Genomic DNA, 57,671 nt, shown 5'->3' with positions numbered 1-57,671 from the left:
GTAGACCACGGAGTCCACGGCAAACGTCTTGCCAGGCTGGATATAGCGGCTCCAGTCGATGGTTTTCACATTATCATATACCTCCTCCGCCGAGCGGGCTTTGAAATGCCTGATGGGCTTGAGGATACGGATGGCGGTGTGCAACTGGAAGTTGGCACGATACATCATCTCCTTGTTGCCGGTGAACGATACCATCCGCCGGCCTGTCTGCACATTGTCTGCACCAAGCTGCGTGAGCTCCTGTGCCAAGACGTTCTCAAGTCCCATGAACGTCTTGGCGATGAGTTCAAATTCCTGTTCCATTATTGAATTCTAAATCAAAAATATCATTTTTCTGTTGTTTATACTTCTTTGAGCCGGGCTTCATGTCGTTGGTGACCCACACGTTGGCGCCGATGACGGATCCCGCGCCTATCGTGACACGGCCCAGAACGGTGGCGTTGGCATAGATGACGACATTGTCGCCGATAATGGGATGCCGTGGGATGCCCTTGATGGGATTGCCTTTCTTGTCGAGCGGAAAGCTTTTGGCGCCGAGCGTCACGCCCTGATAGAGCTTCACATTACGGCCGATACGGCAGGTCTCGCCGATCACGACACCCGTGCCGTGATCAATGGTGAAGTACTCGCCAATGACTGCTCCGGGGTTGATGTCGATGCCGGTCTCCGAGTGGGCCAGCTCCGTCATGAGCCGCGGAATCAGTGGCACGTCCATGACAAACAGCTCATGGGCCACGCGGTAGTTGGCGAGGCACTTGATGACGGGATAGCAGGAGATGATCTCCGCATGGCTGTGGGCGGCGGGGTCGCCGTTGTAGGCGGCCACGACATCGGTGGCGAGCACGCGCCGTATCTCCGGTAACCGGCTGATGAGCTCACGGGCAATGTCATGGGCCCGCATGGTAAGCTCACTGTCGGCCACGCTCACGCGGTCGTCCTCACAGCCTACACAGTGGCTGAAACACAGCCCAGCGAGCACCTGGTCACACAACAGATGGTACATGCGCTCGACATTGACGCCGATCTGGTATTTAATGGTATGGATGTTGACCTGCGACTGCCCGAAGTAGCCGGGGAAGAGAATGGCGCGGGCCAGCTGTATGATTTCCTCAAGACTCTCGCTTGAAGGGAGAGGATAACCTTCCTCATGCTCATGAAACAGGCCCTGCAGGGATTCGGGGGCAGCAAGACGGCATATCGCGTCGTTCAGCATGAGGTTCGTTTTCTGTCTGCTCATTTGAGTGTGTCAGTATTTCGTGCAAAGTTACGAAAAAGCCATGATATTGCGCCAATAGTTTCACAAGAATTTTCCACAGAAATGATGGTCAGGCCTCTACACCGTAATGGCAACGCCTCTACGCCGTAATGGCAACGCCTCTACACCGTAATGGCAATGCCTCTACACCGTAATGGCAACGCCTCTACGCTGTAATGGCAACACGTCAAAATCGGCAAGAAACTTAGGTATAGCAAACGTTAAACATAATTAAAACATTATTGAAAAAGGATCGGTGCATGGAAAAATTACCTATATTTGCCGCAACAAGGATAAAACCCATCGCAAGTTTTCGCGATTCCTAAAACAAAATATCGAACCGCATGATGAACAGTACCTAAAAAACGACTAAAAGACTTTTGCTTCTATAGCGTCACGTAGCAAAGTCCCTTTGTTTAGCGCATCTTTTTCAAATTATTTTACGCTGGCGTCAATAAGCTTGAGAATATCAAATATATTCTCAACATAAAGCAAACCAAAATGAAAAAGCTGACTTTTCTTTCAGGAATCATATTCCTTCTCTTCTGCTCCATCTCTCTGGCAAGTTGCTCAAACGATAAAGATGGCGCCACGATAATAGATGAAAAATCCAATACTGTGTTGCAAAAGCAAGACACGCCCTTGGATAGTATAATCGTCTCGTTAGTAACAGATAAGAGCCTCCAGTCTCCCGCAATTGACATAACCTACAATGTCAGCACGCAAGACATTGCGCTGGAGTTCCATCGCGTGGCCGATTCCAAATCTTTCACCAATACTCGCTCAACAAATGTAAAATGGCATTATGCAGGTCATGCCCGCAATGCCTATGAAGCTGTAAACGTAGCAAGAAACATTGAGAATAAGTGCAAAGGAGCCAACACAATAGACATACATCTGACCAAGACAAAGGATGGAGGATATGATGTCTATTGGAAAAAGTCATAGAGACTATCTGAATGAAACGGCATGGGTGACTCGCTATCACCTGATATTTGCGTATGGATGGTGTGGATGGCTATCCCTGTAACATTACCATGTGAGTCGGCTCTGTGTTGCGCACTTTACACCACACAGAGCCGAATGGTTTTTTAACATAATTGCAAAAAGTATTTCACGTTTCTACACATTAGTATGGAATAAATAAAGTAATTTTGCAACGTATTTAAGAGAAGAGGGGACCAGTCCCACATTATTTAGTTTTAATTAATATCAATCCTATGCAGAAAAGACTGCTATTTCTGATCACACTGCTGTTGTGTCTCACAACGGCGATGATGGCGCAGATCACCACCTCTGGTTTAAGTGGTAGAGTGACAGCCGACGGCGAAGATGTCATCGGAGCTACAATCGAGGCCATTCATGTGCCCTCAGGTACCAAGTACCAGGCCGTGACCAATGCCAAAGGAATGTACACCATCAACGGCATGCGCCCCGGCGGACCCTACACGGTGAAGGTCAGCTACATCGGGTACCAGGCCAAAGACTACCACGACGTGAAACTGCCACTTGGACAGACCTACAGCCTGAATGTCTCCATGAACGAGGACGCCCAGCAGCTCGGCGAGGTGGTGGTCAGTGCCAAAGCCACCAAGTTCACCACCGAGAAGACCGGAGCTTCGACCAACATCGACAACCAGCAGATTGTCAACATGCCTACCGTGTCGCGCTCCATCACCGACATCACACGCCTTTCTCCCTACGGCGGCAACGGCATGAGCTTCGGCGGTACTGACGGGCGCACAGCCAACTTCACCGTTGACGGCGCCAACTTCAACAACAACTTCGGCCTGAGCGATGCGCTACCAGGTGGCGGCAACCCCATCTCTATCGATGCTATTCAGGAACTTCAGGTCGTGGTTTCACCCTACGACGTGCGTCAGACCAACTTCCTCGGCGGCGGCATCAATGCCATCACCAAGAGCGGCACCAACACCTTCCAGGGCACAGCCTACGTCTATCACCGCAACGAACAGATGCGCGGCAGCACCATCTACAGCCAGGCAATACCGGGAGCAAGCGAGAAAGACCGCTCCACAACCTACGGCGGCACCTTCGGTGGACCCATCATCAAGGATAAGCTCTTCTTCTTCCTGCAGGGCGAATACATCAGCACCCCCTCTGTTGCCAACCGCTGGCGCGCCTCAGAGAACGGTGTAGGCGACGAGACACAGTATCTCTCCTATGCCTCTGTAGCCGACATGGAGCGCGTGCAGCAGTTCGCAGCCGACAAATACCACTACAACACCGGAAGCTTCACCTCCTTCCCCGCTGACAAGAGCAACGCGAAATTGCTGGCAAAGATCACCTGGAACATCAACAACCAGCACCACCTCGACCTCCGTTACAACTATACGAACAACACCAACTGGCTGGCGCCCAACGCCTCGTCCATGGACGGCGGCACACGCTCGCCTTACTCACGCACCTCTCTCTACAGCATGACGTTTGCCAACTCGATGTACTCCATGAACAACAAGGTGCACACTTTCTCTCTCGACCTCAACAGCCGTTTCTCCAACAACCTGAGCAACCAGTTCCTCACCACCTACTCCATCCTCAATGACGTGCGCGGCACCAACTCCTCCGAGTTCCCCTTCATCGACATTCAGGACGGAACCGGTCAGAACGTGCAGTACATGGCACTCGGCTATGAGCTCTTCACCTACAACAACGCCGTACACAATAAGGTGTTCAATGTGAAGGATGACCTCTCCTGGTATTTAGGAAATCACAAGTTCATCTTTGGCGCAATGTACGAGCATCAGTTAGCTGACAACCAGTATATGCGCAACGGTACGGGATACTATCGCTACGCTTCCGTCGACGATTTCATCAACGGACGCACCCCCGAGATTGTGGCCCTGACCTACGGCTACAACGGCGAGACATCACCCGCCGCACGCATCAACAGCAACAACTACGGTCTCTACGCACAGGATGAGTGGCAGGCTACCAACCGCCTGAAACTCACCTACGGCATCCGTTTCGACCTCTTAGCCTACCAGAACAGCGACTTGATGACCAACAATGCCATCAAAGCCCTCGACTATGACGGCCGCCATATCGACACCGGTCTGTGGCCGAAAGCCAACCTCCGCTTCTCTCCGCGCGTGGGCTTCCACTGGGATGCCTTCGGCGACAAGAGCTTCATCGTGCGCGGCGGCACCGGTATCTTCTCCGGTCGCCTGCCTTTAGTGTTCTTCACTAACATGCCATCCAACTCGGGTATGGTGCAGTTCAACGCCGCACTCAATGCCACCGGCACGGCTCCTGCCTACTACACCGGTCCGTACACAACCGATGAGAAGGGCAAGAAACACATTGACATGAACCAGTTTGCCGGCGGTCTCGTGACCGACGCCAACGGCAACGCCACGATCAAAGCACTACAGGAGAAGCTCGCTTCGCTGGGCTATCCCCAGACCATCTCACCTGAGAACGGCACACGTCCCAGCTCTATCGCTGCCGTGGACCGCAACTTCAAGATGCCGCAAGTGTGGAAGAGCTCCATCGCTGTCGACTACTCCATCCCCGTAAACTTCCCATGGACCGTGACCGTTGAGGGCATGTTCAACAAGACTATCAACGCTGCTACCATCTCCGACTGGGCCATCTTGCCTGTCGAAGGCTTCTCGCGCTGGAACGGCGCCGATAACCGTCCTATCTTCCCCTCTGGCTTCCGCGGCGGCCGTACCAAGGCTTTCGTGCTCTCTAACACCAGCCGTGGCTATGGGTGGTCATTCGTGGCATCCACAACTCTCAAGCCCGTTGACTGGATGGAGCTGACTGCCAGCTACAACCACACCGTCAACAAAGAGGTGACGGGCATGCCAGGCTCCAACGCCGAGTCCGCCTTCACCTATGTGCCAACAGTGTTCGGACCCAACAACATCAAGCTGCACAACTCGCAGTATGTCACTCCCGACCGTTTCTCTGCCGGACTGACACTGCACGACAGAAGCGGCAACCACTACTCCTTCTTCTATGAGGCTTTCCACGGTGGTTACAACTATTCCTACATGATGGCCAACGACATGAACGGCGACGGCTACAGCTACGACGCACTCTACATTCCGAAAGACGGACAGGTCGGCGTCGGTCAGGGCGACTTCCGCTTTGCCACAGAGAGCGACATGAACCGCTTCATGGACTATGTGCACAGCAACGATTACCTGAAAAACCATCAGGGCGAGTATGCCGAGCCATACAGCGTCTACAACCCATGGGTGCACCGTGTGGACTTCAGCTATAAGCACGACTTCAAGGTCAACACCGGCAACATCAAGCACAAGCTGCAACTGAGCTTCGACATGAAGAACGTACTCAACTTCTTCAACTCCAAGTGGGGCGTGATGAAAGTCATGAACTCCACGCTCAACGAGGGCCGCATCCTGCGCTACGACCACACCGATGCCGAGGGCTACCCTGTGTTCACCACTCCTGCTGCCGTACAGAGCGGCGTGCAGACATGGCTGCCAAACTTCGCCATTAGCCAGTGCTGGTACGCCTCTATCGGCCTTAAGTATTTCTTCAACTAATTCCACACATAATATTATATAAGCATGAAACTCAAACATATATTTGCTGTTGTGCTTGGTGTACTGGCCATGGCATCGTGCGACGATGACAAGACGCTCGGCACACTCGGCAACATTGAGCTCGACAAGACGTTTGTGGCTATCCCCGCTACGGGCGGCGATGTCACAGTGACCGTCAAGTCTTCAAGCGAGTGGGCATTCGACAAGGTCTTCGCCAATGTCTATACCACCGACAAGAAAGACGAGAACGGGAAGGCTATCAAGGAGACCCGCAAGGAGGCTACACCCACCTGGCTGAAAGTCTCCACGGAGAACGGTGCTGCCGGCGAGACGAAAATCACGCTCCATGCCGACGCCACCAGCGGCGGCCGCGACGCACAGCTCGAGATTGTGGCCGGCAATGAGCGCCAGTATCTGCAGGTGCAGCAGGGCGACAAGACCGCCGAGAACGCTACCTGCGCACAGATCATTGCAGGCCCCGACGGTAAGACCTTCCGGGCTACAGGCGTGGTGGAGGACATCTCCAATACAACCTACGGCAACTGGTATCTCAATGACGGCACAGGAAAAGTCTATATCTACGGCACACTCGACAAGAACGGCGCCGAAAAGAACTTCGCCAGCCTCGGCATTGAGAATGGTGACCAGGTGACAATAGAAGGACCCAAGACCACCTACGGCAGCACCGTGGAGCTGGTCAACGTGACGGTCATCAAGATCGAGAAGTCACTCATCAAGGTGGAGGATGTCCAGAAGACTCCTGCGGCCAAAGAGGGCGGTGACTTCGTGGTGAGAGTGTCGTTCAAGGGCAAGAACGTTGCGCCCGTCATTCCGGAGGACGCGCAGTCGTGGCTTGGCGTGACGAGCATCAAGACCAAGGCCGGTGTCGCTTCAAAGACGCAGAAGAACCCCGCCGACACGGCTGTCGTCACCTTCCACTGCCAGTCCAATACAGCCGGCGCACGCTCGGCCAACGTTACCTTCACATCGGGCAAGTCGTCCGTTTCAGCCACCGTGTTGCAGGAAGGCTCCATCCAGGAGGCTACCCTCGCCTCGTTCGAGGCCGCCGAGGAAGGCAAGAGCCAGTATCGCATCACCGGCATCATCTCAAAGGTTGACAGCAAAGGCAACTTCTGGATACAGGACTACACCGACCTCACAGGCAGCGTAGAGGCTTACAAGCCCACAGGTCTGCCCAAGGATGCAAAGGTGGGTGACATCGTGACCGTGACCGGTACGCGCAGCTCCTACAAGGGCAACGCGCAGATTGGCTCACCCGCCGTGGAGAAGCTCGAAAGCGTGAAGGCCATCCGTCTCACCGAGTTCGACAGCCAGGCCGACGGCACCATGGTGCTCCTCAAAGGCCGCGTGGAGGAAGTGAAGAGCGACAAGTACGGGAATCTCTACCTCTCCGACGGCACCAGCAAAGTGTATGTCTATGGCCTCTACGGCTATGGAGCACCCAAGGGAGCCGACCGACAGGACTTCATGAAGGCAAACAACATCGCCGTGGGGTCCGTCATCACCGTGGTGGGACAGAAGACCACCTATAATGGCACCACAGAGCTCAACGGCGGATACTTCGTCTCCATGGATCCCTCCGCGGCCTCTGCAAAGCGCCGCTGAACAACAATCCACCATCCATCAAGAAGCGGCATCCAAGCGATGCCGCTTTTTTGTCCTCCCTTTACGCCGTAAAGGCAATGCGATTACGCCGTAAAGGCAACGCGTCTGCACCGTAAAGGCAACGCGATTACGCCGTAAAGGCAATGCGATTACGATGTAAACGAGCAGAAAATAAAGATGACAATGATGAAGATAAACAGTAGACCGAGAGAAAAATTAGAATTTACAACACCATTAGAGTGTCTTTATAGAAACATTTCGTAAATTTGCACTTGCTATTTGAATCCACCTTCAGACAAAGCTGCAGTCAATGGTTAACCTATCTGAAAAAAGGAGTAAGGCGCGGATAAGCAACAAGATTTTAAAGTTCCCATATCTATGAACGACAATCATGCTGAATGTATAGCGCAATTGAAAGAAGGCTCACATGAAGCCTTCTCTGAACTGTATATGAATTACTCAAACAAGATATACAGTTTTGCTTTGGCGCAGACGAAGAACACGATGCTTGCAGAAGATATCGTGCAGGAGACGTTCTTGAAGTTGTGGGACACGCGCGGTCAGCTGGATTGTTATGGCAATGTGCACGCGTTGCTGTTTACGATAGCCCGGAATTTAATCATTGATGGGTTCAGAAAGCAGATTGTAAAGATCAATTTCGACGATTATCGGCAAGCATGTAATAAGGTTTCTTCATGGCCTACACCCGACGAACAGGTTAATTATCAGGAATTTGTTGACCGCTTACAGCGGACCAAAAGACTTTTGTCGAGGCGTGCCTGTCAGATTTATGAGATGAGCAGAGAGCAGAATATGCCTATTCGGGAGATTGCAAAATCTTTGAATTTATCCTCACAAACGGTCAGGAACTATCTGAGTTCAACCTTGAAAATCTTTAGAAAGAAGATGCTGGAGAACCGCTATTTCTTTTTGTTTTAATGGTTGTTTGTTCAGCAAATGAGCTGTTTCATGCCTTGTCTTCAGACAAGGTGTCCTCATATTGCTTTTCGACAATACTGTAACTACTCAGTCTTTTTGACATGATATTTTGGAACGGCCAAATATTAGTCGCTCTCAGATGATGTAGTAATACAGGCTAATTGGAAATGCTATATATGTCTGTTTCTGTAATCCTAACAGGATTCAACGCCTCCTGACTTTTGCTCTAAACAACTTTAAATGACTTTAACTGTTGATGGTTGTGCGTGTAGCCGCACCAACCTACATTAAAAAGACTGAGTAGTTACTCTCCCGTTTGCAGATAAGTTAAAAAGGACTAAAAATAACATCTATATTTGCCTAAACCATTTTTTTCCCCTATTTTTGCTTAAAATATAATACTTGGTTGAATAATCCTTGCAACATAAGAACATGGAGGCTACTTCAAGCTCTGAGTCAATGGAAGTAATGAACATGGAGGCTGCTCCTGCCGCGGATATGGATGAGCAAGTTGTTGCATTTGCTTGTGCTGGCACTTTGGGTACACTGGGCACTGTATGTGGTTGCATCGGTACCCTGGGTACATTTGGTTGCGCTGGTTAAGTTGCTATCATTAATGAAAATCGAGAGGAAGTGCAGATCTCTGCACTTCTCCCGATTTAATAAACAATTTAAATTATATCCTATGAACATCAATGTTAAGAATCTGACATGTCTTGCACTAATGTTGGCTTCATCAATGCTGGTTAGTGCACAGAGTGTAAAAGAACTCTGTGAACATAATGTGGAGAAACTTGGAGGTAAGGTGGCTATTGAACAGGTGAAAACTCTGAAAGTCACTCAGATCGGAACATCAAACGGCATGAATATGCCAACAACAACAGTAATTATGCCTGGTAAAGCATACTATCAGAAAATACGTACCGGCATGGGGACATTCACAACCTGCGCCTATGGTAATAAAGGGTGGTCGAATTCTACAGCTCAATCATCAAAAACGATGGATCTGCCTTCAAAGATGGTATGTTCACTAATCATTGATTCTAAATTTTATGGTCCTTTATGTGACTATTACATCAATGGAAGCAACAGTGATGTAGAATCCATTGTTAATGAAGGAGAAACAACGGTAGACCGTGAGAAGTGCTTCAAGCTCGGAGTAACTTATAAGTCTGGATATAAAGCTACTGTTTATCTTTCCGCTTTGGATTACATGATACGAAAGGTAGAATCGCCTGCGGGTATTTTTAAATATAGAAACTATGAGAAAGCTGGCCAAGTAATGATTCCACGCTATGTTGAGGTTACCAACAATAGAGGAACTATTACTTCTGTAGTATCAAGTGTAAAAATAAACAGTAAGGTGAAAAATGATATGTTCTCTCGTCCTTAGTATGCTTTCTGCTGCTACTCTGGTGCAGGCAACGGTCGATACCGCCAAAGATGTTGTCAATCTGAGAGAGGTAAGTGTAACTGCCTCTCATAAGATTGACGACAATGGAGGCAAAATCGTCTACAATGTTTATCTGGAGAAAGTGCGAACTGAAACATCGGCTATAGACCTGATGAGAAAGGTTCCAATGCTTTCGGTAGATATTAATGGCAATGTAAGTATTAGAGGAAATAGTAATGTAAAAATATTGGTCAATGGCCATAGCTATGGAATTCTCTCATCTACTCAAATCCTCGAACAACTTTCACCAGCTGACATCCTGAAAGTCGAAGTTATGACTACACCTGGGGCTAAATATGAAGCCCAAGGTACGGGTGGCGTTGTCAATATCATCACAACGAAGAGAATGTACTTTAAATCATCAGGCTATTTAAATACGGGTATAGGCACAAAAGGAAGTCACCTTATGGGTAATTTCAATTATGCAGTCGATAATCATTGGTCATTTCAGGATTCATTCTATGGGCTTTTAGGATATTCAGGAACATCTAGTAATAGCGATTTTTCGGGCTGCATAGACGGGAAAAATACCGGTCAATTATATAGCTTACAGGCAGGAGCCTCACGAAGCGGCGATAACTCTATGCTGAATTTAAATCTACAGTATATGTACCAAGGTACATCATACAAGGAGAGTCTGGAGTCTGGGGAAAGAAAAAAAAAACAAATAATGGATATCATTATTTGAGTGCATCTGCCGATTACAGTTGGACTGCAAGCGAGAATGTAAAAATGGATGCTCAAACTCGATGGTATTATCTGCCAACAAGAAATAAGATAAGCGGCTGGGATTACCCAGAAGACAAGACTGGTACTCACATACGCGGACAAATGTCGCAAATGGATTGGACGCTGAAGCCTTGGCAGAGATTAGAAATCGATGTAGGATTGAGTAACAATTACAGTCATTGCAAGGATGTATATCGCGGTACGATGATTAGGTATATCGATAATTTCGGAGCCTATTCTGAACTTAAGTATGAGGCAACACCTTTGTTGACGATGAAGGGAGGGCTGAGATATGAGTATTATCATATTGACACAGATCTCAAAAGAAAGCGCAGGTATAATGATCTATTCTATAATTTTGGGGTAGATTATAAAGCCTCGCCTTTCTGCACCTTGAGTCTGCTATTCAGCAGACGTACGGATCGTCCGACATACTCAACATTGCTCAGCGAAGGAAACTACCAAGGAGGAAATGTACTGCTATATGGAAACAGTAATGTGGAACCATCGTATAGTTATCTGTTGGAAGCAGGAGCTTCGTTATATGTAGGAGACTGCTTTTTCAAGATCTCTCCTTACTACAGGTATACCGATAAATCTATCTCGCTGATGATGCAGATGGACGATCATGTAATGCAGCAATATGCTGTCAATATTGATGGTTCCCATTCATGGGGAACTGAAATATGGACTACATTAGTCTTGATGAATGGAAAATTGAATTTCAATGGTGGTCTGGATATCATGTATAAGAAATTGAAAGGTGAGGGTATAAGTAATAGCGGATGGCAGCTGCAATATTCTATGAATGCAACATACCGTCTCTTTCCAACATTATATGTGAATTGCTATGGTTCATGGCAGAATCGTAAGATCTATCTGCAAGGCAGTGAAAATAGTTATCTTTACAGCAATCTATCAGTACAGAAAAGTTGGTATGATGACCGCTACAGAGTAGCTTTGTCAGTAGATAATCCCTTTAGCAATGGTGTAAATGTCAAAAGAGATTATCATATAGGCGGTAAAGATTATCATTCAAGTATCAGGTACCGAAATACTGGTGTAAGAGTATTCTTTATCTATAAGTTCGGAAAGCATGATATGGAGAAAAATATGAAGATAGAACAAAATATCTTGAACAATTACTAAAAAAACACTATGGAAGATAAAAGCAAGAAACTCAACATTCTTAATCAATTTTTTTGTGATAAGAATGTCAATTTCCCATATCAGCCTAAGCTGGTGAATGGAATTCACGTGTATGAAGCGCCAAAAGGCCTGGGAATCCAGTTCCGAGGCGGAACAGAGAAATTTCTTATTAAAGGTACCGAAGCTTACCAAATCTGGGGGTATCTGAAAAATGTGCTTGACGGAAAGCATACTTTGGAAGAGATACTGAACAAAGGAGCGGAAGAGTTCAAGCTAGACCGAGTGAACATAGGAGCTTTTCTTAATATGAATATCCGCAATCATCCAAATTAGCAGAGTTTACACAGCCTGGACAATCCTTGGTATAAAAATTGCGGGCTTATGTTTGACTATTGGAAAGGAATGATTATGAATTTGACCGATTTCTATGAAGTTTATCCTGACGAGGAAGCTTGCGAGCATGCTCTCAAGGAATTTCGTGAATGCCATACTCTTTATTGTCCGGTATGTGGCGGTTTGCACCTCAGTTGGAATCCGAGCCATAAGTCTTGGACATGTATGGATTGCGGTCATGAGGTTACCCTCCGTTCCGGCACAGTGATGCAAGGCGGTAATCTGTCGATTTCCGGTTGGTTCGTGGCAATGTTTCTGATAGTAAGTACGAAGCGGGCCATATCCGCCTTGGAGGTACAGCGCCAGCTTGGAAGGAAACGCTACCAACCCGTCTGGGAAATGATGCATAAGCTGCGTGACGTGATGGGTAAGCGTGACAGTCTCTACAGGCTGTTTGACCAAGTGGAACTTGATGAAGGATTCTTCTCCACGGAGACGCCTGACAGTGAAAAATGGCATTCTCTCAAGCGTGGACATGGAAGCCAACGGAAGACGGCCGTGCTTGTCATGGCGGAAAGTTCTGTTCCCACAAACACACCAATGAAAAAGTACAGCACCGGGAAACGGGTCGGTCATATCAAGATGGAGGTTATACCGGACTTGAAGGCGGCTACGGAGGAAGACAAAATAAAGAATTCCATAGATGCCGGGGCTAATGCTACCACAGATGCCACGAAGTCTTACGCGGCACTTACAGCGAACAAAATTGTCGCTAAGCATAAAGCATATAAGATGAGGGACAAGACCATGGTCGGCAAGGTGCTTCCATGGGTACACATATCCATAAGCAATGCAAAGAGGAGTATTCTTGACACGTATCATGACATCAAGGGGGACTTTCTGCAGCTCTACCTCAACGAGTTCTGCTATAAGTTCAACCGAAGATATTTCGGATTTCACCTGTTCGACAGGCTTGAGCTCTGCGCATGCACCTATAGGACGAGCTTCAAGCATAGAATCTACTGATTTGGATGATTGCGGATATTCATTAATTCTTTATACTCTATAAACAGAGCGATGATAAATTTATTGTCTTAGTCTTTGATACAGTTCAGATGACATTCTCTGACAATCAAAGACTTTCTTCATTGCGGACAACCGCATTCAAAGGTTGATGGGTAAGTTTGTACTAAGACAGAACTTGTCATGAACAATATTGCTGAATAGTTACTATAATTATTCAGCAAACACTAATTAATAAAAAATATCAAATATCAGGAGAAGAAAGGGATAAAAATACCCGTCAAATTACAAACAGAATGAGCTATGACACAATACCTAACATCATGATACTTAATATAAATGTAGGTAATCGGTATAGAAAAAATCAATGTGTCGATTCTCATAAAAGTGTCGCCAAGATGCATGCAAAAGAACAAGACTGAACTAACAATAATCATAACAACAGGTTTAAATCCACCTCTTTCCATCATATCAATGAGCCATTTTCTGAAAAGCATCTCCTCTATAAACGGACCAAATAATCCCATAGCTATAGTTGAAAAGATAAGCGATAGGGCACTTTCGTGAATAGAGAAGAAAGGAGACGCAACTCCGCTAATCTTACAGATTAGCAAAGCAACTAATTGCCACAAGACTCCTAAGACAACTGCTATAATTACAGCCTTAGCTTTTAAAGTACATTTAGAGAGACTCCATAGATCAAGTTTCTCTATCTTATTCTCAAAGTATAAAGCTAATAGAATAAATGTAGAGTAAGCTAATATCATTAAATTAGAAATTAGTTCGGTTTCATGATTGCCATTCTTACTAACAGTCAGCATGACAAAAGGAGCCGATATCAATACGGACCCGATTAAACATAGTATCAAAAAAAATACAACTTTCTCAATAGTTTTTGTTTTACTGAGTTGTGACATACCTTCCTTGTTATTATAGTTCTTATAAATTACACTTAAATAAAGCCATCGTATTATTTAAATACAATGGCTACGGAATCTGAATCGAAAATTATATTATCCGAAGATCTCAATCGCATATGACCTAAGGTTTGGAATACGGAACCACCAAGATGGCAAGACATGCAAGTCCTTGCCCATTTCTCATGCTTCTGTTTTTTCGTCTCTCCACCGTTGACACGGACCATCTCTGAAACTGACATCTCTGTCAGATAGCCGTTTGTCGTAATTTTCATTGTAATTGAAATTAAACTGTTAAACTTGTGTTCATATAAGTCGTCGACTACTTACGTTTGCAAATTTACGAAGGAAAAGAACTCTCCGCAAATTTTCCTTGATGAATTTTCGTTCCGTGCAAAATTTCTGCACGGAAGAGCCTGCTGTGGTTTGTTTTTCAAACAAATAGTACCTTCATTAAGCAGATTCATCTCATTTTCTCCGATATAGCTCACGCATAAAGATAGGTCCATATCGAACGCATTTGTATAGCAGAGCGATTGCTTCTTTCTATTGTAATTTACTCTGCCCCCATATTTTTCAATACCTCTATGATGTAATACAGTTCCCTGCGGAATACACAGATTAAAGAAGCAAGATCCTCAGGAGAGCCCGTCTGCTTCCCTTTAATCAATTTGTGAATCTTGTGGATAATATCAGATATTATCCAAAAATTAAGTACAAATGTCGGACTCTGTCCTATAGAATTTATCAAAATCTAACAAGCGTAGACTTCTTCGGGGTCTTACTATGGGCTGCACTGATTTGAGTTACCAAATTCATAACCTTACCTGTCGGAACATCTCCTTTGAAACAAATGCGGATATCAGTCGGGAATTCGATGTCGATCTCGCCACTGTCATGTGTGGAAGAGTCTTTCCCCGTATTCCTCAAGTTAACTGATATCAACCCCTCATCAGATTTTCCCCTTGGCTTCACAGGTCCGGACTTACGCTTCCAATAGCAGCAATTCGAAACAGAGTAGCCCTCATTCTCGCAGACCAAAAAGGCTGGTACAACAGACAATATTAAGCTAAAAATAAATATTAGCACTCGCGATACTTGTCGTTAGTTTTGGCGTTTCACTCGTCATATCCAACATTCAACGAGACCTTACTTGTTATAAAATACGGATAAGAGTAAATAAAGTAATATTCCGCTAATGACGGAAGCAATCATATCATATATATCCAAGGTAAGGGAAAAAAACAACTCATAAATTACAACTCCTATTATTATTTCAAATATATCTTTTCCTATATTTTTGGAGGGATTAGCCTTAATAGCATATCCTAAAAAGAGACAAGCAGGCACTGCAAAAATATTTGGTATAGTATCAGCTAAATGAAAATCTTCTATTTTGTGCGAATAAATATAGGGACGATAAGTCTTGATTAAAACCAAGGGTATCGTCGCTAGCAGAATAGATATAAATAAATAGAACTTGCGTTTTCTGATCATTTGTTGTACTAATTTTCGTGGCACGAAAAAGCTAAAGCCTTCAGCGCCGCATTTGTGTTAATCTTCCGTTTATATACTGATTGAGGGTACGGTCCTCCACGTTGTGGAAGGACCGTTAACACCCTCTTTTTTCTGTATAAACATACCGAAGAAAGAAACGTAAGTTGTCCCGTATCCTGGTCTGTAGAACAAGAGAGGCTTTTGCTTCATGTATGTGAACTGTACTCCAAGACTTTGCTTTCGGTCATCTATGATTGTGGACTCCGCTCATTTGAGGCAGCCAACCTAAAGTGAAACGAATGAGTTTATTCCTCAGAGTGGCTGCAAGAAGTGCCTGGCTAAAGGCTGGGGCGTCTACAGCCGTCCGCCTGCCAAGGTGTGTCAGCCAGGTGCTCGAGACATCGGCCGGTACGCATACAGAGTGGCGATCAGCAACTCGCGTGTCCTGGATTATACCTCTGACGACATGGTGACATACGACTGGAAGAACTACCGGCAAGGTGGCAAGCACTGCAAGATGACCATGAAGGCAGTCGACTTCCTCAATCTGTTCTCCTTGCACATACTTCGACCTTCATTCGGGTGCATACGTCATTACGGGATACTCTCGTCGTCCAACCGTGACAAGGTGCGCAAGGTGCAGGTTTGGCTTGGTGAAACTCCCGTACCCAAGTATCGGAAGAAGAAGCCATATTGCAGATCTGCGATGAGAAAGGCTGGCAGATAGGCTGTTGTCCGCACTGCAGATGCAAGTGCAGGCAATCGAAATATTTGAGCCCTCACATGCGCCCCACCCAAGACAGTACATCTATCACGAACTGCACATATCTGATTCATTCCTCCATAGTCTGTCAAAACTGATTTCTTGGCGGAAAGCTCTTATAGTGCCTATATGTGACAGTTTCAGTGTCTCAAAGATCGCTTTCAGATGACTGCCCAGTCGATTTTATCGAATTGACAGCTTCGTTGTAACTGCCATCCGTGTCTGCTCAATACAGTTGCTTATGCATATCAAGGACTAAAAATTAGGTTAATCCCCATAGTTATGTCCATCTGCCTGCCGTACAACTCGGTCTTCATATTGGCCTTACGTTCCTTCAGGCCAACACGAAGACCTCTTTAGTATTTATTTATAAGCAAGTACGGAAGGGGCATTGTTGTTATACATCAAGCATCTTGCGTGCCAGACAGCAACATATCCGAAGAGCTCGTATACGTCGCTAAACAAAGATCCACCTTGCTGAGCTCTCATCTCACTAGCAGTGAGTTCAGTAATATTGTTATTCATAACATGCTCTTAACTTGTTTATTAATAGCAAAAGACCACTAAAGTATGGCCCTTACTTATTGTCCCACTCACGATTAGCCTTATCTGCCCCTTTTTTGAAGGAATCAATAGTTGATCCTGTGTGACCAATCAAGTCCCAAAATAGACCTCCGAGCATAAATCCAACGTACCAAGGCATTCCTCCATCTGTCTCCATCATCTCTTGAACAGATAGATCTGCAATCAGTTTTTCTTTCATTGTCTTAAGATTATTAATTAAGCTTGAGTTCATATAAGTCGTCGACTACTTACGCTTGCAAATTTACAAAGGAAAAGAACTCTCCGCAAATTTTCCTTGATGAATTTTCGTTCCGTGCAAAATTTCTGCACGGAAGAGCCTGCTGTGGTTTGTTTTTCAAACAAATAGTACCTCCATCAAGCAGATTCATCTCATCTTCTCCGATATAGCTCACGCATAAAGACAGGTTCATATCGAACGCATTTGTATAGCAGAACGATTGCTTCTTTCTATTGTAATTTATCTCTGCCCCCATATTCTTCAATACCTCTATGATGTAATACAGTTCCCTGCGGGATACACAGATTAAAGAAGCAAGATCCTCAGGAGAGCCCGTCTGCTGCCCTTTAATCAATTTGTGAATCTTGTGGATTCTTCTGAGATCATCAATTATAAACATTGGTTTCAATTTTAGTCAATTTCATCACACTGCCCATGCCAAAGGCGTCGATAATATTCGGAAACTTTGAGCAGCTCATTATGAGTGCCTTCAGCAATGACCTGACCGTTAGCCAGCAAAATGATATGCTGTGCATCTCTGATCGTACTAAAGCGGTGGGCGATTGATATAATGGTTTTACGGTTCTTCCGTTAAATGCGTAGGCGCCTATCATGCAATGCATATAGTCTTAGGGTAAAGTATTCATCATTTCTAAACCCATAAATCTGTCTTTTCAGCACTTTAATCTTATTGTTGATTCCCTCTATTCTCCCATTTGAGATATAATGGTCATACCATGCAAGAATGTAGGGTTTGTATGCCCTGACGGTTGATGCCATGACTGCCAGTGGCTGTATCTTTGCATCAAAAGCCTGTCTGACCCATTCGTCAAGCACTTTCTCTGCATCGTCCTTGCAGCACTGGTTCCATATCTCCTTAAGATCTTCCTTGAGATAATAGGCTGTCATCAAAGGCTTGTTCAAACTCAACGCATTCTCTAATCTGTTCCTGTGCTGATGATCGAAGATGTCATTTCCATTTCTCAGCAACAGCCATCTGGTACCCTTTATTACCTTGCGCTTGTTGACATCCCGTTCCGCATGCCAGAGTTGCCTTCTGAGTTGGTCGAGTTTCTCGTTCATGAGCTTAGTTACATGGAAATGGTCTACAACCAGTGCTGCCTGGGGCAGATGTTCGGTCACAGTCCTGGTATATGCGGCGGATAAGTCTGTGCAGACAGCCTCTATACGGTGTCTGTCATCTCCGAGTCTGCTCCGGAACCCATCAAGGGATGCCTTGCCATTTCCCTCTCCTACATACACGATGTGACCATTGTCGAGATTGACCACAATGGTCTTGTATACCTGGCCTTTATGGGTTGCGAACTCATCAATGGATATTCGTCTTAATGTGGACAGGTCCGGAGTTCCGTACTCTGCCTGCAAGAACTCCATCTGAATGTTACGTACAACGTCCCACGATACTTGCAGGAACCAGGAAATGTCCTGGATCGTTGCAAAGCGTGACAGGTCAAGTACCATGTTCGCAAAGGCCTGTGTATGTCGACGTTTCCCCTTGGCAAAATCAATCTTCTCCTGCTGGATACACCCACAGTCATGACATAAAACACGTTGTACATGCATGTCCAGATAAGTCTTGTTTAAGCCGATTGGCACACTTACAAAGCGACGAATGTGGCTGCCGTCAAGAACAACATGATGGCTGCCGCACGCTGGACAACAAAGTTTTTCCCTGGGTGTTTGGATTTCCAAAACTAATTCATTACCTTCGTAGCGCATATCCTGACATTCCTGTCGGGAGACGCCTAAGGCGTTTTGCATTATGCTGGTATTCATGTTCTTGGAGTTTGGGCACTACAAAGATACATAATACCAGCTCTTTTAATATATATACAACAGCCTATCTATTCATTTAACGGAAGAACCTAAAAAGATGGAGTTGTTACACAATACTCCATAAAATGTTAACAAAGGTTGTTTTTGAGTATTGTGTTTAGGTATTTGCGTATACATTTTAAAAGTTAACTATTTTATGGAAAAACGTATAGAAGATCTATATCAGCAATACTTGTTGGGACAATTATCTCGTGAAGATTTTAAGGAATTGCAGCAGGAGGTGACTCATACTACCGATGATGAGTTGTGGAATCTGATGTGTGAGGACTTTTCTCTATCATCAGAATTCACAGAAATGAGTCATGAAACGCAGCAAAGAATATTGCATGGCCTACAGTCTAAGATACGAAAGGAACAGCATCGCAAGTTTGTTCATAAGCTTTTGCGCTATGCATCGGTAATCGCGGTGGTGGTTTCCCTGCTTGGTGGTGGTTATTGGGGACTCAAGTCCTTGAGTCGGTCAGCGCCGGTTTATACTTACGTGAATGTGAAGGCCGGAAGCAAGAGCGTGATAACGTTGCCCGATGGCACCCATGTGAGTCTCAATGGCAATAGCCAGTTGCGCTATAATGTAGAGCCGGGCGAGCATCGTGAGGTGGTTTTAATGAAAGGTGAAGCCTATTTTGATGTTACCAAAGATGCGAGTTGTCCATTTCGTGTACATGTGAACGACATGCAGATTGAAGTCTTAGGTACAAAGTTTAATGTGAAATGCCATTCCGGTGAGGTAGAAACAGCCTTGTTCTCGGGTGCAGTTCGTCTTTCGGCCAAAGGCCTTCCGCAGTCTTACCGGCTTTCTCCGGGACGAAAATCTATTTATCAATCTGCAGCGCATAGCATGGAGATCTGTGACAATGACAACGGTTGTGACGGGCGCTGGAAGGATGGTTATTTGGCATTTAACAGCAAACCGTTGAACGAAGTGTTGCAGGAAATCGAAAACTGGTATGGAGTAAGCATCCAGCTTCGCAATAAGAAGTTGGCTGACGACTTGCTTACGGGCGCCTTTTATCATGAAACTTTGGAAAGCGTGCTTTATTCGTTGAGCTTGCAATACAAATTCAAATACAGCGTAAGCCATGGGAATGTAGTCATTGAATAAAGCCTAACACCTAACACCTAAAATCTATATATCATATGACAAACAAACTAAAAAGTAGAGGGAGAAGTCTTCTGCGTTTCTTGTTGGTAATGGTATTGCTGCTTATACCGACAATGTTGCTGGCGCAGCATGGCAAAGTCAGCCTTAATCTTCAAAATGAAGAGGTGAGTCAGTTTATTCGCCAGGTTGAGAAGCAAACGAACTATACGTTTGTTTATCGCAACAGCGTGCTTCAACCCAAGACGAAAGTGACATGTGTATGTAAGGATTGGCCATTGGAAAAAGCACTCTTTCAAGTGTTTTCTTCGCTTGGAATTCAGTATTCTTTTAACAACAACACCATAGTGCTGGTGAAGGGAAAGAATGAGAACAGTGAGCGAAAGGGAGCGAAACCATCAATGGGGAACACGCCGTCTCCATCGGATAAGAACAAGCTCTCGGGTATTGTCCGTGATGTAACAGGTGAACCTATCATTGGCGCAAGTGTTTTTGTGAAAGGCACAAAGATTGGAACCATTACGAATGTAGACGGTGAGTTCTCGTTGGATGTGCCGGCGAATAGTACGCTTATGGTCTCATATATCGGTTTCGCGACACGCGAAATACCAGTAAAGAATCATTCAAATCTTAAGATAACCCTGGATGAGGATGCTGCCCATAATCTCAATGAAGTGGTGGTTGTGGGCTATGGAACACAGAAAAAGACCTCTGTGACAGGTGCTATCGCTTCGGTAACGACAAAAGACCTGGTGCAAACTCCACAGGCCAACATCAGTAATATGCTGGTGGGTAAGATGCCTGGACTTATTGCCATGCAGCGAAGTGGCGCGCCGGGAGAAGACAATTCTACACTGCTGATTCGTGGTGTGAGCACATTTTCTGACAATACTGCACCTTTGGTGATGATTGACGGCGTAGAGCGTCCCAATTATAATGGCCTTGATCCCAATGAAATTGAGTCGGTGAGCATTCTCAAAGATGCTTCCGCCACGGCCATTTATGGTGTCCGTGGTGCGAATGGTGTTATCTTGATTACAACGCGTAAAGGTCAGAAAGGCAAGCCCCATCTGAGCTATTCAGGCAATGTTGCTGTTCAATCGCCCACAGCCCTGCCACATTATTTGAATAGTGCACAATACTGTGAGATGTATAACGAGGCATTGAAAAATGATGCCTACACTAAGGGAACATCTTATGTTCCACGCTTTACAGACGAAGACATCAAGCTCTATCGTAACGGAACAGATCCTATCATGCACCCCAGTACTGACTGGGTGGGCACGTTTCTGCGTAAGGCTTCGATGCGTACACAACACAACTTCAATATCTCGGGCGGCACAGATCGCGTGAAATACTTTATCTCTGCGGGGGTCTTTAATCAGGGAGGCATGTACAAGTATACGAAGATTGACCGTCATCATGACGTGAATGCCTCAGACACACGCTATAACTTCCGTTCGAATCTCGACTTTAATATCACACAAGACTTTAGGGCGACGGTGCAGTTGTCTTCGCAAATCAATAATATCCGTACGCCGGGTCTGGGCAATAGTAACCTTTGGAAAGAAATATCCTGGGCTACACCACTGGGTACTCCAGGTATGGTTGATGGAAAATTGGTGCGTCTTGAAAACACCATCGATGATGAAAACCCATGGCAGGCGCTGTTGAACAATGGCTATAATGATATCAATGCCAACACGATTAATACAACCTTGCGTTTCGAATACGACCTATCACGATTGTTGTTGAAAGGATTGTCGATTCATGCAAGTACCTCTTATGACAGTTATTATAACAGTAAGCGTTTCTCTGTGAAAACGATGCAGACCTTTGTTCCGAAGAGAGATCCGAGCGATCCCACAAAGATTGTTCTCGTGCCACAGAATGAAGCCAGCACATGGGGAGGCGGTTTCGAATATGACAAAAACAGAAAAGTGTATTTTGAGGCAGGTCTTCATTATGACGGAACATTTGGAAAGCATCAGACCACCGTACTCTTGCTTTATAACCAAAGTAAATATTATTCTCCCAAGCTGGCCTACCATGTTCCCAATGCTTATCAAGGAATTGTGGGACGCATTACTTATGATTACGCCAATCGCTATTTGGCAGAATTCAACATGGGTTATAATGGCACGGAGAACTTTGCTTCCGGACACCGATTCGGTTTCTTTCCTGCGGTATCTGCAGGTTGGGTTATCAGTGAAGAACCTTTCTTTCCAAAGAACAATTGGGTTGTTTATACGAAGTTGAGAGCTACTTATGGTGAGGTTGGTAACGATAAGATTGGTGGTGACCGCTTCCTGTATCTGCCTTCTGTCTATGGTTCTACAAGCGGAGAGCTGTCGGGCTATAATTTTGGTTCCTCTTCAGACCCTGTTTATTCACAGATGATTGAAGAGAAACGCTTAGGTAATCCGTTCCTGACATGGGAGAAAGCCCGTAAGCTGAACATAGGTGCCGACATGAATTTCCTGAAGAATCATCTCACGGTTTCATTCGACTACTTCAAGGAACGCCGTAACAATATTCTCTCAAACCGAAACAGTGCGCCCATGCTGATAGGTGCTTCGTTGCCTGCCTATAATATGGGTGAAATGGAAAACTCGGGGTTTGAGCTCGATATCAACTATCGCAGCAACTTCCGTGACTTTAATTATTGGGGGCGTTTCAACTATTCTTTTGCACGTAATAAGATTCTCTTTCAAGACGAAGTGCCTGAGAAATATGCTTATCAAATGCGTACAGGACGCCGTGTTGGACAGTTCTTTGGTCTCCTTTTCGATGGATTCTACAATTCATGGGAGGAAATCAACGCCCTCGATCGTCCCGTAAGCAGTTGGAATGGCAATCGCTTACAGCCAGGAGACATGCGTTATGTTGATGTGAATAAGGACGGAAAGATTGACATGTACGACATGGTGCCCATTGGATATTCGCCCACTCCAGAGATTATCTATGGTTTCTCTGCTGGTTTCAGCTGGCGTGGTTTCGATTGTTCAGCACTCTTTCAGGGGGCATCCCATGTCTCCATTAAATATTTTGGCCGTGCGTTGTGGCCATTCATCAATGCACATAATAGTGCAAAGACCTTGATATTAGAACGTTGGACGCAGGAGCGTTATGAGCGTGGAGAACCCATAAGCTTCCCTCGTTTGTCAATGAGTCCCTCACGAGATACTGATAATAACTATCAAGACTCTAACTTTTGGATTCGTAATGCCGACTATTTACGTCTGAAGAACGTAGAGATTGGCTACACTTTCCGCAAGGGACAGCTCAAGGTATTAGGTTTGGAGAGCCTGCGTTTGTATGTTAGCGGCACCAATCTGTTTACCTGGACAAATGTTATTGACTTGGACCCTGAAGCTCCATCCAAAGGTGGCGCGACGGAGATTAATACCTACCCATTGCAGAAAATCTACAATGTGGGCATAAATATTCAATTCTAAAATCCTTTCGTATGAAAAAGAAACTTTTATATATCGCATGGGTCTTTGCTCCTGTTTTGCTGGCATCTTGTTCTGATTTTTTAGAAACTCCGCCGTCTGTTGATTATGGAGAGAACGAGGTTTTTTCAACACGTGCAGATGCAGAGAAGTTATTGACAACGCTCTATGCAGAGGGAATGCCCTATGGTTTCTGCATGAGTAGTTCAAATACCGACCGCCGGTTGTTGTCGTCTTCCACGTTGGCTTCTGCGTGTGATGAAGGTGAGGACGTTGCTACGTGGGCTATGGGCAATGCTGCATGGAATGCAGGTAATCATACGAATAGCAACTTTACGTGGGATGAAGACTGCCGTTTTTATTTGCGAAATCATACAACACGCGTGGCAAACCTCATTTTGAAACGCATCAATGACGTACCTTTTGATGAAGGAGACCCTGATTTTAATAAGCGTGCTACAGGCGAAGCTTACTTCATGAGAGCCATGTTGTTGTGGGAGAGCGTTTATCGTTATGGTGGTATGCCAATCGTTAGGGAGGTCATTGAACCAACGGACTTTTCACAACGTCCGCGTAACTCTTTTTCTGATTGTATAGATTCTATCCTCATTGACTGTGATAGAGCTACACAATATCTCCCTGATTACTACACCGACAATGCCAAGTTAGGGCGTGCAACGCGCATTGCGGCCTTGGCTTTGAAAGCAAGAGTGTTGCTTTATGCAGCGAGTCCGCTGTTCAATACCAATACACCTTATATGGCATTCCCTGGGCATGAAGAGCTCATTGGCTATGGGAATTATGACAAAGAGCGTTGGAGAAAGGCAGCTGATGCAGCTAAGACAGCCATTGATGCAGCCATTGCTTCTGGACATTATCATCTTTATAACACGGGTAATCCCGATAAAGACTATGAAGATGTGTGGACTATTCCTGATAATGTGGAAATCATTCTGGGTAACATGAAGTATAGAAACTTCAAGACAACCAGTCGCCCTTTGGTGGCAGACTTGCCCACATGGGCCATGAATAAGGCCTGGGGAGATGCTGGATTATATGTGACATTCAATTTTGTCAAGCACTATGAGAAGCGTTCAGATGGTCAGCCGGCAGATTGGAATATGAAAGGCGGTGACAACCTTATTGATATATATAATAGTCTGGATCCTCGATTTAAGCAGACTGTTGCTTATCACAGCAGCAGTTGGAATGATGAAATTCCATTTATTAATTTCCTTGATGGAGGTTCGGAAAAGTCGGCAATGGATCGCACGAGCCACTTGCTTCATAAGTGGGTTCCGCGTATACTGCACGTGAATGGCAGCAATACAGCCAATGTGCAATGGCCTGTTTTCCGTATGGCAGAACTCTATTTAAACTATGCAGAAGCACTTAACGAATATGAAAGCGCACCGTCACAGGCTGCTTATGATGCCGTAAACCTCATTCGTTCACGGGCTGGCATGCCAGATTTCCCTGCAGGTATGACGAAAGAAGCCTTCCGGACAAAGCTCCGTAATGAGCGTTCGGTAGAGTTGGCATTCGAAGATCATCGTTTCTGGGATATACGCAGATGGCGCATTGCCGGTGAAGAAGGAGTGATGAGAGGTAAGTTCTATGGTTTGAAAATTCGCTCAACAGATGGTAACAAGATCCATATTCATTACGAACCGTATGTGTTCGAGCATCGTTTCTGGAATGATAACTGTTATTTATATGCCATTGACCAGAAAGAAGTTAATAAAGGCTATCTCATTCAAAACCCTGGATGGTAATATCAAGTAAACCTTAAATTGCAAAATAATAGGACAATGAAATACAAAGATTATATTGCAGGAGGTGCTCTTATGCTGTTCTGTTTGTCAGTACATGCACAGGATGTCACTGATACTACGGCGATGCATATTGCTTATGGTGTACAGCCTTCGTGGGCGCAGACGGCTGCCATCTCTACGGTGAAAGGTGATCGACTTATGGAAATTACATCGCCAACAGTGGGCAATTCGTTAAAAGGATTGCTTCCAGGACTATCAATTCTTCAGAAATCGGGAGAACCTGGCTACGACTTTTATATGGAGAATATGTTCACACGCGGTGTGAGTTCATTCAACGGGAAACAGCAGATGCTGGTCTTTGTTGATGGCTTTGAAACACCATTGGACAATATCTCTACAGAAGAAATAGAGTCAGTATCTTTGTTGAAAGATGCCGCGGCATTGGCAATCTATGGTTCAAGGGGCGCAAATGGCGTATTGTTGATTACAACGAAGAAAGGCTATCGCTCTACTCCGAAGATTGGTTTCCGCATGCAGACCGGTATTCAAATGCCAACGATTATGGATACTCCGATGGATGCTTATCATTATGCAAGCCTCTATAATCAAGCACTTGCCAATGACGGTAAGCCGCCCTTGTATACTGATGATGCACTTGCAGCCTATCAGTCGGGCAGTAATGGCTATCTTTATCCAAATGTAAATTGGAAAAAGCAAATATATAAGAATACAACTCCTCTGACGATGGGTGAACTTACCTTCCGTGGAGGTGGCGGCGGATTGAACTATTATGTCATGGCAGGATTACTGCAGAATGATGGTATCTATCGTGGAACAGACTCTAAGCGACGTGAAAGTGCCAATGTGGATTATGCTCGTTATAATTTCAGGGCCAACTTGGATGTTGACATCACACGCTATTTCAGAGCCTCTCTTTATTCAGGAGTGAGCCTTGCGGAGAAGACTACGCCTGGCGGTGGCGGGGCAGAAGACTACTTGAAGTCTGTTTGGACCACTCCTCCTAATGCTTTCCCAGTCTATAATCCGAATGGTAGTATTGGTGGTACTTCATTATATACGAATCCTGTGGCCAATCTTTTGAATCGTGGTTTGTATAAAGAGAACTCACGGTCGGTGCAGGTTATTTTCGGTTTGCAGTATGATTTTAGTGCTTTTGTGCGTGGCTTGAGCGCCAAAGTTATGTTTGGCTATCACAATTTTATGGCGGAGACGTCGCCCAAGACGCGTGATTATGCACGTTATTCCCTGACCCAAACTGGCGTTGATGCACAGAACAATCCCATTTACAGCTATATGCAATATGGCTCAGATGCTGCTCTGACAGCTACAGAAGGATTCCGAACCAGCCAGTCACGTGTGGGATTACAAGCACAGATTGATTATAAACGTCGGTTCGACAAGCATGGTCTGCATGCCATGTTATTGATGCTCAACGACCGCTATCAGGTGTATAATGTGCGGGATGATGAGTGTTATGTAAACTTTGCGGGACGTTTAACCTATGATTACGAGAAGCGGTATATCGCCGAATTGGTAGCATCTTATATGGGAACTGACAACTATGCACGGGGTCATCGCTTCGGTGTGTTCCCTGCATTGTCGGCTGCATGGGTGGTAAGCAATGAGTCGTTTATGAAAACAATATCATGGATTAACTTCTTAAAGTTGCGTGCTTCCTATGGCCTTACGGGTAATAATCAAACCTCAGCCCGCTATATTTATGACGAAACTTATAGCGGTAAGGGAAGCTATCTTTTTGGCATTGGAAGTTCTCAATCTTCTGGTTTCACCGAAAAAACTTTGGCCAATCCTTCTGTAACATGGGAGAAGAAACGTATGTTCAATGTAGGAATCGATGCTACATTTTGGAAGAACCTGTCTGTTAATTTTGATATCTTCCACGAAACTCAGTCAGATATTCTGACGCTTCCTTATGCACAAATACTTGGATTCGTTGGCGCTTCCTATGGAGGTATACTTCCTTTGATGAATGTGGGCAAGGTGACGAATCATGGTTTTGAACTAAAGGTACGCTATCAAGGCAATATTCGCGACAAACTTACCTATTTTGCTGAGGCTGGAACATGGTATGCCATGAGTCGAGTTGACGAGCAGGGAGAAGATGTCAAGGCTGAAAGCTATCTCTATAAGAAAGGCCATCCTGTGTGGAAACCTATCGTCTTGGAAGCTGAAGGTTTCTATACAGCTAATGATTTTGACAGTGATGGCAAGTTAAAAGCCACTTTGCCGCAACCTCAATTTGGACATGTTGCACCTGGAGACATCAAGTATAAAGACTATAACGGTGACCAAGTCGTCGATGATAATGATGCACATCCCGTTGGAAACACGACTGTTCCTGCATGGAACTATATGTTGAGTGGAGGCGTCAAGTATAAGGGGGTCGATATTAGCGTGCTGTTCCAAGGGGTTGCTCAGCGTGACATCTATTTGCGAGGAGCCAATATCTACTCTTTCGAGAACAACGGTACAGCTTCCAATTTGGCTCTTGACAGTTGGGCACCTACGAACCCTGATGCTACATATCCACGTTTGTCGACAGTTGATTTCAGCAATAACTATCGCACTTCTACCTTCTGGCGCCGCAATGGAAGCTTCCTGAGACTGCGCAATGTGCAGATAGGATATGAACTATCTGATGCTGTTTCGCGTGCATTGCATTTGAGCAGTATTTATTTTTATGTGAATGCAACTAACTTGTTTACGCTGGATCACCTTGGGGAATTGGGCGATGCCGAGCAAGATTATCTTTTAAGTTATCCGCTCATGCGTACTGTTAGTGTGAGTTTGAAACTTGCATTCTAATTAATGTCCCATTTAGAAACTTTATTTCATGAACACAAAGTTTTTTTCAAATAGCCTCACTTTAGTGGCAATAGGCATGGTGCTCACCCTCAGTTCGTGTAATAACTTTCTGGATCGTGAGGAAGATTCGTTTATTGATAAGACTGCAACGTTTGATTCTTATAATCGGACGCGACAATATCTCACCTACGCTTACTCCCTGCTCCCTGACGGTTTAGATCGCTTTTCAAGTGGAGCAACGTTGGCAGCAGCAACAGATGATGCAGAATTTGCTATTGAGTCGTCGAATATTCAGCAGTTTAATAATGGCTCGTGGAATGCTTTGAACAATCCTGATGACAATTGGAATCGCTTCTTCTCGGGTATCTCTAAATGTTGTACTTTGCTGGAGAATACCGACCATATCAATCTTGATATTACACGATTGGATCCAGACAAGCAGGTGGAATATGCCAATAACCTGAAAGATATCCGCATGTGGCGTGCTGAAGCTCGCTTCCTTCGAGCCTATTTCCACTTTGAATTGTTGAAGCGATACGGACCGATTCCTATCATTACTTCCACGCTTAGCATTAATGAAAACTATGAGAACACGCCGCGACCAACAATGAAAGAGGTTGTGGATTTCATAGCTAAAGAGTGCGATATGGCTGCTGATACACTTGAACTTACACCTTGGCGTAATGTTAACGATGCCTTTGGGCGTGCAACGAAAGGTGCGGCTTTGGCGTTGAAAAGTCGCGTGTTGCTCTATGCTGCCAGTCCGCTTTACGTTGATTTTGGTGACATTGATGAAGCCAACAAGCCTTCTGATGCTTCGCTGTGGAAAGCTGCCGCCGATGCAGCTAAGGCTGTAATCGATCTCAATCAATATGAATTGGCTGCCTCTTATGGTGATTTGTTCAAGAATGATTTCCAAAACAAAGAGTATATTTTCGTACGTAGATACGGCGCCAGTTCCAGTTTTGAAAAGAGTAATTTCCCTGTAAGTTTTGGTGGAAAGGGAGGCACCAATCCTTCGCAGAACTTAGTTGATGACTATGAGATGCTTGACGGAACACCCTTCGATTGGAATGACCCGGCCAAGGCAGCACAGCCTTATGTGAATCGGGATGCGCGCTTAGCTGCGACAGTTCTGATGAATGTAGCGTCTTTCAAAGGCAAAAAGGTTGCGGCTTATCCTGGAGGTGGTGATGCTATCCCTAACCCAAATGCCACAAAAACAGGCTATTATCTACGAAAGTTCCTCAATGAGGATGTGAACATTCAAACTGGAGGAAGCAGCAGCGGACATGTTGTTTCGCTGTTTCGTTTGGCAGAAATCTATTTGAATTACGCTGAAGCACTTAATGAATATGATCCAACGAATCCTGATATAGAAGTTTATCTCAATAAAGTTCGGCATCGGGCATCGCTCCCCGACATAGCAACAGGACTTTCGCAAGAGCAGATGCGTAAAGCTATTCAGCATGAGCGGCGCGTAGAGTTAGCATTCGAGGAGCATCGTTTCTGGGATGTACGTCGTTGGAAAATCGCTTCGTCCACTCTCGGAAGCCCACTCATGGGCGTGCAGATTACAAGAAAGACAGAGGGTGGTTTCTCTTATACACCTGCAGAAGTAGAGCAAAGAGTATTTCAACCCAAGATGTACTGGTATCCAATACCACAGTCTGAAGTACTCAAGTTGAAGCAATGGAAACAAAATAAAGGTTGGTAATAAAATCAGATTATCATGATAAAATTAAAGCATATCGTAACAATGCTGTGCGTTTTAGGCGCAACAGCTTGTACGGAAAACAACATAGCCTACGATGAGGTGGTGAATGTTCCCGAGGGAGTCTACCTTTCAGGAGGTTCCTCTGAGTTTTCTCTGCCTATTGAAACAGGGCGGCTGACGGCTGGTTCTCATGCCAATATGTTGAGCATTCGGGCCTGGCTGAAGAAAGACGGGCACTTTCAGATATCTTTTGTGGGCGCTGACGGACAGCCAGTAGCCTATGGTAAGGGAGGTGATATAGCGCTTTCCAACGTCAGTGCTAAGGCTTATAGCTTGATAAAAGGCGGTGAAGGTTTCTCTGTTCCAGCCGAAGGGCTTTATCAAATCGTTGTCAACAAACAGCGAAAAGAGTTGACTGTCATTCCGATTCAATTTACGATGCAGGGTGACAATGCGCTTACGGCAGACGGAAGCAATGACGTTGCGCTCAGCAACGTGACTTATGACAAGCTTACACATGTTGTAACCTGGAGCAATGCAGACTCAACCCAACAGCTGTTGCCTGGTAAATATGTATTCAATATGAACGACGGCAAGACACTTTATCTGCGTGATGACGACACGGTAAACGACACATTGTCGGCCGTATTCACGGGTACTGCTGCAGCTGAACGCACCAATCAGCTCAACGATACCTATCAGCCGCTTACTAATCAGTCTGATGTGAAGCTTAAATTCCCTTTGAAGGGACAATATAGTGTGCAGGTGCAATACAGTGTTCTCACAGGGAAGTTTACTGCACGTATGGGCGGAAAGGGCGTTGAAGTGACCGGACTTGCTAATGAACTCTATATGGGTGGTTCTAACTTTGGAGCCTGGAATACGGATAAAGTCGTGAAAATGGCTCCTGTGGGTGCTGTTGGTAATGGCGAATTCTGGCGTTTATGCTATTTGCAGGCCGGTCAAACTGTGGAGTGGTCAACATCAAAAGATGGGGCAAACGCATTCTCTTCATTGCAAACAATGCAGGGTGTTACATTGGATGGAAGTGGAAGAGCCACAGTGAAAACCTCAGGCCTCTATGTGGTCTATGTGAACTTAGACCGAAAGTTGATTTCTTTTGAAACGCCCAAGGTTTATGCTGCGGGAGCTGCGTTGGCTGATAAAGAGGAACCTTTGGCACTCAACGGCACTCACTTGTCAGTAGAAACAACCGAAACAGGCAACCTCAATCTTTTCGCAACCTCAGCGCAGAATGCACGCGATTGGACGACAATGCAGTTTACGGTTCGTAATGGCAAGGAGGTAGTTTATCCAGGGGTGGCGACAAACGAAATTCCTCCATTACCTGTCGCAAAGGGCACTACTGTCACCCTTGATATGGCTGACAATACAGCAGATTTTGGCGGGACTACTCCTGAAAATCTTATTCCCGAAGGTGTCAACCAGCTTTATATGACTGGCGATGACTTTGGGAACTGGGATTGGAATGCTCCCGAAGTAGCATCATTTGAGAATGGTTACGCGGGTGCTTCGCGTTGGTTCTATATCACGTATCTGCGTGGAGGAACGACTTTGGAGTTCTCAACAGAGAAGGCTTTTGGAAAAGGAAACTTTGCAAAGCTAAAGACTGTAACCGACTATAGCGTAGTCAATAATCGCGTTGTTGTGCCCAGTGATGGCATCTATGTCATTTTTGTGGCCTTGGATTCGCGTGAAATAGCTATACAACCATTGAAACTCTCGGGAGATTGTGGTGGCTCGTCTGTTCTGTTTACAGCCAATGCTGACGAACGAACTATGAGCGCAACGCTTGCCAAAGGAGGCAGAATGCGTATCTATCCCGATATACCTGCATTTAAGAAAGCACAGAAGTTTAGCTCGTGGAAGCGTGAAGTCTATGTTGATCCTGTATCCAAAGATTTCCTATATCGCAAAAATGGTGAGGGAGAACCTAATAAGGATTATGTGTGGAAAGCAGGAACAAAGATAACCATAGACTTTGTTTCAAAGAAGGCTACAATCTCAGAGCCTTAAAGGGTGATGTTGAATGGTTTTGCAATCTTTATCAGATTATGCAGTAATTTCTATTAAATTATAAAGCGAGTTCTATCCCATGACTCTACAAGGCTTTTCAGAGCATTCCGTTGTTGGGGTGGAGTCGCTTTATAAACCAAGGTGAGAGACTTATCAGAAAAACTCAAAAAGAAAGACGAATGAAAACGATCTTTATAACTATTTGTATCCTAAGTATAGGGATAATCAATGTAAATGCGCAGGCAGTAGTATCTAATATTCCCTCTTTACCTGGCTGGAGCAGTCTGCCGGGCGATGAGTTCAATGGCACATCTATTGATAAAAAGATTTGGGGACTCTATGGAGATGCTGATAGAAACTATGCCTATGATGCCTATGGCAATAATGAAGATCAAGGTATGGCACAGACTTATCGCGACCAAATGGTGTCGGTAAAGGATGGAATTATGACAATTCGTGCCACACGTGATGCGATAAAGACAGGAATTAAAAAGCCCAAAAATCCGGATGTTAATGAAGATTACAGCGTAATTCCTCGTTATCCGCTGAAGCCAAATCATAATTTTACCACCATAGGTTGGTGGTCCGGATTCTTGTCCAGCAGGGATGTCGAGAAGTATTATCCACTTTATTCGCGTATAGAAATAAAAGCAAAGGTGCCTTATGATTTTGGAACGTGGATGGGATTATGGCTTCGTCACCGCTTGGGTGCCAGTACCTTTGAGATTGACCTGCTTGAATTCTTCGTGAACGATGATAATGCTGATATCGTGAATAATTGGGAGGGACATACTTATAAGTTCAAGAATAAGCGGACTTTACACCAGTCAGTGCATGGGTTAGAGTGGTATCAGGAAAAAGATACCAAGGCTATCAAACTCAAAAACAGTTATAACCATAATCCATTCTCTGAGCGTGTAAGAGAGATTTCGTTTGATCCGGCAGCTGATTTCCATGTCTATGGTGTGCAAATCGATCCTTTGCCAGGCGATTCCTCAGTCCATTTGGCCGTAAGTTTCCTGTTAGACGGAAGAGTAAGATCGGTGTTCTCAACAAAAGATTATATGATTAACGGAACTTCTATTTATAAGTATAATGAGGTTCTGAAAGATAAATATCTTGTAGATGGCGATATTGAGCATGTCTGGGATGTAGCAATCAATGGAGGCATTGGAGGCAAGCCTGATGGCAAGGGAGGTGGAATTTTGTATCCAAATCTTGACCCTAAGTATGGGGGAAATCTCAATAATGTGCCTCACAATTATGAAATGAATGTTGATTGGATGCGTGTTTATAAACGCACGAATAGACCTTTGTGGCTCGGCTCTAAGCCGGTGAGCTGGGATTGGAAAACTAAAGATGTGGAATTGGAAATCCCTGCAGAGCGTTTTGCCGGCCTGAAAGTTGGTGATCAACTCGTGATAGATATTGACACACTTAGTGCTTCTGAATATCGTGTTGCAGGGAAATCTGTACTTGATATCTATGACAAGAACGGAAAATCTATCACAACATTAAAACCAGAACTTACGCGACTCGACGCACAAGTGACTTTCGTTGTGAATACAGATGACCTTTGCAATAAACTAAAAGCCCAGGGTTGTGTGCTGAAAGGCGAGAATATTCGCCTGTTCTCCGTATGCCGTGCGTCTAAAGAAAGTGCCAAATGGGTTGGCTTCAAGCAAATTCAATGGGGCGAAACGCTTATCCCTGCTGAACAATTTAAAGATGTAACAGAAGGCCAGCAATTAGAAATCATGGTAAGGGATGTTGATGCCAAAGCACAGGTTTTCTTACGACAATTCAGACAACCAGAGCAGGGCGAACGCAACAGGCCAGCCCTTTCTGCTGACAAGAAATACGGGCACATCCTGAATTTAACAGCAGGCAGTGATGAAAAAACCTATACTCTTACGCTCAATGCACAAGCAGCCCAGGAGCTAAAGGACTATGGGCTGGCAGTAACGGGTAAGGGATATTATTTGCGAAGCGTGCGTGTTGTTGGTGAGAGAAAAGGTGACACAGCTGTGAAAATGGTAAAAACCACGTCTCAAAAGGACAGCTCCGTTTATGCCATCAATGGTCTCAAGGTGGCTGATCGCTGGCAGGAAAGTGCCCTTCCGCGTGGCGTCTATGTTGTAGGCGGCCGGAAAATAGTAGTGAAATAACAATTTAAAAATGAAAACATCTTCCTATCTTCTTTTCCGATATTCCTGTTTTGTCGTGATATCCCTATTATGGTTTTGCGGTTTAGGATGCAAAGCTTCCGAACGTCATTTGTGGGATGAAGGCTGGAGATTTTCATTGCGTCAAGATGATAAGCCACAGCAATCGGCATTTGACGACAGTGCCTGGCGCTTATTGGATTTACCTCATGACTGGGCTATTGAAGGCGACTTTTATGCTCAAAATCCTTCGGGCGCCAATGGTGGAGCACTGCCAGGTGGTAAAGGGTGGTATCGTAAGCATTTGATTTTGCATGAGAATGATGCTACGTCTCGTTATGTTCTTCATTTCGATGGAGCGTATATGAACACGTCGGTCTTTGTAAATGGCACGCTTGTAGGCACTCGTCCTTATGGGTTTATTAGTTTCAGCTACGACCTTACACCTTATCTTGACAAACAGGGAGATAATGTTATTGCCGTGAAGGTAGACAATTCGCAGCAGCCCAACAGCCGTTGGTATACGGGATGTGGTATCTATCGTCATGTCTATCTGTCAAAATCTACGGACATTCGCGTAGCAGAATGGGGAGTACATGCTATTTCTAAGGTAAAGAAAGGCATTGGTAATCTCACGCTCAACACGCAGATTGAGAACCCAGGTGGCCGCAGTCGTCGGGTAACTGTACGGCAGAAACTGTGGAATAAGGCTCATCAGGTTGTTGCTCAAACCTCTAAGACCTGTAAGGTTGAGGCTCCTGGAACAACAATCAGTCAGCACATGCGGGTTCAGAAACCACAGTTGTGGTCGCTTTCTTCGCCTTATCTCTACACGATTACAACTGAAATCATAGAGAATGGCCGTGTATTGGATTGTGACACCATTACAACTGGTATTCGCACTGTGGCTTTTGATGTTGCGAAAGGGTTCTTTCTGAATGGTGAGAATATTAAGATTAATGGGGTTTGTCTGCATGGTGACCTTGGATGTTTAGGCGCAGCAATCAATGAAGATGCCCTTTATCGTCAGCTTGTGATGATGAAAGAAATGGGTGTTAACGCCATAAGATGTTCCCATAATCCTCCTGCACCCGAATTGTTGAACCTTTGTGACAGCATGGGATTACTCGTTATGGACGAAGCTTTCGATAGTTGGATGCAAGGAAAAACGGCATATGACTATTCAATATATTTCAAAACATGGGCTGAACGCGACCTAAGAGACATGGTGTTACGCGATCGTAACCACCCTTCTATTATCCTTTGGAGCATTGGAAACGAGGTACTTGAACAATGGAATAAAACAAAGAATGCCACCGTTGCATTGGAAAATGTGAATATTCTGCTTAATAACAGTCGGGATAAAGCTACTCTTACACAAGGTGATTCCCTTAATCTGAATGCAAAACTCACCCAAGTCTTGGCTGCTATAGTGCGTCGTTATGACCCAACGAGGCTCATCACGGCAGGATGTAATGAGGTTTCACCCGATAATAATTTGTTTAAGAGTGGGGCTTTAGACGTCATTAGCTTTAACTATCACCAGAAAAAAGTGAAGGATGTGCCTCAGGATTTTCCAGGAAAGTCTTTCATCATGACCGAAACGGTATCTGCTTTGCAGACGCGTGGCTATTATAGAATGCCGAGTGATTCATTATACCGTTGGCCAACTCATAAGCGCCCATTCACTGAACCCTCGTTTATGTGCTCATCATATGATAATTGTTGTGCCTATTGGGGCTCTACTCACGAGCAAACTTGGGACATTGTGAAACATACTCCCTATTGTTCAGGACAATTTATATGGACTGGCTTCGACTATATCGGCGAACCAACACCTTTTAATTTCCCAGCCCGAAGCAGCTATTTTGGGCTGATTGATTTAGCTGGTTTCCCTAAAGATACCTACTACATGTATCAGAGTGAGTGGACAAAGAAGCCTGTGCTGCATGTCTTCCCCCATTGGAACTGGATCGAGGGGCAAACTGTTGACTTGTGGTGTTATTATAATCAAGCCGATGAAGTGGAACTTTTTGTGAATGGAAAGTCACAAGGCGTGCGCCGGAAAAGCAATGAACATGAATATCATGTAGCATGGCGTGTGACGTTTGAACCCGGAGAAGTGCGTGTGGTGGCAAGGAAGAACGGAAAGGTTGTGGCTGAGAAAACACGGCGAACAGCTGGTGCACCGCATCACATTCGGCTGACTCCGAACCGCAAGGTGATAAAAGCCAATGGGCGAAGCCTGTCGTTTGTCACAGTGGAAGTGGTCGATAAAGATGGCAATCTATGCCCATGGGCAGAAAATAATATTCTGTTTTCATTGACTGGAAACGCCAAGATTGCAGGTGTCGACAATGGAAGTCCGTTCTCTCTGGAGCGTTTCCAAACCAATGAACGACGTGCCTTCTTCGGTAAATGTCTGGTTGTTTTGCAGGCAGGAAGAACGCCGTCAACCATTCAGCTTACTGCCAAGAGTGTGGATTTAGCGCCACAGACCATTGAAATTATATCTGAATAAAATAATATTCTCTGAAATATGAAACGAACAATTGTAGCCGTTGCCTGCGCGGTGGGAGGGCTTTTTGTTGGGAATGCACATCATGTAAGTACTCGTCTGCCCCAAAAGCGGGTGCAGAAAGAACTTTGTGCAGCAGATAAAGAAACCCGATTCGTGCGTGATCTCATTAAAAAGATGACGCTTACCGAGAAGATAGGACAGCTCTCTCAATACGTGGGAGGTTCTCTTTTGACCGGACCTCAAAGCGGAGCGCTTTCCGATTCGCTCTTCGTTCGTGGCATGGTGGGATCAATTCTCAATGTGGGTGGTGTTGAGAGTCTGCGGAAACTGCAGGAGAAAAATATGCAATCCTCACGTCTGAAGATACCCGTCCTGTTTGCTTTCGACGTTATCCATGGCTATAAAACGATCTTTCCAACGCCTTTGGCAGAGTCGTGTTCATGGGATTTAGGCCTCATGTTTGAGACTGCCAAGGCTGCAGCCATTGAGGCTTCCGCATCGGGCATTCACTGGACTTTTGCCCCAATGGTCGACATAGCGCGTGACCCACGATGGGGACGAATTGTTGAAGGCGCGGGCGAAGACACCTATTTGGCATGCAAGATAGCTGAAACACGTGTGCGGGGATTCCAATGGAATCTCGGAAAACCTAACTCTGTATATGCCTGTGCCAAGCATTTCGTGGCCTATGGTGCCCCACAAGCTGGACGGGATTATGCTCCGGTAGACCTTTCTTTGTCTACTTTAGCCGAGGTTTATCTGCCTCCTTTCAAGGCTTGTGTTGATGCAGGAGTCCACACCTTCATGTCGGCTTTCAACAGTCTCAATGGTGTTCCTGCAACGGGTAATCGCTGGTTGATGACCGATATCCTGCGCAATCAGTGGAAATTCCATGGCTTTGTGGTAAGTGATTGGAACGCTGTGCAGGAGCTGAAGGCCCATGGTGTGGCAGAAACTGATACTGATGCAGCTCTGATGGCATTTGATGCAGGGGTAGATATGGATATGACAGACGGATTATATAATCGCTGTTTGGAAAAGGCCGTATGTGAAGGGAAACTTGATATGCAGGCCATCGACACTTCGGTAGAGCGCATCTTGCGTGCAAAATACGCTTTGGGACTCTTCGATGACCCTTACCGCTTCCTCGATGTCAAGCGCGAACGCCGTGAAATTCGTTCTGAAGCGGTTACCAAGTTGGCCCGAAAGGCAGCCGCTTCGTCAATGGTTTTACTGAAAAATGATCATGCTACGCTTCCTCTTTCTAAGCATACGAAACGCATTGCACTTATTGGCCCATTGGCAGATAACCGCTCAGAGGTGATGGGGTCATGGAAAGCACGCGGTGAGGAAAGTGATGTTGTGACAGTGCTGGACGGCATTAAAAAGAAGCTTGGCAGCGATGTTGCTGTTACCTACGTTCAGGGTTGTGACTTCCTTGAGCCTTCAACGCGTGAGTTCCCGGCTGCTTTCGAAGCTGCAAAGCAGAGTGATGTGGTGATAGCTGTTGTCGGAGAGAAGGCCTTGATGAGCGGAGAGTCACGCAGTCGCGCCGTCCTTCGCTTGCCAGGACAGCAGGAAGCATTGCTCGACACCCTGCAAAAGGCAGGCAGGCCGCTTGTTGTTGTGCTTATGAATGGCCGTCCCTTATGCCTGCAAAAGGTAGACAGGCAGGCCGATGCATTACTTGAAGCTTGGTTCCCAGGTACACAATGTGGCAATGCTGTAGCCGATATCCTCTTTGGCGACGCTGTTCCCTCGGCTAAGTTGACGACTTCTTTCCCACTCACCGAGGGACAGATACCCAATAATTACAATTATAAGCGCTCGGGACGCCCGGGCGATATGTCTCACAGTTCTACAGTCCGTCATATTGATGTGCCCAACAGGAATCTCTATCCCTTTGGCTATGGCTTGAGCTATACCACGTTCTCGTATGGTGAAATGCAATGTCCAAAGCAGTTTAATGCCGATGGTACACTGCAGGTTTCAGTCGATGTAACCAACACCGGCGGTTACGATGGCGAGGAAATCGTACAGCTTTATGTAGCCGACAAGGTGGCTTCGATGGTCCGTCCCGTAAAGGAATTGAAGGGATTTCAAAAGGTTTTCATTCCGAAGGGACAGACAAAGCGCATTGATTTCACGCTCAATGCTCGTGATTTAGGCTTTTGGAACAACAGCATGCAATACATTGTCGAGCCAGGAACCTTTGAGATTATGGTGGGAACCAATAGTGAAGATTTGCAGAGGAAAGAAACCTTCTGGAAAGGGAAAAAGAACAACGAATAGGACTATAAGGCTTCGGGCTTGGAAAAGATGTTGGAGGGGAATTATAAGAGGTAGCAGGTATATTGCAAGTAACTATTCAGCGACAAAGGATATAAAACAATATTGATAATTAGTTACTTGTAATTACTATACATTCCGATCTGTATATCTTCAGTGGAAAATCCAACAAAACCACTTTTCGATATCAACTTTTTCCTGATACGATATTTTGAAGATAGTACTCAAATTAGATTATAATCCTCTACATATTGTATGACCTCAGTAATATTGTTAACTCCAAGTTTTTTGAATACGTTTGTCCTGTGAGTCTTGATTGTAGCTATCGAAACAGAGAGATACTCTGCGATGTTTGCTATGCTTTTACCATTTGCACTTTGCCCAATAATAACTTTTTCCATATCAGTTAAATATGAATTATTGATTTGCACCCATCTATCGTTTCTCAATTCAAAATGATAGTCAATCCCAGGTAACTTAACCAAGGCGTTCCCTATTTGTTTTCTTGTTGAATACGCTAACATACAAATTCCCAGTGTAATATGTTTGTTACTGTCAATTAAACAAGGAGTCAACGAGGCATGTATCATTTGCTTACATAAAGAGGTATTTATTAAAAAGTCAAAATGCAAGACTGAGGACTCTATACGGACATAGTTTTCTTGTAACGCGAAATACGATTTAAGAATATTGCTCAAATAGCTTAACTGTCTTTCTTCAAGTATATTATCAATTCTTCCTCTGTTATCTCTAATTCCTTTTTGTGGTAGAGTTGAAAAAATAGATGGTGATGTATATAGAAAGGTACATTGACAGAAATCAATCAGAACTATTCTCCCATATCCAAGCCTATCAATAGCTTGGGCACTTTTTATATAAGGAGAATAACCACCCATGGCTTGACTTCGGATACCCTGTGTGTTGTCGTCTGCCTCTTTTAACCCTTTTAAAATATCGGAAAACGTCATTCTATGGAGTTTTTTACGTGCTTACGTCTTTCTATTATCATACAAAAGTATGATTTTATAAGGAAATCTGCAAAAAAACCTCGAAATTATTTGGATTCAACTATATATTTCTCTAAATTTGCCGATAAAAGAATGCAATGCCTGAAGTAGTAAGAAGACGATTAAATGTTACATTAAATGATTGATGTACAGAACATAGAATCACTTCAAATAGAATGGTTTGGTGGTGAACCGTTAATGTACTTAAAACAAATTATAAAGCCAATATGTGAATTCGCACAAAAGGAATGTGAGAAAAAAGGTGTAAAATATTCAACAACAGCAACGTCAAATGGTTACTTCATTTTTCCCAAAAACATTCCATTAATTCAAAGACTTGGCATGACGCGGTTTCATATTACATTAGATGGACCCAAACAGAACCATGATAAAGTAAAATATCAGAAAGGTTGTGACTCTGCATTCGATCATGTTCTAAACAACATCAACCAATTGCTCAGCAATACAAAAACTGTTAATATTCTATTGAGAATTAACTATACTGACGAGAATCTAAATTATGAAATAGTAGATCAAATCAACCATCACATAACAATGGCTAATCGGGGAAGAATAACGATTACCCCCAAAAAAGTATGGCAAGAAAAGGTAAGGAAAGATAGATATAAAGACATCGGAGAACTTCTTAATTTATTTGAACAATCTGGTTATAACACAATACGTCTGGACGTTATTACAAACTTCGTTCCATGTTATGCTAATCGTAAGTATTATAATGCCATTAATTTTAATGGTGATGTTATAAAATGTACGGCATGCAATGATTTGTATGAGAACAAAACTCATGGCATTATTCAAAAAGATGGCTCTATTTCTTGGAATATGGATTTTATCAGAAAGTATGAAGTGAAATCCTTTGAGAATAGACGGTGCTTACAATGCAAACAACTTCCAATTTGTATGGGGGTGTGTCCAAGGGATAATGAATATGTAAATGTGTGTAAATTCGATGGAATGGATATCAATCTGGAAGATTCAATAGTAAATTATATAGAATCAATTTATAAATAATTTTTATTATGGTGGCAAGAACTCTAACAACGTTATGGCTTGCTTTTGTAGTCTCGTTGATAAGTAGCAACGCACAAAATAGGATATATGGTACGGTGTCCGATCAGTCTGGTCGTCCATTAGCTGGCGTTAACTGCGTATTAGCCAACTTATCTGACACGGTAGCCATTGCTCACACGCTGACGGATTCAAAAGGAACCTTCAGCTTGAAAGTAGACGAAGACAGACAATTTTTATTGAAATTCTCTTGCTTAGGATATCAGCCACAACAGCTAACATGCAAGAGTGGCAATGTCGGAGTGGTCAAACTGACTGAAAGCATACTGAACCTTTCAGAGGTCACTGTGTCGGCCCAAGGGCTAAGAAGCTTCGGCAACGCAGACATCATCCTGTTAGACAGGCGTGCCAGACAGATAGGAAACAACGCTTTGGAGGCCATCAGGAGCCTGCCGCAATTCAGACTTTCAACAAACAACGATGAACTGCTGACAGTAGATGGTAAATTTGTATTGGTGCTGATTGATGGCATCAGAAGGTCGGCACGTGAACTGATGTTGCTCAAAGCGGACGAGATAAAGAACATGCACTACTATTCCAATCCACCCGCAAGGTTTGCGCATGAGAATATAGGTGCTGTATTAGATGTAGCGACTAAACGCGCCAACAAAAGGCTCTATTCACTATATCTCGACACCAAAAACGGTATCACCACAGGATATGGTATCAACTTGATTTCCGCCAGTTATAGCGATTCGCTTAACAAGGTGTCTGCAGCATATTTTCTGGACTACAGAAATCTTAATCGGAATACCATGGAAAACCGTTATATCTATCCGGATATGACGAACGATTACAGAGGCTTGTCAGGGAAATACATAGGTGCCTACCACATAGGACAATTATTCTATCAGCGTTTCCAAAACAGCAACCTTTTCAATATCACTTTAGAATATCGTAAGTCTCCGGCTACCCAACAATACAGCCAACAGCTCTTGCGGACGAGTACATTGAAAGATACCAGCCACAGAAGGCTTCAAAGTGACTTTTCATCCATATCGGCCAACATCTACTTCGGACACACCTTCCGCAAAGGCAACAGTCTGTCGGTCAATGTGGTGAACACTTATTTCAAATCAAATTCGAATAATAATCTAACAAACACCTCGGGAACGGGAACGTTTACCAACATCGTCGACAACAAGTCTTACTCGCTAATAGCAGAAGCACTTTATACTGACAAACTGTGGCAGGGAAATATACAGATAGGAGCCTACTATCAATACAAAAACCTGCATCAGACAGACGGGACATCCAATTTGTCGACAGTGAATACGCAAAGGGAATACCTATACGCTGACTACACCAATCAATGGGGGGCATTGTCCTACAACCTGGGAATCGGTGTGGAGAACAACCGATATAGAACTGTGACGAAGGCAATAGTCAACTACTTCTTTATGCGGCCTTCTGTTTCTCTTAATTACCAGCTGCACAAACACAGTTCGCTACGCCTGACCTCGTCCATAGCATCTGCGGTTCCTAACGTCGGTCAGCTCACAGATAGTCGTACCGTCGTGGATGAACGATTCTATCTACAAGGCAACAGCAGTCTGAAGCCCTACCATTTCTACAGCACCGAACTTAGCTTCCAGTATGCGTCGGCCAACAATATTTGGTTTGTCAAACCTTCCGTCAGCCACGCCTACTATCCCAGCAAGAATATGACAGTTGTTTCCGCTGACGGTTCGGACTTCGTGAACCGGATTGTGGGCATCCGCCATGTCAACGAGTATGGCGCATCGCTTGTTCTAAGTTGTAGGCCCTTCTCCTGGCTTACCTTGCAGCCTTACTATAACTATATGTTTTCCAAATACAATACGCCCAATCAGCGTATCAACCACAATCTGAACAATGTCGGAATCTCTTGTCAGGTGGTGGCAGGCAAGTGGCAATTCATTACCAACCACAATCTACCGATGACCACGGTCGACGGTGATATCTTTGAGAGGCTTGGGTATAACGCGAATGCATCTCTTACTTATAAATTAGGTGCAATCACCGTGGGTGCCACGGTCATTTACAGTTCCGATCCTTCCAAGATTTATGCGGACACTCCTTCATTTCATTTCGTGGAGAAAACCCGATGGGGTAATTTCAAGAATCTTGTGGCACTGACTTTTGTCTATTCTTTGAGGAAAGGCAATTCACGGCAGCACATGGACAAGAAAATTAATAATACAGACAACGATTCCGGTCTTACTAAATACAACACCGCAAAATAAATATCCTTTTATTTTTATAGGCAACATGACGCCATGCAATGTGGGGTTGCCTGCATGGCTATGGTTTGTAAGTATTATGGTAGAAAGTGTTCGTTCGAGACTCTATCAAATATCTGTACTATAACCAATGAGGGTGTTTCAATGCAGGCTTTAAAACAATTGGCAGAGGTCTTAGGTTTTGATGTACTATGTGGAAAAGCAAGTTTATACCAAACAAAAGACATAAATTATCCTTGCTTACTCCATTGGAACCAAAATCATTTTGTTGTACTATACAAAGTCAAAAAGAATAGATTTTACATTGCAGACCCTGCAAAAGGACTCGTGAAGTACAACCTTGAGGAATTCAAGAAGCATTGGATTAGTACACAGTCTAACAGTGAAGAGAAGGGGATTGCGATGTTCTTGGAACCCACCCCCGCATTTTACAAAAATCAGATAGAAGATAATATCAAAGAGGAACGTTCGTTCAAGTTCCTCTTTGGCTACATCAAGCAATACCATAAGTACTTCGGGCAGATTGTTTTAGGCTTACTCGTGGGTAGCCTGTTGCAGCTTATTCTGCCCTTTCTCACCCAGGCCATCGTCGATGTGGGCATCAAGAACCAGAACATCGGTTTTATTTGGCTGATACTCTTGGGACAGCTGATGCTCACCATTAGCCGAACTGCCATCGACTTCATCCGCCGCTGGCTACTGCTCCACATCTCGCTGCGCATTAACATCTCATTGGTAAGTGATTTCTTCATCAAGCTCTTAAAGCTGCCGATGTCGTTCTTCGATACCAAGTTGATGGGCGACCTGATGCAGCGCATGAGCGACCACAGCCGTCATTCACGGACAGCTCACACTGGGCATGATGCTTGCCGTGCCAGTACATCATCGGGCAGTTCAATTCACCTGTAGAGCAGTTGATGAGTTTTTTCTATTCAGTGCAGGACGTGAAGATAAGCCTTGAGCGTATCAATGAGATACACCGAATGGACGATGAGAACGGAAAACAAGGACCGGAAACTTCATTGAGAGAAGAAGATAGGGGTATAGACCTTGAAAACATAAACTTCAAATACGATCCACACGCACTGAAAACTATCATTGATGATGTAAGCCTCACTATCCCCAAAGGCAAGGTAACAGCCATCGTAGGCGCATCGGGCAGCGGAAAGACAACGCTCATCAAACTGATGTTAGGCTATTATCCCGTATTGGGCGGACAAATCACCATTGGAGGAACCGATGTAAACACACTCAACAAGAAGTGGTGGCGCAGCCAGTGTGGTGTTGTCATGCAGGACGGTGTAATCTTTTCGGAGTCGATAGCACGTAACATTGCCGTCGATGATAGCGAGATAGACAAACAGCGGTTACAGAAAGCTGCCGAGATAGCCTGTATTCACGATTATGTGATGGGGCTGCCCTTAAAATACAACACAAAGATTAGTCGCGATGGTGTGGGATTGAGCCAAGGGCAGAAACAACGTATATTGATAGCGAGAGCCGTCTATAAGAACCCCGACTATATTTTTCTTGACGAAGCCACCAACTCGCTTGACGCCAACAATGAACGCATGATTGTGGAGCATCTTGATGAGTTCTACAAAGGAAAAACTGTGATCATCGTGGCACACCGATTAAGCACGGTGAAGAATGCCGATCAGATAGTGGTATTGGATAAAGGCAAGGTGGTAGAAACAGGCAACCACGAAGCACTCACGGCAAAGCGGGATGCTTATTATAACCTCGTGAAGAATCAATTGGAATTGGGCAACTAACAGCAGACGATTGTAAGTATAAAATGATCAGCGGAATGACAGGCACTACTTCCATACTTGTAAGCAATGAAAGCGTACTTCAAAGGATTGTCCAGAGAATAACAAATATCATTATAACTTCCTTTCTAACCGTAATAAAGCGGTGAAAGAAGAAAGGAAATCAAATACAATTCATCAATTCTTGGTATTGCTCCTATGATTGAGTTTTCTCCACACTACACCGAAGGACCTCACGAGTTCACTCTCCGTCATAGCTATCTCTCCATGTCCTTTTCGGACAACCTGCATGTTGCTGCCCCAATTCTTGACTATCTATTATCATACAAAAGTATGATTTTATAAGGAAAACTGCAAAGAAAATCTCGAAATTATTTGGATTTAACTATATATTTCTCTAAATTTGCCAATAAAAGAATGCAATGCCTGAAGCAACAAGAAGGCGATTAGTTACATTCAATGAAAAACTAAGAACTTTTTTCAGTTGAGGAATTATCCTTAATGGAGTCGCTTGAAGTCATGGGTGGAGCTTCCGAAATGGCAGCCTCTCAGACAGGATGTTCTAACAATGTTGCAGGATGCGGAGGTGATATTATTATTGTGAAACCTCAACCTCAACCGGGGCCACAACATGCTTAATGAACAGTTCTACATCATTTCAACATATATCTGAAGGTATTTCGTGGTAGATGATAATGAAACTTCAACACTTTAAGAGCTATCTATCATTTCAGAGACCGTTCCACTGTTCCTGTGTGTTCTCCAGCAAAAGAGGTATCAAGGGCTTCTTTTCCAAATATGGTGAGCTTTGCAAGGTGGGATGATTACACTTTTGTGTAATATCTAAGCTTGTAACCCTACAATTACACTTTTGTGTAGTGAAATAATTTGGATAGTTAAATATATTTGCAACAGAAATAATCAAGTCGACAAGATTATAAAACAGACCTAACTGGTTAAAGGAGCAATGCCGGAAGTTGAAAGAAGGCACAAAAGAACAAAAAAATGAAAGAAAAAATTGAGTTCAACGAAATCATTCCTGCTTCAGATGTTCTTACTGATGAACTGGATGGTATCAACGGTGGCAAATCAAGCGAATCTAGTGTTTGCCTGAAAGGATGTATCACAGGCGAAAGAAAGGAGGGGCCTGTAAAGGGTACCTCTAAAGAGGAGCTTAAGCCTTAGTACTTTTAATTTAATTCCAATTGATTGTAGTGGGGAGAACCTGTCTTCCCACTACAATAAAAAAAATAGCAGTATGAAATGGTCAAATTTTAATGTATTATTCTATTCGGAAAAATTGGGTTATTGCTTGTTCAATTCAAGAATGATGTCATTTACAAAACTGAATAAGCAAACCTACGATTTATTTACTTGTCTGCAAGATTCACCGGAACTTGCAGAAAGTAAATTGTGTAAGTCTGATTATCAAAATCTTGTCAAAAAGAAAATACTTGTAAATAACACTGATGATCAGAAATATATAGACATGTTAAAGTACAGAAAGATGGCGCAATCCTATTTGCACGACACCTTAGGTCTTATAGTCTGCCCTACTCTGGCCTGCAACTTTGCATGTCCTTATTGCTACGAACATAATTTGCCCAATCATATTATGTCTGAAGAAGTACAGGAACAACTAATAGACTTCATAAACAGGCAAGATGGTTACAAAAGGTTTAGTCTAAATTGGCATGGCGGAGAACCGCTGGTTGCATTTGACACTATACGACAGATGTATGAGAGAATCAGTAAGAATGTAAAACTACCATTGGTGCGTTCGTCAATGGTCTCAAATGGATATTTACTAACTGAAAATATTTGCAAATTCCTATCAGATGTTAACTTAGATTATCTTCAAATCACAATAGATGGGGCAAAAGAAACCCATAATAAAACGCGTGTTTTGAAAAATGGTAAGTCTTCGTTTGAAAAAATTATTGAAAACATTGACATGGCAACAGAAATCATGCCAAATTGTTGCATCGGAATAAGAACAAATATTGGGAAGAACAATCGAGATGAATATATACAGCTTTACAATGAACTATCCGAGAGATGGAAAGGGAAAAACTGCTATATATACCACACATACATTTTAGACAATGGCTTGGATACGTGCGCAGAGAAGCGTTCTTCATTAGAATTGACAACTGATGAAAAAAATGATTTCGAAGTCCTCCTCGCAAATTCGGGCATTAAGCCCAAGAAATCTCTGTATCCATGCTTAAATAAAAGCTCATATACTTGTACAGACCAAAGTGCATATGTAGTAGACCCACAGGGAGCATTATACAAGTGCTGGGCTGACGTAGGGAAGAGTGACAGAAAAATAGGTAGTTTGAGAAAGGGCATCAGCAATTTCGAGATTACCTCTCAATTTCTAATATCTACGGATAAGTTTGCAGACGAAAAGTGTTTGCATTGCAGTTACTTGCCTGTGTGCGATGGCGGATGTAACCTATACCGTGTAGGTTATATAGAAAAGGGAACGCCATACGATGTGTGTCAGTTGAATGACAAAGGGTTAGTTAAATACTTGGAAACATATTTCGAAACATTATGAAATTATTGATTTTGTCATTTATTATATGGGGTGTATCGCTTTCTGTGAATGGACAGAACATTACCTACGGACGAGTGATTGACGAGCATTCGCAGCCCATGCCGTATGTCAATATCGTTCTCCTTAATCATACCGATTCCACTTTTATTCAGGGTGTCGTGTCGAAAGATGATGGAACATTCATCATTCCGACCAAACATCAAGATGACTTGCTGAGAGTATCGAGTGTGGGTTATGTAAGTCTGTACATTCAGGCACGACAAGGCAACTTAGGAGACATACAGATGCAGAACGACAACCAGATGCTGAGCGAAATCGTAGTAAAAGGTCGCATTCCTTCTTATCGTATGACACCAGAGGGCATTCTGACCAACGTGGAGAACACCGTGTTGAGCAAGCTGGGTACGGGAGAGGACGTTCTGGCCCATGTACCTGGCATTATCAAAAAGCAGGAAGGCTTTGAGGTATTCGGAAAGGGTACACCTCTCATCTACATCAATGGAAAACTGATGCGCGATGCTTCGGAACTCGACCAACTAAAATCGGAGAATATCAAGAGCATAGAGCTTATCACTAACCCCAGTGCCAAGTATGACGCGAGTGTCAAAGCTGTAGTGAAGATTCGAACAAAGAGTGTCAATGGTGAGGGCTTCGGCTTCGATATGCGTTATAGCTACTACCAGTCGGAGAATACCGATCTTGTGGAGCAGTTGAACTGGAACTACCACCACAACCGCCTTGACGTGTTCGGTATGCTCTACTATGGCTTGAACAACGTTCACTACATGAGTAACACCACAACATTAGTTGAGGCAGACACGCTATGGCAACAGAAGTTCTACCAGAATAGCAACTACAAACGCCAGGCACTGACAAGTTCATTTGGCACTAACTATGCGTTAGACGATGATAATTCTATTGGATTCAAATACACCCTCAAAGTACGCCCAGACGCTAAAGCCCGTCCCATCTTATCGAGCGAGATCACTGCTAACGATGAATTGTATGACAGAGTGGAGAATATCGCCAATGATGTCGAAACATATCGCCCCGACCACCTCTTGAATGTATACTACAATGGCAAAATAGGAAAGATCGGTATTGACTTCAATACAGACTATCTGAAGAACCAAAGCAGCAACACCGTTGTCTACAATGAAAGAAGCAACATACAGAGCCGTATCGTCCATGCAAGGAACAAGAAGCGCAACGAGATGTTTGCCTCAAAACTGACGATGGACTGTCCATTGCTGGGTGGTGGGCTGACCTTCGGCGCAGAGTATACCCACACCACTCGTCATGACGACTATATCAACCCAGAACAATACGTTCCAACCTCGTTTGCCAAACTGAAGGAATCACACATAGCCCCATTTGCAGAGTACACCCGACAGATCTCCCGTTTCCAGTTCACCGCAGGACTCCGCTACGAATGGGTGGACTTCGACTACTACGAGAATGGGAAGCACCTCAACCTGCAAAGCCGCTCGTTCGGCAATCTGTTTCCAAGCCTCTCCGTGGGTACACAGATCGGCCAGATGCAGATGCAACTCGGCTACACCGTCAAAACCAACCGCCCGACATACCAGCAGTTGAGCAATAATGTCGTCTATGGCAATCGTTTCTTGTTGCAGTCAGGCAATCCGCGACTTAGCCATGAGTATATCCATGACCTGTCGCTGATGGGAGTTTGGAAGTCCCTGCAACTGACCATTGGCTATAACGATCGACGGGATGCCATCATATATTGGGCTGAGCAGCAGGCGGACAACTCTGCTGTGACACGTATCACACAGATCAACATTCCTACACTGAAAAGTGTCATCGCACAGGTGGCTATTGCTCCGAAGATTGGCATCTGGTCGCCCGAGCTGAACATAGGAATGCAGAAGCAGTGGCTCACGGTCCATACCGCTGTCAGCAATTACCGTCTGAATGCCCCGATTTTCCTGTTCAGTCTCGACAATGCCTTTGATTTCGGTCACGGATGGGTGACATCTGTCGATGCCTATCTCACCACAAAAGGCAACCAAGAGAACGTCTATTCCTCTCGTAGCAATGGTGCCGTCAATGTCAGCCTGACCAAGTCAATGCTCAACGACCGTCTCTCCATCCGCATGCAGGGCAACGACCTTTTTCACACAGAAAAGAATGGAATGCTAATGTATGCAGGGCAGATGCAGAGCGAGCAGACGAGTTGGTCAGACAGCCGCGAAATTGTACTGACCCTTCGCTATAAGTTCAATATATCCCGAAGCAAGTATAAGGGCACTGGTGCTGGAAACGCAGAAAAGAACCGATTATAAAAAATACAAGATAGGATTTAAACCGTATAGACAGACTCCATGAATTGTGGAGTTGCATGCCTGCAAACGAGCGCATGATTGTGGAGCATCTTGATGAGTTCTACAAAGGAAAAACTGTGATTATCGTGGCATACCGATTAAGCACGGTGAAGAATGCTGATCAGATAGTGGTATTGGATAAAAGCAAAGTGGTAGAAACAGGCAACCACGAAGCACTCACGGCAAAGCGGGGTGCTTATTATAACCTCGTAAAGAATCAATTGGAATTGGGCAACTAACAGCAGACGATTGCAAGTATAAAATGATCAGCGGAATGACAGGCACTGCTTCCATACTTGTAAACAATGAAAGCGTACTTCAAAGGATTTAACAAATATCATATAACTTCCTTTTTAACCGTAATAAAGCGGTGAAAGAAGAAAGGAAATCAATACAATTCATCAGTTCTTGGTATTGCTCCTATGATTAAGTTTCCTCCACACTACACCGGAGAACCTCACGAGTTCACTCTCCGTCATGGCTATCTCTCCATATCCTTTTCGGACAACCTGCATGTTGCTGCCCCAATCAAAATAGCTGCGATGATTTGCAGAAGAAAGAAACCTTCTGGAAAGGGGGAAAAGGACAACGAATAGGACATGATAATCTTCAATCAGATACAAAGAAAACGGCAAGCACCTTTATGTAAAACATGCTTGCCGTTAAAGCACCACTTTTATTCAAAGTAATGGAAGAACACAGGATTGCCCGTTGTGTTCAAAGAGCAAACGGATTTTCCCGTCTCTGGGTTGTAAGTGAAGAAGCCGATCTCTTTCTCACCATATATGCTGAATACAATCTGCTTGCCGTATGCGCCAATAAACGTGCTAATGCTACCCTCGGCCAATGGAATGTTGGCAATACGTTTGATGGTACGTTTGTTCAAATCCATTTCCACAGCCATACAGTTTCGGGCGGTATAGGGGTTGTTGCCGCTAAGTTCGGAAATGCAAACGAATGCAGCAACGCGCCCCTGCCCGATATACCTGCAGTTGTAGATGGAAACAGGTTTGTAACTTGTCCCCTCGATAGTTGTCTGTGAGATATCCCATGACCTTGACGTGTCAAACTCGTCTTTGCCAAATGGGATACATACAAATCCGCTCTTATCCATGCCTGGGACATAGCCGAAATAGCCAGAGCAAGCTATCCACAAGTCGTGGCTTTCGTCCTCAAAAATCATGTTCGTAGCATAGGGGCGTGTCGGGAAACTAAGCCCGGTTGTTGTTTCAGAAATAACTTTATCCACCTTGTCGGTCTTGATATCTATGATGGCTACATCCACTTGCTGATATTCAGGATAGGGTAATTCTTGTGTACTGATTTGGTCGAAAGGCAGATACAGCTTGTCTCCACGTACGAAGCCTTGTGCTGGATCTGGACTCATGTCGGCATGGGCATACTTGGCAAGGCTTATCTCGCTGGTTTTCTGCATCGTCTGCGGATTGACAATCCACACCGTCCCTACGTTGTAAAGCGGCACGTAGGCCTTGGTATCGCTCACCTTCACGAGGCTGTAAACAGAAGCTTGCGCAGGAATATTCAAGCGGCCCGAGAGTGTGAGACCTGTCTGTGCATTGTAGACGTACTTCTGTACGGCATGCACTCCATTTTTGCTATAGGGAGGGAAGACGTAGACCTCATTCCCATACACGCACATGGGGCATGCAAATCCCAATTGGGTAGCCTTTGAGTTGTCGGCACTTCCAGAGAACTCTTTCAACAACTGCATATAGGACGCACCATCGTTCCCCGCAGGGTTTTTTACCGTTGTTTCAATTAGGAACTTCCCTACGTTTGTCTCGGGCTGCGGGGTCGGAGTCTCATTGTCGCTTCCACAACTTGAAAGCATTGCCACGACGAGTAAAGCCGCAGTCATCATCATCTTGATTTTCATTGTCTTGAAATTTTATGTTGAAATTAGTAAATATCCAATCGTACCACCCGTTGGTTGAGCCGTCTGTAACAATAAGGTATCTTATAGAGTATTCGGAGTAACCAGGGATAACGCCCACGGTCATAGTCGCTCATGAAATACTCACGCGTGAGGTGCAAGCGATTGTTCCACTTCTCCATATCCTCAGCGTACAGCACAGACCACAGAAACTCCGCCTTATGATTTGTCTTGCCCACTGCTTCATGTTGCTTGGCGTGCTTCAAGGCAACAAATACCAGAATATCCATCAGCACGGTCGCCTTGTCAAATCGCTTGCACAGCTCATTCATCAATTCTTTCACCTTGTCTTCCTCAAAATACATCAACACACCCTCAATGATGATAAGCACGGGACGACCGTCTTTCTTAATGATATCAATCCATTGGTAGTCGAAGAGCGACATGGCAATACAGGTGTTGTTTTCCGTTTCAGGAATAAGTTTGCGCCTAATGGTGATGACTTCTTCCAAATCGAGGTCGTACCAATGCCCCACAGACGGACAACCAAGACGTTGGTAACGGGCATCAATGCCTGCGCCAAGCTGGATGACAGTTCCATCGGGATGCTCACTGAGAAAGCGTTGCGTCTCGTCGTCTATCAGTTTAGCACGTATACAAACGCCGACTTGTGACATTTTTGCCGCTTTGAACTTGGAGAAATCATAGTCTATCTGCTTAATCATCTGTGCTGCATAGAGATCTTGCAGCAGCGCATCAGGACGGTGTGCCTCTTGCGCTTTCGCCCAGAGCGTTATCAGCATTGTCTCTGGAATGCTTGTAAGTTGTTCTGTTTTCATTCTCTTATTATTTTAATACATATCTCAGTTTTATACCGAAACTCCTGCCAGGTAGCGGACAGTTGAATTCCGTCATGGTCTTAGCATCAGTCAGGTTCTTAACCTTACCCGACACAAACAGCCTTTGTCCAAGAAAACTATGCTCAAATCCCAGGTCGATGGTTGTGCTCTGTGGAATACGTCGTTGGCTGGAAGCGGTCATCTCAAAGTCGTAGAGATACTCTTCTATAAATGAAACATCGCAGAAAATCCGTGTATTCTGTCCTTTTCCTCCGAACAGGTTTTCCTTATGATATTCCAAACCGGCATTCCCCAACAGGTAGGGAATGTTTGGCATTCGTTTCCCCTTTGTGGGATTGGGCACATTGCTGTTCTCTGCTGTCTTGCGCTCATCCCGCAAATCCTGCCAGGTGGCATTCATATAGCCATACAAGAAAGGCAATATGTCCGCCTTGGCATCCCATTCCACACCTATGGTGCGCATACATCCGAAATTCTGATACTGGCCTCCCAAGATACCACTCATAAAGCGTATCATGTCCCGCATGTAAGTGTAGAATCCGTTGATTTCCACTTGCAAATTGGAGCGGTTATGTCCCATAAGGTCATACAGCACTCCAAGGTTGACGCTGGTGCTGCGCTCTGGCAGGAGTGATGTGGCTGGCGAAACAGAATAGCCGTCGCCAAGCAATTCCGTCTCGGTCGGGATACGCACGTCGTAACCTGCCGATAACTTTCCCATCAGCACTGGGAGAAAACGGTAACGCAGGGCATTGTTCACTCCAAAATTGCTTTTGGTTAAGTGTATGTCCCTCACGTCGCTACCAAAGACATCTGTCTTGCGGGTGGAGGTGGAGTAATGGTAGAACCGTGTGGTAAACGAGTTTAATAGTTTGTCGTCCTTGGTACGGAAATCATACGTTAGCCCCCCTACCCAACTACGAGTACGCGAGTCGAACTGTGTTTTCCTACCAATACTGAGCATTCTCAGGTTGTCTTTGGGATAACCGTTCACGATGGTAAGGTAGGAATTGAAATTGAGGGAATGCTGCAAGGCAACGAGCCATGTCAGATTGAGTTTGTTCGTAACAACCATCTTCTTGTCTTTGGAGTTGGAGGCAAATTTATTCAGTTCACCGCCATATATTGATGTGGTGGGGTATGCATTCCCTGCCCAGTCATGCCATGTTTTGGCAGTATCTATCAATTGGTAGATGGCGTATGATGCCGATGTTGACATATCGAAGTCGAGCCCCTCCACAAGAAAGTCGTGTTTCTTTAGGTTATTGGTAACAGAGAAAACTCTCGACTTTACCAAGGCGGAGCGTATGTCGCTCGTAATGCCTTGTATCTGGCGGTAAGTATCAATAAACGATGGTTCGAGTTCCACCTTGTCAAACCACCATTTAGTGGCTTTTAGCGAACCACCAGCCAGAGTCTTATGGTATCGGTCATGGTCGCGGCGAACAACAAGTCCTTCCATGTCGGGTATCTCCATATTGTAGTTGTTGTCGGAGTAGGTATAGGAGCCGCCCAGTCCGAATACGATGCCTGCATTCTTCAGATTGCGCTTGGCCACAGCCTGTGCCTTGTGCGTGTTAAACGATTCGATGGCATAACTGACGTCTGCATAGTGGTTAGGATATTCGCGCAAAACGATATTGACAGCACCACCCAAAGCCGAACCGCCAAACTTTGCCGGGACTACCCCCTTATAAATCTCAATGCGCTCTATCATGTCAATGGGTATGTCGTTAAGATCCATATAGTCGGAGTTGTCCGACATGGGTCGCTCATCAATAAAAAAGCCGATGCGCTTTCCCTCCAATCCGCGAACGGATATTCTGGAAGCACCGCCCACACCACCAACCGATCGTATCGTTACACCGGCTGTCTTGGCAAGCACGTCCTCTATGCCGTTCACCGTACCTCGCAGTTGGTTCATGGAGATGACCGTAATGGGCATGGCCTGTTCTCGAAGAATGCGTGCCTTTGTTTTCCCGCTTATCACAACCTCCTGTATTTGGTGGACAATGCTGTCCTCCCGTACAACCATGGGATTTACATGCTGTGCTTGTGAATTTATTGTTACAAACAGGCAGACAGCTGTCATAAAAGTATCTTTTGATGTTCTCATTTATTCTATGTTTACATTCATCAAACCTTTCCATCCGCCTTTGCAGAAGGAAATATAACCACTTATTATATCTTCAATCTCCCTGTCGTCAAGTTCTGCATGTAAAGAAAGTTCAAGAAGCACCGCGTTCCAACCAGAATTGACAATCCGCATCAGCAAAGGAGAAAAATCTGTTTTTAATTCGGGATATTTCTGTCCCATGCTTTTCAAATACCTGATACTGATACTTGCCATCCTGTCGTTGAACCGTGCCATGAAATCTTGTAAAGAAGTTCCGGCTGTATCAAACAGAAGTAATTTCATTTCTGCCCTGTATAATCTCACGATGTGAGAGATTTCCTGTATCGTTGTCTTGGGATTTGTGTAAGCAGAAAAGATTTCCAGCGACTGCTTCCCGTCTGTGCCATAAAGGTCGGCATAGCCTGAAAGGGCATCCAGTAAAGGGGAAAGTACAAGTCTCAGAAGTTCATCCTTCGATTCCACATATTTATATATAGAGCCAAGCGCCACACCCGACAGTTGGGCTATATGACGTATGGAAGCCTTCTTGACCCCACGCTCGATGAATTCCTGACGGGCAACAGCAAGAATCCGCTTGAAAACCTCTTCCTCTTTATTTCTAATACGCATGTTTAATTATTTTAATGAACAAAGTTCATTTTTGTTCACGAAAAAAGCGCACGACCTTTTGGGCGGTGCGCTTTGTTGCAAAGTCATTGGTGACGTATTTCCTATGGACTTGGGCTTATACTTCATTTTATTCATGTTTAGGTTGCAAAGTTAGCATATTCAAAGAGAAGAAACAATACCTAAAAGTAGGTATAAAGCATAAGGGGTAGCCCATTTTTATGGCGGGAACCAATAGTAAAGCTTTGCAGAAGAAAGAAACCTTCTGGAAAGGGGAAAAGTGACTTGGTATTTTTACTTTTATCTGCTTGCTTGATAATCTCAGTTACATTGCGCTGCAATCTCAGTTACATTGCGTTCCGATTACACCGTAAAGGCAACGCCATTACACCGTAAAGGCAACGCGTCTGCACTGTAAAGGCAACGCCATTACGCCGTAAAGGCAACGCGTGACGGAAACAGGCAGAAAAGCACACTGACAGAGACGGTCATATGTTAAACAATCGTTAAAACAATAAGATTCTTTTCAGTTCACTACTGAAAACATTACCTTTGCAACGCTTTTGAGAAACAAGGCACGGGTGGTTACCAGAGTGGCCAAATGGGGCAGACTGTAAATCTGCTGGCTCTTGCCTTCGGTGGTTCGAATCCATCACCACCCACAGACTTCAATAGGAATAATTTTTTTCGTAACTTTGTACATGTTTTGAGCACGCAGCCGCTGTGAAGCACCTGCGTGTGTTTTTTATGTCCCGTCTCACATCGCACAAAGAAGGAACGGCAAGCCTATGTCCACGAATCCGGAAAGCAGAATTTAACAACCAGTTTTCATCTTTCAACTTACAAAAATATAGACTTAAAAGACTTTTTATGCCATTCTTGCGATTTTCCGAAAAAAAACATTGCTGATTATAAGAAAAGTTTGTAACTTTGTGCCACCAATAAAAACACGAAAACAATGGCACGGCAAATTATTGATGCTTTAGACAGGAAGATCCTGCGACTTATTCAAGACGACGCCCGCATTCCCTTCCTTGAGGTGGCACGGGCTTGCAACGTCAGCGGAGCCGCTATTCACCAACGCATTCAGAAACTCACGGCATTGGGCATCATCAAAGGCTCGGAATTTATCATCGATCCCGAGAAAATAGGTTATGAGACCTGCGCTTACGTGGGGCTTTACCTTAAGGACCCCGAGAAGTTTGATGAGGTAGTGGAGAAGCTTCGGCAGATTCCAGAGGTGACGGAATGTCACTACACCACGGGCGGCTACGACATGTTCATCAAGATCTATGCGCACAACAACCACGACTTGCTCAACATCATCCACGACAAGCTGCAGCCCCTCGGCCTCTCCCGTTCGGAGACCATCGTGAGCTTCAATGCCGTCATCGAACGCCAACTGCCCATTGGCTACGTCTCCCGCGAGACTGATGACAACAAACTCTAAATCACAGAAGAGACTAAGAAGAGGCTGACAGAACAGCCCCTCGGAAGAATACAGCCTCTGCGACCGCCAAAGAAACTATTGTTTGTCAATAGCATGATTGGCGAGGGCAGAGGCTGCCTTTTTGTTTTCTTGCCATTGACATTCCCCGCCTCAATGAATGTTCTTGATTCTGTTTCTTGCCAGCCACCAGAACGATTCAAATAGATTCTCATTGTAAACCAACCGATACTTCCAACGGTTATGCCACCAACGCAAGCTTTTATCAATGGAATATTTAAGTTTTTTGCCCGTTGTGTCAAGCCCATGCGTTGACATGGGCAACACTTGCTTCTGTTCAAAAATGTCGCTCAAGATGCGGTTGGCCCGCATGCCGTCGCACTGAAAGGAATACAGACCGTCAGAAGAGCCAAAAAACGATGCCTCCATTCCTAAATAATCCACACAAGCGGTTGCGATGCCATTGAAGAAGTCCAACATGCGCTCCCGCTCGAGAATGTCAAAGACCCTTTTCCAATCGATCTGTGTGTGGTAATGCTCAAAAAAAGTGCCCACATCGATGATCTGACGCAGCGAGATCTCATTGGATGCAAAATGCTCACCGGTATGCCGAAGCAAGAAGAGCGCATTAAAAGTAGCAGACGGGAAGAAGACATTCTTGATGGGACTCTCTATGCAAGGCTCTTCTGCCAACACCGTCATCAGTGTCTTCTCAAACCGGATGTTGCTTTTATGGGTCACATCATCAACAAACGTGGCATGGTTCTCAACCTCTGTTCCCTGAAACAGGAAGACGGAATGCTTATGGTAACCATAGTCCACCTTGATGCCAAGCTCCTCAGCCACCAACCGGTCGGCCTCTTGTTGCTTGCCGAAGAGATAGATGTCAATGTCTCCCGTGGGCCGGTGCTCCGCTTTAGGCCAACAAAGACTACAG

At 44.7% G+C, this 57,671-nt stretch carries 39 protein-coding genes, 1 tRNA gene and 4 pseudogenes (2 of these 44 cut by a window edge); 30 read left to right on the top strand and 14 right to left on the bottom strand.

Features of this window, described 5'->3' with window-relative positions; genetic code table 11:
* Positions 1–303 carry the 5' portion of a THUMP domain-containing class I SAM-dependent RNA methyltransferase gene (locus PREMU_RS11775; RefSeq protein WP_007575610.1) on the bottom strand. 1,182 nt of this gene lie to the left of the window's left edge, so 303 of the gene's 1,485 nt are visible here — the first part of the coding sequence; its start codon is at positions 301–303; its stop codon lies beyond the left edge, outside the window.
* The gene (locus PREMU_RS11770) at positions 287–1,237 is read right to left on the bottom strand and encodes a serine O-acetyltransferase (protein WP_007575609.1); all 951 of its coding nucleotides are present in this window, start codon (positions 1,235–1,237) and stop codon (positions 287–289) included. Before PREMU_RS11770 ends, PREMU_RS11775 begins: the two co-directional genes overlap by 17 nt.
* 519 nt (positions 1,238–1,756) lie before the next feature.
* Here PREMU_RS11770 and PREMU_RS11765 point away from each other — a divergent pair.
* From PREMU_RS11765 to PREMU_RS11720, 9 genes are all read left to right on the top strand, one after another.
* Positions 1,757–2,203: a hypothetical protein gene (locus PREMU_RS11765; RefSeq protein WP_007575607.1), complete on the top strand. Its 447-nt coding sequence runs from the start codon at positions 1,757–1,759 to the stop codon at positions 2,201–2,203.
* Positions 2,204–2,475: 272 nt separating this feature from the next.
* Positions 2,476–5,796, top strand: coding sequence for a TonB-dependent receptor (locus PREMU_RS11760; protein WP_007575601.1), 3,321 nt, complete (start codon positions 2,476–2,478; stop codon positions 5,794–5,796).
* A gap of 24 nt (positions 5,797–5,820) precedes the next feature.
* Complete coding sequence (locus tag PREMU_RS11755) at positions 5,821–7,422, top strand: BACON domain-containing protein (protein ID WP_007575600.1); 1,602 nt, start codon at positions 5,821–5,823, stop codon at positions 7,420–7,422.
* 378 nt (positions 7,423–7,800) lie between these two features.
* Complete coding sequence (locus tag PREMU_RS11750; protein ID WP_007575598.1) at positions 7,801–8,361, top strand: RNA polymerase sigma factor; 561 nt, start codon at positions 7,801–7,803, stop codon at positions 8,359–8,361.
* Between the two features lie 685 nt (positions 8,362–9,046).
* Positions 9,047–9,754 carry a hypothetical protein gene (locus tag PREMU_RS11740; RefSeq protein WP_156804011.1) on the top strand — a complete coding sequence of 236 codons (708 nt, stop codon included), beginning with the start codon at positions 9,047–9,049 and terminating at the stop codon, positions 9,752–9,754.
* A 1-nt stretch (position 9,755) separates the two neighbouring features.
* Positions 9,756–10,502, top strand: coding sequence for a TonB-dependent receptor (locus PREMU_RS11735; RefSeq protein ID WP_040558384.1), 747 nt, complete (start codon positions 9,756–9,758; stop codon positions 10,500–10,502).
* Positions 10,499–11,692 carry a TonB-dependent receptor domain-containing protein gene (locus PREMU_RS11730; RefSeq protein ID WP_007575591.1) on the top strand — a complete coding sequence of 398 codons (1,194 nt, stop codon included), beginning with the start codon at positions 10,499–10,501 and terminating at the stop codon, positions 11,690–11,692. The genes PREMU_RS11735 and PREMU_RS11730 overlap by 4 nt, the downstream gene beginning before the upstream one ends.
* Before the next feature lie 9 nt (positions 11,693–11,701).
* Positions 11,702–12,025, top strand: a complete 324-nt coding sequence (locus tag PREMU_RS11725) for a hypothetical protein (protein WP_007575589.1) — start codon at positions 11,702–11,704, stop codon at positions 12,023–12,025.
* 75 nt (positions 12,026–12,100) lie between these two features.
* A complete protein-coding gene (locus tag PREMU_RS11720) occupies positions 12,101–13,051 on the top strand; it encodes an IS1595-like element ISPrmu1 family transposase (protein ID WP_040559019.1) in 951 nt (316 codons plus the stop codon).
* 248 nt (positions 13,052–13,299) lie between these two features.
* On the opposite strand, the gene PREMU_RS11715 is transcribed toward PREMU_RS11720, so the two are convergent.
* Complete coding sequence (locus tag PREMU_RS11715) at positions 13,300–13,965, bottom strand: CPBP family intramembrane glutamic endopeptidase (protein WP_007575586.1); 666 nt, start codon at positions 13,963–13,965, stop codon at positions 13,300–13,302.
* Positions 13,966–15,114: 1,149 nt separating this feature from the next.
* Positions 15,115–15,405, bottom strand: a complete 291-nt coding sequence (locus PREMU_RS11705; protein ID WP_156804010.1) for a hypothetical protein — start codon at positions 15,403–15,405, stop codon at positions 15,115–15,117.
* A gap of 364 nt (positions 15,406–15,769) precedes the next feature.
* Between PREMU_RS11705 and PREMU_RS14680 the strand changes: the two genes are divergently transcribed.
* Positions 15,770–16,189 (top strand): transposase, encoded by a 420-nt coding sequence (locus tag PREMU_RS14680; protein WP_083819252.1) that lies wholly within the window; start codon positions 15,770–15,772, stop codon positions 16,187–16,189.
* A gap of 613 nt (positions 16,190–16,802) precedes the next feature.
* Here PREMU_RS14680 and PREMU_RS11695 read toward each other — a convergent pair.
* Complete coding sequence (locus PREMU_RS11695) at positions 16,803–16,988, bottom strand: hypothetical protein (protein ID WP_007575579.1); 186 nt, start codon at positions 16,986–16,988, stop codon at positions 16,803–16,805.
* Positions 16,989–17,037: 49 nt separating this feature from the next.
* Entirely contained in the window at positions 17,038–17,427 is a 390-nt protein-coding gene (locus PREMU_RS14265; RefSeq protein WP_007575578.1) for a hypothetical protein, read from the bottom strand.
* Between PREMU_RS14265 and PREMU_RS15130 the strand changes: the two genes are divergently transcribed.
* The gene (locus PREMU_RS15130) at positions 17,427–17,594 is read left to right on the top strand and encodes a hypothetical protein (protein WP_156804009.1); all 168 of its coding nucleotides are present in this window, start codon (positions 17,427–17,429) and stop codon (positions 17,592–17,594) included. The two genes, PREMU_RS14265 and PREMU_RS15130, sit on opposite strands and share 1 nt — an antisense overlap.
* A gap of 24 nt (positions 17,595–17,618) precedes the next feature.
* Here PREMU_RS15130 and PREMU_RS11685 read toward each other — a convergent pair whose 3' ends face one another.
* Positions 17,619–18,824 carry an ISL3 family transposase gene (locus tag PREMU_RS11685; RefSeq protein WP_007574972.1) on the bottom strand — a complete coding sequence of 402 codons (1,206 nt, stop codon included), beginning with the start codon at positions 18,822–18,824 and terminating at the stop codon, positions 17,619–17,621.
* A 196-nt stretch (positions 18,825–19,020) separates the two neighbouring features.
* On the opposite strand from PREMU_RS11685, the gene PREMU_RS11680 reads away from it, so the two are divergent.
* The 9 genes from PREMU_RS11680 to bglX all read left to right on the top strand — a co-directional run bounded on the left by PREMU_RS11680 (position 19,021) and on the right by bglX (position 38,792).
* On the top strand, positions 19,021–19,986 hold the full coding sequence (locus PREMU_RS11680; RefSeq protein WP_007575576.1) for a FecR family protein: 966 nt from the start codon (positions 19,021–19,023) through the stop codon (positions 19,984–19,986).
* 35 nt (positions 19,987–20,021) lie between these two features.
* Positions 20,022–23,441 carry a TonB-dependent receptor gene (locus PREMU_RS11675; protein ID WP_007575575.1) on the top strand — a complete coding sequence of 1,140 codons (3,420 nt, stop codon included), beginning with the start codon at positions 20,022–20,024 and terminating at the stop codon, positions 23,439–23,441.
* 11 nt (positions 23,442–23,452) lie between these two features.
* Positions 23,453–25,213: a RagB/SusD family nutrient uptake outer membrane protein gene (locus tag PREMU_RS11670; RefSeq protein WP_007575574.1), complete on the top strand. Its 1,761-nt coding sequence runs from the start codon at positions 23,453–23,455 to the stop codon at positions 25,211–25,213.
* Positions 25,214–25,249: 36 nt separating this feature from the next.
* Positions 25,250–28,060 carry a SusC/RagA family TonB-linked outer membrane protein gene (locus tag PREMU_RS11665; protein WP_007575573.1) on the top strand — a complete coding sequence of 937 codons (2,811 nt, stop codon included), beginning with the start codon at positions 25,250–25,252 and terminating at the stop codon, positions 28,058–28,060.
* A 28-nt stretch (positions 28,061–28,088) separates the two neighbouring features.
* Complete coding sequence (locus PREMU_RS11660; protein ID WP_007575571.1) at positions 28,089–29,777, top strand: RagB/SusD family nutrient uptake outer membrane protein; 1,689 nt, start codon at positions 28,089–28,091, stop codon at positions 29,775–29,777.
* Positions 29,778–29,792: 15 nt separating this feature from the next.
* Positions 29,793–31,814, top strand: a complete 2,022-nt coding sequence (locus PREMU_RS11655; RefSeq protein WP_007575569.1) for a cadherin repeat domain-containing protein — start codon at positions 29,793–29,795, stop codon at positions 31,812–31,814.
* Between the two features lie 179 nt (positions 31,815–31,993).
* Entirely contained in the window at positions 31,994–33,982 is a 1,989-nt protein-coding gene (locus PREMU_RS11650; RefSeq protein WP_007575567.1) for a glycoside hydrolase family 16 protein, read from the top strand.
* 10 nt (positions 33,983–33,992) lie between these two features.
* Positions 33,993–36,500 (top strand): glycoside hydrolase family 2 TIM barrel-domain containing protein, encoded by a 2,508-nt coding sequence (locus tag PREMU_RS11645; protein WP_007575565.1) that lies wholly within the window; start codon positions 33,993–33,995, stop codon positions 36,498–36,500.
* 18 nt (positions 36,501–36,518) lie between these two features.
* Entirely contained in the window at positions 36,519–38,792 is a 2,274-nt protein-coding gene (gene bglX / locus PREMU_RS11640) for a beta-glucosidase BglX (protein ID WP_007575563.1), read from the top strand.
* 221 nt (positions 38,793–39,013) lie between these two features.
* On the opposite strand, the gene PREMU_RS15760 is transcribed toward bglX, so the two are convergent.
* Entirely contained in the window at positions 39,014–39,757 is a 744-nt protein-coding gene (locus PREMU_RS15760; protein WP_007575561.1) for a response regulator transcription factor, read from the bottom strand.
* A gap of 177 nt (positions 39,758–39,934) precedes the next feature.
* On the opposite strand from PREMU_RS15760, the gene PREMU_RS11625 reads away from it, so the two are divergent.
* The 8 genes and pseudogenes from PREMU_RS11625 to PREMU_RS15755 form a co-directional block, all read left to right on the top strand.
* Complete coding sequence (locus PREMU_RS11625) at positions 39,935–40,828, top strand: SPASM domain-containing protein (RefSeq protein ID WP_007575559.1); 894 nt, start codon at positions 39,935–39,937, stop codon at positions 40,826–40,828.
* An 8-nt stretch (positions 40,829–40,836) separates the two neighbouring features.
* The gene (locus PREMU_RS11620; RefSeq protein WP_007575557.1) at positions 40,837–43,110 is read left to right on the top strand and encodes a TonB-dependent receptor; all 2,274 of its coding nucleotides are present in this window, start codon (positions 40,837–40,839) and stop codon (positions 43,108–43,110) included.
* 33 nt (positions 43,111–43,143) lie between these two features.
* Positions 43,144–44,882 (top strand): annotated as a pseudogene (locus tag PREMU_RS11615) (peptidase domain-containing ABC transporter).
* Between the two features lie 1,002 nt (positions 44,883–45,884).
* Positions 45,885–46,064: a hypothetical protein gene (locus tag PREMU_RS11610; protein WP_007575551.1), complete on the top strand. Its 180-nt coding sequence runs from the start codon at positions 45,885–45,887 to the stop codon at positions 46,062–46,064.
* 73 nt (positions 46,065–46,137) lie between these two features.
* Entirely contained in the window at positions 46,138–47,445 is a 1,308-nt protein-coding gene (locus PREMU_RS11605; RefSeq protein ID WP_007575549.1) for a radical SAM/SPASM domain-containing protein, read from the top strand.
* Complete coding sequence (locus tag PREMU_RS11600) at positions 47,442–49,751, top strand: outer membrane beta-barrel family protein (protein WP_007575547.1); 2,310 nt, start codon at positions 47,442–47,444, stop codon at positions 49,749–49,751. Before PREMU_RS11605 ends, PREMU_RS11600 begins: the two co-directional genes overlap by 4 nt.
* Positions 49,752–49,816: 65 nt before the next feature.
* Positions 49,817–50,029, top strand: a pseudogene (locus tag PREMU_RS11595) (peptidase domain-containing ABC transporter); the annotation flags it as partial.
* Positions 50,030–50,031: 2 nt separating this feature from the next.
* Positions 50,032–50,121, top strand: a pseudogene (locus PREMU_RS15755) (HlyD family secretion protein); the annotation flags it as partial.
* A 79-nt stretch (positions 50,122–50,200) separates the two neighbouring features.
* Here the strand turns inward: PREMU_RS15755 and PREMU_RS14670 are convergent.
* The 5 genes and pseudogenes from PREMU_RS14670 to PREMU_RS11575 form a co-directional block, all read right to left on the bottom strand.
* A pseudogene (locus PREMU_RS14670) lies at positions 50,201–50,404 on the bottom strand (hypothetical protein); the annotation flags it as partial.
* Between the two features lie 62 nt (positions 50,405–50,466).
* Positions 50,467–51,687, bottom strand: coding sequence for a YncE family protein (locus PREMU_RS11590; RefSeq protein WP_007575546.1), 1,221 nt, complete (start codon positions 51,685–51,687; stop codon positions 50,467–50,469).
* A gap of 23 nt (positions 51,688–51,710) precedes the next feature.
* A complete protein-coding gene (locus PREMU_RS11585) occupies positions 51,711–52,523 on the bottom strand; it encodes a class I SAM-dependent methyltransferase (protein WP_007575544.1) in 813 nt (270 codons plus the stop codon).
* Positions 52,524–52,530: 7 nt separating this feature from the next.
* Entirely contained in the window at positions 52,531–54,579 is a 2,049-nt protein-coding gene (locus PREMU_RS11580) for a TonB-dependent receptor (protein ID WP_040558368.1), read from the bottom strand.
* Between the two features lie 81 nt (positions 54,580–54,660).
* Positions 54,661–55,290, bottom strand: a complete 630-nt coding sequence (locus PREMU_RS11575; RefSeq protein WP_007575540.1) for a TetR/AcrR family transcriptional regulator — start codon at positions 55,288–55,290, stop codon at positions 54,661–54,663.
* 576 nt (positions 55,291–55,866) lie between these two features.
* Between PREMU_RS11575 and PREMU_RS11570 the strand changes: the two genes are divergently transcribed.
* Positions 55,867–55,949 (top strand) — tRNA-Tyr (locus tag PREMU_RS11570).
* A gap of 296 nt (positions 55,950–56,245) precedes the next feature.
* Positions 56,246–56,737, top strand: coding sequence for an Lrp/AsnC family transcriptional regulator (locus PREMU_RS11565; RefSeq protein WP_007575538.1), 492 nt, complete (start codon positions 56,246–56,248; stop codon positions 56,735–56,737).
* A gap of 150 nt (positions 56,738–56,887) precedes the next feature.
* Here PREMU_RS11565 and PREMU_RS11560 read toward each other — a convergent pair whose 3' ends face one another.
* Positions 56,888–57,671, bottom strand: partial view of a nucleotidyltransferase family protein gene (locus PREMU_RS11560; protein ID WP_007575536.1) — the 3' portion only. Its footprint extends 326 nt past the window's final position; 784 of the gene's 1,110 nt are visible here — the last part of the coding sequence; the start codon falls outside the window, past its right edge; it ends in the stop codon at positions 56,888–56,890.

The sequence above is a fragment of the Hallella multisaccharivorax DSM 17128 genome (assembly GCF_000218235.1).
Taxonomy (GTDB): Bacteria; Bacteroidota; Bacteroidia; order Bacteroidales; family Bacteroidaceae; genus Prevotella; species Prevotella multisaccharivorax.
The sequence above is the reverse complement of the archived record's forward strand: the minus strand, read 5'-3'. Positions and strand labels throughout refer to the sequence as shown.

Bases quoted from the DNA above. Each gene is read 5' to 3' on its own strand.
- PREMU_RS11770 (WP_007575609.1), bottom strand. From the start codon at position 1,237: ATGAGCAGACAGAAAACGAACCTCATGCTGAACGACGCGATATGCCGT.
- PREMU_RS11765 (WP_007575607.1), top strand. From the start codon at position 1,757: ATGAAAAAGCTGACTTTTCTTTCAGGAATCATATTCCTTCTCTTCTGC.
- PREMU_RS11760 (WP_007575601.1), top strand. From the start codon at position 2,476: ATGCAGAAAAGACTGCTATTTCTGATCACACTGCTGTTGTGTCTCACA.
- PREMU_RS11755 (WP_007575600.1), top strand. From the start codon at position 5,821: ATGAAACTCAAACATATATTTGCTGTTGTGCTTGGTGTACTGGCCATG.
- PREMU_RS11750 (WP_007575598.1), top strand. From the start codon at position 7,801: ATGAACGACAATCATGCTGAATGTATAGCGCAATTGAAAGAAGGCTCA.
- PREMU_RS11740 (WP_156804011.1), top strand. From the start codon at position 9,047: ATGAACATCAATGTTAAGAATCTGACATGTCTTGCACTAATGTTGGCT.
- PREMU_RS11735 (WP_040558384.1), top strand. From the start codon at position 9,756: ATGCTTTCTGCTGCTACTCTGGTGCAGGCAACGGTCGATACCGCCAAA.
- PREMU_RS11725 (WP_007575589.1), top strand. From the start codon at position 11,702: ATGGAAGATAAAAGCAAGAAACTCAACATTCTTAATCAATTTTTTTGT.
- PREMU_RS11720 (WP_040559019.1), top strand. From the start codon at position 12,101: ATGAATTTGACCGATTTCTATGAAGTTTATCCTGACGAGGAAGCTTGC.
- PREMU_RS11715 (WP_007575586.1), bottom strand. From the start codon at position 13,965: ATGTCACAACTCAGTAAAACAAAAACTATTGAGAAAGTTGTATTTTTT.
- PREMU_RS11695 (WP_007575579.1), bottom strand. From the start codon at position 16,988: ATGAAAGAAAAACTGATTGCAGATCTATCTGTTCAAGAGATGATGGAG.
- PREMU_RS14265 (WP_007575578.1), bottom strand. From the start codon at position 17,427: ATGTTTATAATTGATGATCTCAGAAGAATCCACAAGATTCACAAATTG.
- PREMU_RS11685 (WP_007574972.1), bottom strand. From the start codon at position 18,824: ATGAATACCAGCATAATGCAAAACGCCTTAGGCGTCTCCCGACAGGAA.
- PREMU_RS11680 (WP_007575576.1), top strand. From the start codon at position 19,021: ATGGAAAAACGTATAGAAGATCTATATCAGCAATACTTGTTGGGACAA.
- PREMU_RS11675 (WP_007575575.1), top strand. From the start codon at position 20,022: ATGACAAACAAACTAAAAAGTAGAGGGAGAAGTCTTCTGCGTTTCTTG.
- PREMU_RS11670 (WP_007575574.1), top strand. From the start codon at position 23,453: ATGAAAAAGAAACTTTTATATATCGCATGGGTCTTTGCTCCTGTTTTG.
- PREMU_RS11665 (WP_007575573.1), top strand. From the start codon at position 25,250: ATGAAATACAAAGATTATATTGCAGGAGGTGCTCTTATGCTGTTCTGT.
- PREMU_RS11660 (WP_007575571.1), top strand. From the start codon at position 28,089: ATGAACACAAAGTTTTTTTCAAATAGCCTCACTTTAGTGGCAATAGGC.
- PREMU_RS11655 (WP_007575569.1), top strand. From the start codon at position 29,793: ATGATAAAATTAAAGCATATCGTAACAATGCTGTGCGTTTTAGGCGCA.
- PREMU_RS11650 (WP_007575567.1), top strand. From the start codon at position 31,994: ATGAAAACGATCTTTATAACTATTTGTATCCTAAGTATAGGGATAATC.
- PREMU_RS11645 (WP_007575565.1), top strand. From the start codon at position 33,993: ATGAAAACATCTTCCTATCTTCTTTTCCGATATTCCTGTTTTGTCGTG.
- bglX (WP_007575563.1), top strand. From the start codon at position 36,519: ATGAAACGAACAATTGTAGCCGTTGCCTGCGCGGTGGGAGGGCTTTTT.
- PREMU_RS15760 (WP_007575561.1), bottom strand. From the start codon at position 39,757: ATGACGTTTTCCGATATTTTAAAAGGGTTAAAAGAGGCAGACGACAAC.
- PREMU_RS11625 (WP_007575559.1), top strand. From the start codon at position 39,935: ATGATTGATGTACAGAACATAGAATCACTTCAAATAGAATGGTTTGGT.
- PREMU_RS11620 (WP_007575557.1), top strand. From the start codon at position 40,837: ATGGTGGCAAGAACTCTAACAACGTTATGGCTTGCTTTTGTAGTCTCG.
- PREMU_RS11610 (WP_007575551.1), top strand. From the start codon at position 45,885: ATGAAAGAAAAAATTGAGTTCAACGAAATCATTCCTGCTTCAGATGTT.
- PREMU_RS11605 (WP_007575549.1), top strand. From the start codon at position 46,138: ATGAAATGGTCAAATTTTAATGTATTATTCTATTCGGAAAAATTGGGT.
- PREMU_RS11600 (WP_007575547.1), top strand. From the start codon at position 47,442: ATGAAATTATTGATTTTGTCATTTATTATATGGGGTGTATCGCTTTCT.
- PREMU_RS11590 (WP_007575546.1), bottom strand. From the start codon at position 51,687: ATGAAAATCAAGATGATGATGACTGCGGCTTTACTCGTCGTGGCAATG.
- PREMU_RS11585 (WP_007575544.1), bottom strand. From the start codon at position 52,523: ATGAAAACAGAACAACTTACAAGCATTCCAGAGACAATGCTGATAACG.
- PREMU_RS11580 (WP_040558368.1), bottom strand. From the start codon at position 54,579: ATGGTTGTACGGGAGGACAGCATTGTCCACCAAATACAGGAGGTTGTG.
- PREMU_RS11575 (WP_007575540.1), bottom strand. From the start codon at position 55,290: ATGCGTATTAGAAATAAAGAGGAAGAGGTTTTCAAGCGGATTCTTGCT.
- PREMU_RS11565 (WP_007575538.1), top strand. From the start codon at position 56,246: ATGGCACGGCAAATTATTGATGCTTTAGACAGGAAGATCCTGCGACTT.